Raw genomic sequence first — 57671 nt, forward strand, 5'->3', positions numbered from 1 at the left:
CGGCGCACCGGCGGCAAGTACGACCGGGATATGAGGGAAATCCAATTCCACCAGTTGCTGGATGTGCTGATCCACCGCGTTTGGTCAGTCCCGTCCGCTGAACGCCGACGGCGTGGACACTCCACTTTTGCGAGTCCATCAGCGTGAAAGACGATGATATATCGTTCCGCGAATATCCATAATTCGCAGACATGTACGATTTGCGCAGGAATCAGTGCGTCGGCAGCCCAGCTTCCCTCGAAAAATGCAGGAATTAACAAAGACTTAAGCACCTTGGATACATCTCGCACATTAGTATGACTTATGTGACGGTGATCTCTTTTGCGCTCGGGTCTTTCATATTCACTTGCTGGGGTCTTCAAAATCCTTCGCGGTCTCGGAAGGGACAGGGGCGGCAATGTCGCGATCGTCGTTGCCCTCACTCTGGTGCCGATGATCGTCGCAGTCGGCGCGAGCTTTGATTACATCCGTACTTACAATGTCCGCCAGAGGATGCAGAGCGACCTCGACACGGCCCTGATCGCCGCAGTCAAAGAGATCGATACCGACGACGCCGACGCCCTCAAGCAAAAGGTTGCAGACTGGTTCCACGCGCAGGTGGAAAACAGCTATACGCTTGGCGATATCGACATCGATACGTCAAACCATAAGATCACGGCGACGGCCAGCGGCACGGTTCCGACGACGCTGATGAAGATCGCCAACATCGACACCGTTGACGTCAGCGTGGCAAGCGCCGTCAAGGGGCCGGCCACCTCCTATCTCAATGTCTATATCGTCATCGACACATCACCATCGATGCTCCTGGCGGCAACAACGGCCGGCCAGTCGACCATGTATGCCGGCATCGGATGCCAGTTCGCCTGCCACACCGGCGACGCACACACTGTCGGCAAAACGACATACACCAACAATTACGAATACAGCACGGCCAAGAACATAAAGCTGCGCGCCGATGTAGCAGGTGACGCCGTCAGAGACGTGCTCGACATGATCGACGACTCCGACAGCAATCATCAACGCATCAAGGTCGGATTATATAGCCTCGGCGATACCCTCACGGAAGTTCTGACCCCGACGCTCAGCACGGACACGGCGCGCAATCGCCTCGCGGACGCAAGTTACGGCCTCACCAGCGCGACCTCGAAGGCAGCCACCTATTTTGACGTCTCCCTGGCGACGCTCAAGCAGAAAGTCGGCACCGGCGGGGACGGAACGTCCTCGGGCTCGCCGCTCAAGCTGGTTCTGCTGCTGACGGACGGCGTCCAATCGCAGCGCGAATGGGTGACCGACAAGGTCACATGGAATAAGAACGGGAAGCCGACGTACGGGGCATACTGGAACAAAGTCGCGCCGCTTAATCCGGATTGGTGCGCCTACGTCAAAAACCAGTCCGCCACTATGGCGGTTCTTTACACCGAATACCTGCCGATCACCTCGGACTGGGGTTATAACGCAACCGTCGGCTCGACCATGGCAAGCGCCAGCTGGAAGAGCACCTACGGCGGCACCATGCAAAGCGGCGTGTCGACCAGCATCACGAGACGGGATTACATTCCCTATGCGCTTTCCGACTGCGCATCCTCCAAGAGCCTGTTCCTATCAGCGTCGTCTTCGACCGAGATCACCGCAGGTCTGTCGGCGCTTTTCACCCAATATCTCGCATCCGTCCGGCTGACCCAATGAGGCGAGGGAAACACTTCGCATCGCTGCGCCGCCTGCTTGGCGATCGCAAAGGGGTCGCTGCGATCGAATTTGCGATCCTGGCTCTGCCGCTCTTCATCATGATATTCGGCATTATCGAAGTGTCGCTGATGTTCTTCGTCAACTCGGCGCTGGACGCTTCGGTTCACAAGATCTCCCGGATGATCCGTACCGGCGAGGTTGCGTCCTCCAACATCACGCTGGCCGATTTCAAGGCCAGGATTTGCAACGACATGCTTCTCTCGTTCAGTTGCTCCAGCGATCTCCTGGTCAAGGTGATCGTGCTTTCCGACCTCTCGTCCGCCGCCAGCACCGACCCCATCGACGCCAGCGGCAATCTCACTGTGACCGAGACCTATGATATCGGCAAGGGCAGCGACTACATCCTCGTTCAGACGTTCCTGCCATGGACAGCCGTCGTCAATTTCTTCAGCCTGTCGAGCGCCAAGCTTTCGGACGGCCGCTACCTGCTCGGATCCTCCGTTCTGTTCCGCAACGAGCCTTTCTGACATGATCATAAAACGGAGCCTGTCCTTCTTCCGCTTCGCCCAATCCGGCGCCTGTCATCTCCTGCGCGACCGGTCGGCGGCTTCGGGCGTGGAATTCGCGTTGGTGTTGCCGATCCTGGTGATGCTCCTGTTCGGCACCGTCGATCTCGGCCATGCACTCACAGTCAGCCGGAAGATAGATGAGATCGCCTCTTCCACAGGCGACATGATTTCACAGCAGGGCTCTTGGACGAAGTCCGACGTCGCCAAGCTTCTCTCCGGCGCCAGCTTCATCCTGCAGCCCTATGACACGACGGGGCTGACGATCACCCTCGCGGTGGACGATATCGCCAAGAGCGGCAGTGCGACGGTCAACTGGTCTGCGGCACTCAACACCTCCGCCCTTATTTCCGGCTCGGCGAGCACAATCGAGGTCCCTTCGGAGATCCAGGATGACGGTGTGCAGGTGGTGCTGACCAGGGTGCAGTACACGTTGACGACGCCGGTCTCGGCGTTCTTTTCAAACTTCACCGGGCAGAATGGCTACAGCTTCGATCGCCATTACTTCAATCGCCCGAGGGTCGGCGACACGATCACTTACAATTGAGCTTGTCGCAATCGGCTGGACGTCCCAGGCTCACTTGGGCAGCCTGACAACGCCGTATGGATTGAACTTGAACTCATCCACTTCATAAGTCGAATCAAAGGAGAGGCTTGCTCGGCGCTCCTTGAGCGTCGGCTCGAGGCCCCGCTGCGCGATCTCGTCGGCAACCGCATCCATGATGGCGACGATCTGCCTTTCGCTGCCGGCCGATTCCGGCACATAGACCTCCGGCAATCCGACGAGATGGAAACCGACGCTCTCCAGGTATCCCGGAACCGACAGCGGCCGTTTCGCAAAGGCCAGTCGGCCGATCCGCTGCTGGGCCAGCAGGTCGGCGGCCTTTATTGCCTCGGCTCCTTGCCGGATCAGCTCTCTCCACCGGTCGACGCCATGGGCAATGCCGGCGCTTTCGCCCTTTACCGCAACCGCTCCCGCATCGATCAACCGTTCGATGAGGCGCAGCGCCAGCATCGAAACCTTCACCGTCTCCGCCTGCGCCATGCTCGGCCCGAGGACATAGAGGACCGACTGATGATCGGCGACGGCATCCTCGTCTGCCGGGCTCCATGCATCGGCTTCGACCCGATCCCAGCACACGGCGAATGACTGGCTCATCCGGTCATCAGGCTCGGCCTGAGAATACTCGTCGTCGACGCTGAATCCAGTCGCGAAGTCACGGATCGCCTGCGATGCAGCATCGGACAACGGGCTGAGATCACGTTCCTTGCCGAGAAAACATAAGACATGCCGGGGCGTCACCGACGATCCATCTGCCGCGGTTTGCGTCGTCGTTTCCACGCCGGAATCCGGGCTGGTTTCCTTGGCCGATGATGGTTTCCAGGCGATCATCGCCCCGATGGACGCCAAGAGCGCACGACGCAGGAGATTCAAGATCGATGCCTTTCGTTCGGTCGAATGTTTGCAGCCTCCTCGCCTTGTAAACGGATGAAGTCGCAAGCGAAAGCGGGATCAAGCCGTCCGCCGGCGCGCATAATAACGGCGTCAAGCATCGGCGTATGGATTTCGCCGGGGCAGACGGCATTGACCCCGATCTTGTCAGGTGCATAGTCGCGGGCGAAGTTCTGGGTGAGGCGGCAACCGCCGTCTTTGCCGTATTGTAGGTGATGTGGTCGGCGCGGGGATATCGTGTTAGGCCCGCTGCGGGCTGCGGAGTAATCAAATGAAAATCGACAGTATCGGATTCGTCGGAACCGGCGCGATCACCGACGCGATGGTTCGCGGCCTTCTGGCCGAGCCGGCTTATGCCTCCGAGATCCATGTTTCTCCACGAAGCGCTCACATCGCCGCGACGCTGGCAGACGAATTCGCCGCCGTGAGAATTGCCAAGGACAACCAGGATGTCGTCGAACGCAGCGACATGGTGTTCCTGGCGATACGGCCGCAAGTCGCCGAGGAGGTCGTGCGTGCGCTATCGTTCAGGGATGGCCAAATGGTCGTCAGCCTCGTTGCGGCGACGGAACGCCAGGCCCTCTCCGAATGGATCGCCGCCGACGTGCATCTCGTGCAGGCAATTCCCCTGCCCTTCGTCGCCGGCCGGCAAGGCGTCACTGCCATCTATCCGCCCGATACCGCCGTCGCAGCGCTTTTTGATGCGCTCGGAACGGCTGTCCAATGCCAGTCGAGGAAGGAATATGATCTTCTCGCGGCAGCGAGCGCAATGATGTCGACCTATTTCGGCATCATGGAGCAGGTTGCCGTCTGGCTGGAGAAAAGCGGCCTCGAAAAGGCGAAGGGACAGGCCTACATCACCCCGCTCTTTGCAAGCCTCGCGCAGAAAGCGAGCAGCCCCGGCAACGAACCGTTCAGCGCGCTGAGCCGCGAATTCGCGACCAAGGGCGGGCTGAACGAGCAGGTTTTCTCAGACTTCGAGAAGAAGGGCGGCCTTGCCGCACTGACCGCCGCACTCGACGGCGTACTTGCCCGCATCGAGGGCCGCAGGAGCTGAGGCGCATCATGCCGTCCTCGCAAGTCTAGCGGCCAAGAAGTGGACGGTGAAGAAGATTGTGTTCCAAGTCCAGCCACGGCGGATCTTCCGCATACATTTCTTCAATCAGCTGCTTGACGAGGTCGATATAGTTCGAGTTGTCGCCAACCCGGTGGTTGAGGATCACCGGTGAGGTGGCGTCCTTTCCGTCGAGCAACCGATAGTGCACGTCCGAGCGTATCTGGCGCGCGGAAGCGGGAATGATGCACAGGCCGGCTTCCGCGGCGACCAATCCCAATGCGGTCTGGATTTCCCGCACTTCCTGCACTTCGGCCGGCCGCGCGTCGTGGCTATGCAAGAGATTCAACACATGGTCGGCATAGCCGGGTCGCGGCTCTTTCGGGTAGACGATGACCTTTTGGCCGGCCAAGGCCGCGACCCCGAGGGGCGAAGCATCTTGGGCGAGCGACGTGCCTTTCGGAATTGCCACGACCAAACGTTCTTCGCGCAGAACCGTTCCGATCACGTTCGGGTCGCTGTTCCGCAGGCGACCGAAACCAATGTCGATTCGGCCTTCTTTGAGCGCTGGGATCTGCTGGACGGAGACCATCTCCAGCAACTGGATGTCCAGCTCCGGCGCGTGCTGCCGCAGCTTTCGCACCAGTGAAGGCAGTCCGCCGTACAAGGTCGACGCCACAAAGCCGATGGAAAGCACGCTGTTTTGGTTCAGACCGACCCGACGCGTTGCCGCGAGCATCTGCTCGACCCGACCGAGCACCTGCAGGGACTGTTCGTAGAACAGCCGTCCCGCCTCCGTCAGCCGGACGGGTCGGGTCTTGCGGATGATGAGCGGGACGCCCAATTCATCCTCCAGCAACTGGATCTGCCGGCTCAGCGGCGGTTGAGCGATGTGCAGCGTCTCGGCGGCGCGCGTGAAGTTTCTCTCCCGAGCGACGGCCACGAAATAGCGCAACTGGCGAAGATCCATCCCCGGCCCATTCCTTCATGATTAATTCCACTACCACCCACGATATGTTGCAGTGCGGCAAGTATAGATAACTTAGCATTTTTTCCGATTTGATACCATATAGGTATCATAGCAGACGCAAATGATGTTGGACGAGCGTCCGTGGCCGGCGCAAAGTCCAACCATGAACACGACCTCAATATCCATTGTCTCGACCGCCGCAGCGTTACCCCTGGTAGAACGTCTCGAGACGCTGCTCATCGATCTGCCGACCATCCGGCCGCACAAGCTGTCGATGACGACCATGAATGGCCAGACACTGATGCTGGTCAAAATACATTGCAGCGACGGCATCGTCGGCATCGGCGAGGGAACCACAATCGGCGGACTGGCCTACGGCGGAGAAAGCCCGGAGAGCATGAAGCTGGCCATCGATACCTATTTTACGCCAGTCATGGTCGGCCAGGATGCAACCCGTGTGCAGGCGCTGATGGCGAGGCTCGGCAAGATGGTCAAGGAGAACCGTTTCGCCAAGAGCGCAGTGGAAACCGCGCTGCTCGACGCACACGGCAAGCGGCTTGGGCTTCCGGTCAGCGAATTGCTCGGCGGGCGCCGCCGCGATCGCCTTCCGGTCGCATGGACGCTCGCTTCGGGCGACACCGCAAAGGATATCGTTGAAGCCGAACACATGCTCTCCATCCGCAGGCACAAGGTCTTCAAGCTGAAGATCGGCGCCAGGTCGATCCGCGAGGATGTTGCCCATGTCGCCGCGATCAAGCATGCGCTGGGCGACCGCGGTGCGGTGCGCGTCGACGTCAACATGGCCTGGAGCGAGACCGAAGCCGTCTATGGCATGGCGGCGCTGGCCGATGCCGGCTGCGAACTGATCGAGCAGCCGGTCGCCTCGGCTGCGGGGCTGGCGCACTTGATGCGCCGTTTCCCCGCGGCACTGATGGCGGACGAATCCCTGCACGGCCCGGAATCGGCCTTCGAGATCGCCAGGGTCCACGGCGCCGACGTGTTCGCGATCAAGGTCGAGCAGAGCGGCGGCCTGTTCAATGCGCTGCGCGTGGCGGCGATCGCCGATGCGGCCGGGATCGAGCTTTACGGCGGCACCATGCTCGAAGGCGCCTTTGGCACGGTCGCTTCGGCGCATGCCTTTTCCACCTTCGCCAACCTGCAATGGGGCACGGAACTGTTCGGCCCCCTCCTGTTGACTGAGGAGATCCTCGTCACGCCGCTGGATTACAGCGACTTCGAACTGACCGTTCCCGATGGACCGGGCTTGGGCATCACGCTGGATGAGGACCGCGTCAGGTTCTTCCAGCGCGATGGACTGCGCAAGACCGTCAGCATCGCCAAATAGAGGAGCCAGACCATGCTGTTTCAAGTTCGAATGGATGTCAGCATCCCGCGAGATCTCGCCTCGGAGGAAACGGCAGACATAATCGCGAAGGAGCGGGCCTATTCGCAGGAACTGCAGCGCAGCGGCAAATGGCGCCACATCTGGAGGATCGTCGGCGAGTACGCGAACTACAGCATCTTCGACGTGAGGGACAATGACGAGCTGCACCAGATCCTGTCGGGTCTGCCCCTGTTTAAGTTCATGACCATCACTGTCACGCCGCTGGTGCGGCATCCGTCGTCGATCAGCGACGACGACAGCTGAGCAAGGCGCCGGCAGCGGCGCTCTGCCGGATGGCGAGCGTCTCGATCGGCTTCGCAACATCCAAGGAGGAGGAGTATGGCAATGGACGTAAAGATTTTCGACAAGCCCGAGGTGCAGGACTTCCTGAAGGTTCTTAGCGGCTTGAACAACGCCGGCGGCAATCCGCGCATGAAGCAGATCGTTCATCGGGTGATGTCCGACCTGTTCAAGGCAATCGACGACCTCAACATCACCCCTGACGAATACTGGACCGGCATTGCCTGGCTCAACGAACTCGGTGCGGCGGGGCAGGCCGGCCTGATCTCGCCCGGTCTCGGCCTCGACCATTTCCTCGACGAGCGCCTCGATGCCATCGACGCGGCGCTCGGCATCAACAATCCGACCCCACGCACCATCGAAGGCCCGCTCTATGTGGCCGGTGCCCCGGTCTCTGAAGGCTTTGCCCGTCTTGACGATGGCAGGGACACCAACGGCCATGCGCTCATCATGCACGGAATCGTATATGATGCCGACGGCAAGCCGCTGCCGGGTGCGACCGTCGAAGTCTGGCACTGCGACACCCGCGGGTTCTACTCGCACTTCGACCCGACCGGACTGCAGGCGCCGTTCAATATGCGCCGCACGATCGTCGCCGATGCCAAGGGCTGTTATAAGTTCCAGAGCATCGTGCCGCACGGTTACGGTGTTCCTCCCGGCAGTCCGACCGAACAACTATTGTCCGCGCTCGGCCGCCATGGTCAGCGTCCGGCGCATATCCACTTCTTCATTAGTGCCGATGGCCACCGCAAGCTGACCACCCAGATCAACATCGACGGCGACCCGCTGGTCAATGACGACTTTGCCTACGCTACCCGGGAGGGTCTCGTTCCGCCCATCGTCGAACGCACCGACGAGGCCAGCATAAAGGCCAACAATCTCACCGGTCCGTTCGCCGAGATCGAATTCGACATTCATCTCACCGCGCTCGTGAACGGGGTGGACAACCAGGTCAACGAGCAGCGCCAGCGCGCCGCAGCGTAAGGCCGCACGCGGCGGCTAAAAGATGCCGCCGCCCCAACACCGTGAAATCGATATTGTTGCAAAGGCAGCACGGGGGAGAGGTGCGCCGGGAGGGAGAAGAACCATGTCTGCGATTATCGAAAAGGCCCACGACCTCGACCAGTTGCTTGCGACGGCGGTGCAGGATGACAAGGAGGCCGGCGTGTTTCGTTGCCGGCGCGACATCTTCACCAACGCCGAGTTATTCGAACTGGAGATGAAACATATCTTCGAGAGCAACTGGGTCTACCTGGCCCATGAGAGCCAGATCCCCGACACCAACGATTATTACACCACCTATATCGGCCGTCAGCCGGTGGTTATCACGCGCGACAAGACCGGTGAACTCAATGCCGTGATCAATGCGTGCGCGCATCGCGGTGCGATGCTGTGCCGTCGCAAGCACGGCAACAAGGGCAGCTTCACATGTCCGTTCCACGGCTGGACCTTCTCCAACACCGGCAAGTTGCTCAAGGTGAAGGACGAGAAGACCACGCAGTATCCGCCACAGTTTAACAACAATGGTTCGCACGACCTGAAGCGCGTTGCTCGTTTCGAGAGCTATCGCGGCTTCCTGTTCGGCAGCCTGAACGCCGATGTCGCCTCGCTCGAGGACTATCTCGGCGAAACCAGGGTGATCATCGACCAGATCGTCGACCAGGCACCGGGCGGGCTGGAAGTGCTGCGCGGCAATTCCTCCTACATCTATGACGGCAACTGGAAGCTCCAGATGGAGAACGGTTGCGACGGCTACCACGTCAGCTCCGTGCACTGGAACTATGCGGCGACTATGGGTCGTCGCGCCGAAGAGGGCACCAAGGCGGTGGACGCCAACAGCTGGAGCAAGTCGACTGCCGGCGTCTATGGCTTCGAAAACGGCCATATCCTGCTCTGGACCCGGACGATGAACCCGGAGGTACGCCCGGTTTACAGCGAGCGCGACGAGATCACGGCGCGCGTGGGCGAGGACAGGGCGAACTTCATCGTCAACCAGACCCGCAACCTCTGCCTCTATCCGAATGTCTTCCTGATGGACCAGTTCAGCACCCAGATCCGCGTCACCCGGCCGATCAGCGTCGACAAAACCGAAATCAGTATCTTCTGCTTCGCGCCGAAGGGCGAAAGCGCCGAGAACCGCGCGCTCCGCATCCGCCAGTACGAGGACTTCTTCAACGTCTCGGGCATGGGCACGGCCGACGACCTGGAGGAATTCCGGGCCTGCCAGGCTGGATATGCCGGTATCGCCGCGCTCTGGAACGACATGTCGCGCGGTGCGCCGCTCTGGATCGAAGGTCCGGACGACAATGCAAAGCAGATGGGCATGAAGCCGCTGCTTTCCGGCGAGCGCAGCGAGGACGAGGGGCTGTTCGTCCGCCAGCACGAATACTGGGCAAGGGTGATGCGCGAAGCGCTCTCCTTTGAGCGCAAGGAGGTGGCGGCATGAGCGTCTCCTACGAGACCATCTGCGCGTTCCTCTACAGGGAGGCGCGCCTGCTGGACGACCGCGATTGGGACGAATGGCTCACCTGCTATGCGCAGGACGTGAGCTACTGGATGCCGGCCTGGGACGACGACGACCAAATCACCGAAGATCCGCACTCGCAGATTTCGCTGATCTACTATCCCAACCGCGACGGCCTGGAAGACCGGGTCTTCCGGATCAAGACGGAGCGGTCCGGCGCATCGACACCCGAGCCGCGCACCAGCCACAACGTCACCAATGTCGAGGTGCTGGAAATGCGCGGCGAGGAGGTGGACGTCCGCTACAACTTCAACACGCTCAACCACCGCTACAAAGTGACCGATCACTTCTTCGGGACAATGTTCGTCACGCTGCGCAGGAGTGGCGACCAGCTGTTGATTTCAGCCAAGAAGATCGTGCTGAAGAACGATTACATCCGCCAGGTCATCGACGTCTATCACATCTGACGTGCATCGCCGGGCGGCAGGAAACTCGAGGAGGGTTCCATGGCCAGTTACAACATCGCATTGAACTTCGAGGACGGCGTTACCCGTTTTATCAACTGCAAGGACGGCGAGAAGATTCTCGACGCTGCCTACCGCAGCAAGATCAACCTTCCGATGGACTGTTCCGACGGCGTCTGTGGCACCTGCAAGTGCCGCGCCGAAAGCGGCTCCTATGAACTCGGCAACGACTATATCGACGATGCGTTGACCGTCGACGAGGCGGAGAGCGGTCTCATCCTTACCTGCCAGATGAGGCCGACCTCCGATTGCGTCATCGCCGTAGCGACGACCTCGGTCGCCTGCAAGACCGGGCAGCAGACCTTCGCCGCCACGGTTGCCAGGGTGGCGCCGCACAACGATGCGGCGATCGTGCTGGAACTGGAGGTGGATGCAGATGCGCCCGCCTTTCTGCCCGGCCAATACGTCAACATCGCCGTGCCGGGCAGCGGCCAGCATCGCTCCTATTCGTTCAGCACAGCGCCCGGTAAACAGCGTATCGGCTTTCTGATCAAGAAGATCCCGGGCGGCGTGATGAGCAGCTGGCTGGAGCGTGCCGAAGGCGGAGAAAAACTCGACCTGACCGGCCCGCTTGGCAGCTTCTACATGCGGAAAGTCGAACGGCCACTCTTGTTCCTGGCTGGCGGTACGGGGCTTGCGCCGTTCCTGTCCATGCTGGAGGTGCTGGCACATGAAAATTCGCAGCAGCAGATTCACCTGATCTACGGCGTGACCCGCGATCTGGACTTGGTCCTCGTGGATGAGCTCGAGGCCTATGCGGGCCGGCTGCCCAACTTCGCCTACAGCACAGTGGTCGCCGAGCAGGCGTCGAACCATCCGCGCAAGGGCTGGGTAACCCAGCATATGCCGGCCGAGGCGCTCAACGGCGGCGAGGTCGATGTCTATCTCTGCGGCCCGCCGGCGATGGTCGATGCCGTGCGCAAGCATTTCGACGACAACGGGGTAAAGCCCAACAGCTTCTACTACGAGAAGTTTACGCCGAATGCCGTTGCGAAGGAGGCCGCATGAGCACCGCGCGCTTTGCGAACCGTTTTGCAGGCAAGGTGCTGGTCGTCACGGGCGCCGCGCAAGGCATCGGCCGTGCCGTGGCGCAACGCGCCGCTGAGGAGGGCGGCAAGGTCCTCTTCGTCGACCGCGCTGCCTTCGTTGCCGACGTCGCGGCCGAAGTGGCGGGCGCGGATGTGGCTGCCTTCAATGCGGATCTTGAAACCTGTGAGGGGGCCGCCGCGGCGATGCGCTTTGCCAAGGAAAAATTCGGGGGCATCGACATCCTGATCAACAATGTCGGCGGCGCCATCCGTATGCGCCCCTATTCGGAATTCGAGCCGGAGCAGATCGACGCCGAAATCCGTCGTTCCCTGATGCCGACGCTTTATTGCTGCCATTCTGTTCTTCCGTATCTTTTCGAGCGCGGCGGCGGAACGATCGTCAATGTGTCTTCGAATGCCACGCGGGGCATCCATCGTGTGCCCTATTCGGCGGCCAAAGGCGGCGTCAATGCCATCACCCAGTCGCTCGCCATGGAACTGGCCGAGCGCAACATCCGCGTGGTGGCAACCGCGCCCGGCGGCACGGACGCGCCGCTGCGCCGCATCCCACGCAATGCAGCCGGGAATACGGCGGCGGAGCGTGGCTGGATGGCCGAGGTTGTGCAGCAGGTGAAGCATTCGAGCTTCATGAAGCGCTACGGCACGATTGACGAGCAGGCTGCGCCGATCCTGTTTCTCGCCTCGGACGAGGCGTCCTACATCACCGGCAGCGTGCTGCCGGTCGCCGGCGGAGACCTCGGCTGAAATCTATGGACTGACCTGCGTAACAACTCGTGGAGGAGCGAACATGCGCGCTATTGATGTGAATGAAGCGATAGACAACAATCCGGTTGGACGCTTTCAATGGATGGTGGTTGGGCTATGCGCCCTGCTGCTGATCGTTGACGGCTACGACGTCTTCATCGCCGGAACCGTGCTGCCGACCCTGATGGCAGAATGGCAGCTCAGCAAGCCGGAGGCGGGAGCGCTGCAGGCCTGGGCGCTATTCGGGATGATGTTTGGCGCGCTTATTTTCGGCCCGCTGGCGGACAAGATCGGCCGCAAGAAAGGCATCGCGATCAGCTTCATGCTGTTCACCATCGCCACACTTTCAACCGGCCTTGCCAGCACGCCGACGGAGTTCAAGATCTTTCGTTTCATCGCAGGGCTTGGCTGCGGTGGTTTGATGCCGAACGCCGTGGCGCTGATGAACGAGTATGCTCCCAAGCGCCTCCGCGGAACCATGGTCGCGCTGATGTTCTCCGGTTACTCCGTTGGTGGCATGGTCGCTGCGGCGCTCGGCATCGGCCTGATTCCGCAATTCGGCTGGCAGCCGATGTTCTACATCGCCGCTGTCCCGCTGCTCATGCTTCCGGTCATCCTGTGGAAACTGCCTGAGTCCCTCGGTTTCCTGATCCGTCAGGACCGGCAGGAGCAGGCGAAGCGGATTTATGCGAAAATCGCGCCGTCCGTGCATCTGTCCGCCAACGACAAGCTGACCTTTACCGAAACAACGGGGGCCGCCGCCTCGATTGCAGAACTGTTCCGGCATCAGCGCGCCCTTCGCACGGCAATGCTGTGGGTGGCATTCTTCTGCTGCCTGCTGCTCGTGTACCTCCTGTCCTCATGGCTGCCGAAGGTGCTGCAGGAAGCCGGTTATGCCGAAAGGGCGAGCCTGCTCAGTCTCTTCTCCCTCAATTTCGGCGGCATGGCCGGGGCGATCGCCGGCGGCTGGCTTGGCGACCGGTTCGGGCTCCCGAAGGTCGTGGTCGGCTTTTTCGCTGCTGCTGCTGTCTCGATCGCACTGATCGGCTTCAATCTGCCTGCCGGAATGCTGTTCATGATGGTGTTCATCGCCGGGGCCACCACGATCGGCACACAAATCCTGCTTTATGCCAGCGTGGCGCAACTCTATAACCTCTCCGTGCGCTCCACGGGGCTGGGCTGGGCCTCCGGCGTCGGTCGCATCGGCGCGATCGTCGGCCCGACGCTTGGCGGCTTCCTATTGGCAAAGGAATTCCCGCTTCAGCAGAACTTCCTGATCTTCGCCATTCCGGCCGTCATCTCGGCAGCCGCGATGCTCGTATTCGCGGTCAGCAACGCGCGTCGCGTGAGCGCCGTAAGCCTGGCGGCGGCATAAGGCGACGCGCAGCGGTTACGAAACGTGCGGGGCTGATGCTGCCCCGCGTTACCGGACCGCTGGCCTCGCCTTTGGGTTTTCACCATCGTACCGTCTTCATCCGTGCGACAAGGTCAACACAGAAAGCCGCGATGAGCGCGGCTTTCGCCAATGCGGGTGACTGAATTCATGGAATATCTCAATCTTCCCAGCCATCGCCTTCATTACCGCATCGACGGGGACGATCAGGCTGCACCTTGGCTCTTATTCTGCAACTCTCTCGGGACCGACCTACGCATGTGGGATGCGCAGGCGGCCGTGTTGTCACGGCATTTTCGCGTGCTGCGATACGATCGCCGTGGTCACCGCCGGTCGTCGGCCCCGCCGCCGCCATATTCGCTGGCCGATCTTGGCGGCGATGTGCTCGCCTTGCTCGACGCCCTGGGGATAGAGCGGGCGCATTTCTGCGGTCTGTCGATCGGCGGCCTGACGGGGCAGTGGCTGGGCATCAATGCCGGGCAGCGCCTGAACAAGCTCATCATCTGTGCTGCGGCGGCGAAGATCGGCACAGCCGAAGGCTGGGCGACGCGCAGGGATGAGGTGCGGATGAACGGGCTTTCGGCTCTCACTGCCGCCACTGCCGAACGCTGGTTCACCCCGGCATTCAGCGCCACCGAACCCGGCATCGTCGGCACAGTGCTCGAAAGCTTTGCCGCGACGTCGGTCGAGGGTTACACCGGGTGTTGCGCGGCGCTGGCCGGCGCCGGCTTTCGTGAGGAAATCAACCAGATCGCCAACCCGCTTCTGGCCATCTCCGGCGATGACGATCCGGTATGCCCGCCATCCGATCTGGAATACATTGCCGCCCGTGTGCAGCAGGGCCGGCACCTGTCGTTGCGTGGCCGCCATATCGTCAATATCGAAGCCTCGCAGGCGTTCAACGCGGCGCTTCTGGAATTTCTCCTCAACTGATGCATGTCGCCCAAACATGTGCGGCGCATGAATCCAATTCGATGCGACGAATACTTTAGAAAGTCGGCGGCGTGCAGGCGCTGATGACCTCGCAGGGCACCGGTCCGACGCAGCGGAAGCGGTGCGGGCGCCGGCTTTCGAAATAATAGGCGTCACCCGCTCCAAGAATACGCCGCTCGTCATCGACCGTCACCTCGAGCCTTCCCGAGAGCACGATCCCGCCTTCTTCCCCCTCGTGAACAAGGGGAACCTTTCCGGTGTCGGCGCCCGGCTGGTAACATTCCTTGAGTATTTGCAGGCTACGCCCGAACAGGTTTTCTCCAACCTGCCTGTAGGAAATGGCGCCCTTGCCGATCTCCACCAACTCCTCGGCCGCATAGAAGGCCTTCCTTGGACGTTCGGGCTCGAAGGCGAAGAACTCCGCCAGACCGATGGGGATGCCGTCGAGAATTCGCTTCAAGGCCCCGACCGACGGGTTGGAGGCGTTCGATTCGATCAGCGAGATCGTCGAATTGGGCACGCCGGTGCGCTTGGCGAGCTCCCGCTGGGAAAGCTTATGGGCGATGCGGAGATGGCGAAGGCGGCTGCCAATGTCGACTGACATGATGCGGTTCGTTTTATGTTGTTCAGAATATCCAAATTAATAACTTTCCATCCATTGAATTTCAACAGCTTGCACCGACAAAGAAAAGGACTTGTTTGAAAGTAGGAAATTGCCATTCTCGGCGCCATCCCAAAGGAGGCCAGGATGGACCAGCTCAGCAAAACGAACGCGCCCGTACTCGAAAATTTCTGGATGCCGTTCACCGCGAACCGGCAATTCAAGGCCACGCCGCGCCTTCTGGCAGCCGCAGACGATATGTACTACACCGACATCGATGGAAATCGGGTTCTTGACGGCACGGCCGGGCTCTGGTGCTGCAACGCCGGCCACGGCCGCAAGAAGATTTCCCAGGCCGTCGAACGACAGCTTGCAACGCTGGATTATGCGCCAACCTTTCAGATGGGGCATCCGATCGCCTTCGACTTCGCCTCGAAATTGGCTGCGAACGCCCCGGGCGGCCCAGAGGCCAAGCTCGACAGGATCTTCTTCACCGGCTCGGGCTCGGAATCGGTCGATACGGCGCTCAAGATCGCCATCGCCTATCAGCGGGCGATCGGCCAGGGCACCCGCACGCGGATCATCGGGCGTGAGAAGGGATATCATGGCGTCGGGTTCGGCGGCATTTCCGTCGGCGGTCTCGTCAACAACCGGCGGGTCTTCCCGCAGATACCGGCCGACCATATGCGCCACACGCTCGACATCGGGCGCAACGCGTTTTCAAAGGGGCTCCCCCCGCACGGCGTGGAACTGGCGGACGATCTTGAGCGCCTGGTGCAGTTGCACGGCGCCGAAACCATCGCTGCGGTCATCGTCGAGCCGATGTCGGGATCGGCCGGCGTAGTCCTGCCGCCGAAGGGCTATCTGGAGAAGCTGCGTGCGACGGCCGACAAGCACGGGATTCTGCTGATCTTCGACGAGGTCATCACCGGCTTCGGGCGCCTCGGCACCCCCTTCGCAACGGATTACTTCGGCGTCGTGCCCGACCTCATCACCACGGCGAAGGGCATCACCAACGGCACGATCCCGATGGGCGCAGTCTTTGCCAGCAGGAAGGTCTATGACGGCCTGATGGTTGGACCGGAAAACGCGATCGAACTCTTCCATGGCTATACCTATTCCGGCCATCCGGTCGCCTGTGCCGCCGGGCTCGCTACTCTGGAGATCTACGAGGAGGAAGGCCTGCTGACGCGCGCATCCGACTTGGCCGAGTACTGGCAGGAGGCCCTCCATTCACTGAAAGGCCTGCCGTATGTTGTCGACATCCGCAATCTCGGACTGGTCGGCGCAGTCGAACTGGCTTCTCGTGACGGAGCGCCGGGAACCCGCGCCTACGACATCTTCGTTGACTGCTTCAACAAGGGCCTGCTGATCCGGGTGACCGGCGACATTATCGCCCTCTCCCCGCCGCTCATTATCGAGAAAGACCAGATCGACACGATTGTTTCGACACTCGGTGATGCCCTGAAGCGCGCGGCATAGATCCGCATCCCGCGTTCTGCTCCCGTCGACGATCGGACGTCTGGTCCATCGTCGACGGAACCATCCGGCACACCGAGACGGAGCTCAGCGTTTCAAGGTCTGTGACGGCAACTGGCCGAAGCGTTTCCTGTATTCTGCTGCAAACCGCCCCAGATGCGTAAATCCCCATCTGAGCGCGACGTCGGCGATGCCCTGCTTCGCGTCAGACTCGAGCAAATCGCGATGGGCGGCAACCATCCGAAGTTCATGCAGGTAGGCCATCGGGGTCGTACCCCTGAACTGCCGGAAACCCTGTTGCAAAGTCCGAACGCTTACCTTGGCTGCCATCGCGATATCGTTGAGCGAAATCGGCTCAGCGATGTGTTCCTCCATGAAGTCGATGGCCCATTTCACATGGCGTGGGGCTGGAGCCGGAGCAGGGAGCGCAAGCTCGTTCGAATAACGATGGGGGCAGGTCTCCAGAAGCAGATAGATCGCCGCGTCGCAGAGCGAACCGGCGGCCAGCGGCGAGCGCTGCAGCGGTCCGTTCCCGCTGAGGCCGCGATGGAGGCTCGAGACAAGTTGCTGGAATACAAGCCCCGGACCGGTCGTCAGATCGATATGAGGATGAAAATCGATGTCGCCGCTGATCGTTCTTTCGAACATATGCGTCAGGTGGCTGATGATCTTTGCCTGATCGACGAACAGGCCGAAATGTCGGCGTGGCCCAAACAGGCGAGCCCCCGCGGCACGACCTGCCTCAAGGATCGTGCCGCGAGCGGGAACCGAATAGATTTGCTCCCGCATGCCTTCGAAAGATGCGTTCCCTGCCATCGGTAGAAAAACGATCATCCTGTCGCTGGGCGCCTCCCGCCTGATCAGGATTGTGCCTTCGTAGGTACAGTCGGCTACGGTTACCTGTTCTCCCACGGAGACGAAATTGCAGTGGTATGCAATCGGCATATGACCTTCCGCCGCAACCTTGATCGGGGAGTTTGGCGTCGACAATATTTCCGACAGCTGATCCGCGTCTGTTCCGCTGTGCGCCGTTTCCCGAAACAACATGCTCTGCACCGCCAGCTGTCGGGCGGGGCTGCCATCGTTATGTATATGAGAATTGACGGACATTCGTGGCCTCGAAAGACGATTTACACAAGTGATAATGGATTTGTGCAATCATGTTCATCTCTTTTTTGCGTTGCCAGGGCGGTCAGCGGTAGCGGCTGATGGCGAGATCCGTCACGTCGATTTCCGGCCGGCCGCCGCTGACGAGATCGCCGATGAGCCGGGCCGAACCGGTGCTCATGGTCCAGCCGAGCGTGCCGTGACCGGTATTGAGGAAGAGGCCGGCGACCTTTGTCGCGCCGATGACCGGCGTGCCATCCGGCGTCATTGGCCGCAGGCCAGACCAGAAGGAGGCCTTGGAAATATCGCCGCCGGGGAAGAGATCGGTGACCGAATGTTCCAGCGTGCTGCGGCGGGCCAGGCCGAGATCATTGGTGTAGCCTGATATTTCAGCCATGCCGCCGACGCGGATGCGGTCACCGAGCCGGGTGATCGCAATCTTGTAGGTCTCGTCCATGACGGTCGATTCCGGCGCGCGTGACGCATCGGTGATCGGGATGGTGAGCGAATAGCCCTTGACGGGATAGACCGGCAGCCTGATGCCGAGCGGCTTGAGCAGCAGCGGCGAATAGCTGCCGAGCGCAACCACCACCGCCTCCGCGCTCATCCGCTCACGATCGGTGATGACCCCGCGCACCCGGCCGGCCTCGACATCCAGCGCCTTGATCGTCGTCCCGTAAGCGAAGCGGACGCCGAGCGCCTCGGCCTTGGCAGCCAGCGCATTGGTGAACTTGAAGCAGTCGCCGGTCTCGTCTTTCGGCGTCAGCAGACCGCCGACAATCTTCTCGCGCACGTGCTTGAGCGCCGGTTCGAAGCGGATGCAGCCGTCCCGGTCCAGCACCTCATAGGGAATGCCGTCGGCAGCCAGCGCTTTGACATCCTTTGCCGAGGCCTCCAGCTGCTGCTGCGTGCGGAAAAGCTGCAGGGTCCCCTGCATGCGTTCGTCATAGGCGATGCCGGCCTCGGCGCGAAGATCGGCCAGCGCGATGCGGCTGTAATCGGCAAGGCGCAGCATGCGGCTCTTGTTGATCGCGTAGCGCTCGGAGGTGCAGTTCGACAGCATCCTGGCCATCCAGGAGAGCATGGCCATATCGAGTTTCGGTCGCAGGACGAGCGGCGCATGTTTCATGAACAGCCATTTCATGGCCTTCATGGGAATGCCGGGCGCTGCCCATGGCGAGCAATAGCCGAAGGAGACTTCGCCGGCATTGGCAAAGCTCGTCTCCAGCGCCGGACCCGACTGCCGGTCGACGACCGTGACCTCATGGCCGGCCTTGGCCAGTTGATAAGCGGATGTGACGCCGACGATGCCGGCTCCTAGAACGATGACCTTCATGATGTTCCCAATAATGGAGCCGCCGGCTCTCAGCGATATTGCCTGTCGTAACGATCGCCCAGGCCGGTTAGGATTTCGTAAGAAATGGTGCCGGCGTCGCGGGCAACGTCTTCGAGCGTCTGATGGCGGCCAAGCACTTCGACAAGACTGCCGAAGGTCAGAGCCCCTTCAGGCAGTGCTGATATGTCGACGGTCGCGCTGTCCATCGACACGCGGCCGACGATCGGCAGGCGGATGCCCTTGAAATAGACGGCGCCGCGGTCGCTGAGGCACCGCGGCAGGCCATCGGCATAGCCGGCGGCAATGGTGGCGAGACGTGTTTCCCGTTGCGTCACATGCGCGCCGCCATAACCGACTTTCGCCCCCGCCGGCACGGTGCGCGTCTGCACGACGGCGACATTGAGGCTGACAACCGGCTCCATCGGGTTCTTCTCGCCGGCGTTTGGAGCGCCGCCATAAAGCGCGATGCCGGGGCGGGCGAGCACGCCGTGATAGGCGTCGCCCAGGAAAACGCCGCCGGAATTGGCAACGGAAATATCAAAGCCCGGAAATTCGTCGGCGATGCGGGACATCTCGGCAAACTGCTCGCCGTTCTGTTTGCTGTCCATGTCATCGGCCGAAGCCAGATGGCTCATGATGAAGAGGATTTCGACATTGCTGCCATCGCGAAGAGCCGCCGCCAGCTCCGCCCTTTCCTCCTCGGGAAAACCGAGCCGCGACATGCCGGTGTCGAATTGCAGGACGGCGGGCAGGCAGCGCTTCAGAATGCGCGCAGCCGCTGACCACTGCCGCCACTGCGCCAGCGAATTGAGAACCGGGACGATGCCCATCTCGGCGCAGGCGATCTCGTTACCCGGCTGCAAGCCGTTCAGCACGAAAATCTGGGCGTCGTGCGCAAGGGCCGGCCGGAGCCTCAAGGCCTCGACAAATTGGGCGACGAAAAAATGCCTGCAACCTTCGCCGTAGAGCGTTCTTCCGACCCGGTCAGCGCCAAGGCCATAGGCATCGGCCTTGACGACGGCCCCTGTACGGACCGGCGCCAGCATCGATACGAGCTTGCGATAGTTACGGCCGAGGGCGGCAAGATCGATCGTCAGATAGCCCGTGGCTCCCTGCGTGGTCGTCGCAGTGCGTGTGCGGGAAACCAAAATATCGCTATCCATGTCCACCCCTCTTCGATCTCAGGGAGTTTATGAAATAATGAGCGAAATTGCCGATCATTCAGTAGTTGATTATTGCATAATCTGCCTATTATCCGCATAATCGATAAAAATTTGGAATGATCCACTATGCCTGCTCTCGACGTGATCGATCGCAATATCCTGAGACTGCTGCGCCTCGATGCCCGCATGAGCAATGCCAAGCTCGCCGGCGAGATCGGTCTCTCTCCCTCGGCCTGCCTCAGGCGCATCAAGATCATGGAAAAATCAGGCGTGATCCGCGGCTATACGGTGCTGGTGGACACCGGCAATGCGGATGAGATGATCGCCGTGATCATCAACATCACCCTAGAGCGACAAACGGAGGACTATCTCGACCGCCTCGAGGCGGCGGTTCGCCGGCATCCCGAGATCCGGGAATGTTTTCTGATGACCGGCGGTTCGGACTACCTGCTGCGCGTGGAGGTTGCCAATGCCGGCGAGTTCGAGCGGATCCATAAAGAGATCCTGTCGACCTTGCCCGGTGTCCTCAGGATTCATTCCAGCTTCTCGATCCGCAATGTTCTGGCAACGCGCACGAGGGGCAGGCGCTGAACCGCGATCATCAAGTCTATATCAATTCGAGCGCCGTGGCCTTGGCGACCGCGCGGTTTTATTCCCATTCAAAATCCGGGCGACTACCGCGCGAGCGTCTGCCTGATGCCCGTAATCCCGCGGCGCAGGAAGGGGTCGGTGTGGATATAGAAGAACTGCACACCCTTCTCCAGCCAAGTAGGCAGTTCATCGGCGGTGGCCAGTGTGCCTGCAATCTTGCCTGCAGCGCGGATCTTGTCGACGGCGACCGCGACCTTCTCCATGACCGCTTCAGGGCGCGGCTCGCCGAAGGGCGGAGCCGGCGGATAGCCCATATTCTGCGAAAGATCGCCAGGTCCGATGAAGAAGACGTCGATACCATCGACCTTCAGCATCTCGTCGAGATTGTCGATGGCATCCACCGTCTCGATCATCGCCACCACCAGGCGTTTGTCGAAGTCGGACGGAAGAGCGTAACGGACGGCATCGACGACGGCGCGCGCCTGTTCGGCCGTGTCCACCATCGGGACCATGATGCCGTCAGCTCCCGCATTCAGATACCTGATGATGATCGGGCGTTCGTGCGAATGCGGCCGGACGATCGCCGCTCCGCCGACGGACCGGACGATCTGTGCAGTCATGCGCACATCGTCGAAGCTCCAGGTTCCGTGTTCGCAATCGACGAAGACGGAATCGGCGCCGAGTTCCACCAGCCGGGCTGCCAGCCCCGACGAGGAGTGATGCGGCGTATACATGGTGATCGCCTCGCCGGCCAACAGCCGGGCGCGCAACTTCGCTCCGTTCATCAATATCCTCCCAATTCTATTTTTTCGGCATATCCGGCGTATCGGACGGCGCTCCGACCCAACGCGCAATTTCGATGTCGGCGGACGTGTCCCGCATGAATGTCGGGCAGATGTGAAGCTCGGGGATCACAGCGCTCTTGTTCAGGCTGGCGCAGAGGACGATCGCACGGGCGACGTCATGAGGATCCATCATGACCGCGCGTTCCTCCTCCAGAGGGGGCCGCGCGCGATTGTCCATGATCGGCGTATTCGTCTCGCCGGGCAGGATCGTCGTCGCCCGGATCCCCTGATTGCGATAGGTGTTGTGCAGGAAGGTCATGAAGTTCTTCACGCCGGCCTTGGCCGCACCATAGGCCGCTCCACCCAGCAGGTTGGGGTTGATCACCGCGAGCGACGAGACGGTGATGATCGTTCCCTCGCCCTTGGCGATCATGTCCGGAAGGACTGCCTGGGTCAGGTTGAAGACGGCGGTCAGGTTGACGTTGATGGTGGAGGTCCACTCGGCCTCGCTCAGAAAACGCGCGTTCAGCACCTTGCTTGCGCTGCCGGCATTGTTCACCAGGATGTCGACGGGTCCGACGCTATCCTTGATCCACGTCACGGCCGCGAAGATCTCTTCACGCGTCTCGATATCGAGCGCGCGCGCGACGGCCTTGCCCCCAGCCTTTTCGATCAAGGCCGCCACCTCGCGCAGCGGCTCGATCCGCCGCCCGGTCAGCACGACGGTGGCGCCGTCCTTTGCCAGCAGCAGAGCGGTTTCGCGACCGATGCCGGAGCCGGCTCCCGTTACCAGAGCGATTTTTCCTTGAAGAAGTCCCATGGTTTTCCCCTATTCGGCTGCAGCAGCGATCGGGCCAGAATAGCCGTAAATTTCCTTCGCAGCCTTCGCCGTGATCAGGTTCTCGGAAAGATCCTGCTCGATGAGTGCAGACGAACGATCGCTCGCAGCTCCCCAACCGCCGCCGCCTGGCGTCTCGACCTCGAGGCGCTGGCCGGTCTTCAGGACCACCTTGCCCTTCGGGAACTGGGGCTTACCGTCCTTCATGACCTTTCCGGCCGATCCGCTCTGCCCTTCGACGACGCCGAAGCAGGGATGGCGAACACGCTCGGAAGCGAGGTAGATGTTCATTGGGTTCTTGCCGAGGTTCCGCAGCACGACACGCTGGCCGAGACCGCCGCGATGTTTGCCTGCTCCGCCGGAGTCCGCGATCAGTTCCTTCCGCTCCGTCAGCACGGGAACGGCAACCTCGAACATCTCGATGGCCGTTACCTTGCAGTTCGAGGGGAAACTCAGCGTGTCCAGACCGTCGAGCTTTGCGCGCGCGCCCTGCCCGCCATGGAAATTCTGGACGGAGCCATATTGCGTGCCGTCGTTGCGCTGACCAACGCAATTGGCAGCCCAGATCGGAGCGCCGCCGCTGTCGCCCATGACCTTTTCGGGCACGACGCCTTCGAGCGCCTTGAAGATCAGCGAGGGAATGACGTGCCCGATCAGGTTTCGCGAATTGCCCGCCGTCCAGTGTTGCGGATTGAGGATGCAGCCGAGCGGCGCCTCGTCGGTGATCGGGACGATGCAGCCCTCGTTATTCGGCGTCTCAGGGTCGAGCAGGCATTTCAGAGCATAGACGGAATGGGCGTAACGATAGTTCGTCCGGCAGTTGATCGAGTGCAGAACCTGGTCGGAGGTGCCGGTGTAATCGACATGGATCGAGTCGTCCTTGATGATCACCGAAGCCTTCAGCGTCACGTCGACATCGTAACCGTCGAGCAGAACCTCGGCCGCATAGCTGCCGTTCGGCCATTCCCGGATCGCCTTGCGGGTCTGCGCTTCAGAGCGGGAATGAATGGCGGTCGCCAGGCCTTCGACGTCGTCGAGACCGTACTCATCCAGGAATTTGACGAGTTCGCGGCCCATGACGTTGTTGGCAGCGATCATCGACTCGAGATCGCCGCGTACTTCGGTCGGAAGGCGGACCGACGCTTCGATGATGTCGAAGACGTCCTGGTTCGGAACGCCGGCCTTCAGCAGCTTGATAATCGGGAAGCGGATGCCTTCCTCGTAGATATCGCTCGCTTCGGAATGGAGCGGGGCGCCGCCGATATCGGGAAGATGGGCGATGGACCCGGCATAGGCGACGACCTTGCCGTTCTTGAAGATCGGCGTGATCATCGTGACATCGGGAAGATGGCCGGTGCCGATCTCCGGATCGTTGGTCGCCAGCACGTCGCCTTCTTCGAGCTTGTCTGCCGGGAATTTCGGCAGGAAATAGTTCTGGGCCGCGGCCGGGAGCGAGGTAATGAAGACGGGGATCGACCAGGTGCATTGCGCCAGCGCCCGCCCCTTGCTGTCCAGCAGGACGGTGACGTAATCGTGGTTCTCGCGGACGATCGGCGAGAAAGCCGTCTTGCCGAGGACGTTGTCGGCCTGGTCTGCGATGAAGATCAGGCGGTTCCACATGACCTGAAGGTTGATCGGGTCGTTGAAATCGGTGGCGGGTTTCGACATCTGAGTACCCTTAGCGAATGTTGATCACGAGGTTGCCATGGGCATCCACATGGAAGGCGCCGCTTGGCCCGACGACCGCAGTCGATTCACGCTGCTCGACGATTGCCGGCCCCTTGACGTCTTCGCCGACGGGAAGCTTGTAATGGTCGTAGACGGCAGTCTCGGCAAAGCCGCCGATCTCCTGGAAATAAACCTTGCGGCTGCCCTTCTTCGCGTCGGCAACGACGGTCTCGTGCGGCCGCGTGACTTGATCCTTTTCACCGCCGGCGCGCAGGCGCCAGGTGATGACCTCCAGCGGCGCGGCAACGGTACGGCCGAACAGTTCGCGGTACAGCTTGAAGAAATTGCCGCGGAGCTCACTGAGGAATTCCTCCTTCGGCAGGCTCCGGTCAGGCAGAACCACGGTGATCTCATGGCCCTGGCCGACATGGCGCATGTCGACGGTGTAGCGGTTGCTGATCGTATCCTTCGGGACGCCCGCCGCCGACACGACTTCGGCGCCCTGGGCCGAAAGCTCGTCCAGCAGACGGTTCATGGCATCCATATTCCAGGCGTCGAGTGCCATCGGATGGCTTGCGGACAGATCGACCGCCACGGGAGCGATCAACAGGCCGATCGCCGAGCTCACGCCTGCACCAGTCGGGCAGATGATGCGGGAAATGCCGAGCTTGCGGGCGATGCCATAGGCGTGCACCGGACCGGCGCCGCCGAAGGCCACCATGGGCAGCGAGCGGGGATCGACGCCGAGATCGGTCGCATGCATGGCGGCCGCCTTGCTCATGGATTCGTTGACGAGGTCATGGATGCCCCATGCGCAGCGCTCGACCGAAACCTCAAGCGAGGCAGCGAGTTTGGCCATCGCCTCGTGGGCGGCTTCCTTGGAAACTTTGAACGAGCCGCCGACGAAGGATTCGGTGCCCATATATCCGAGCAGGATGTCCGCATCCGTGACGGTCGGCTGGGTGCCGCCGCGCTGGTAGGCGGCCGGTCCGGGCATGGCGCCTGCGGAGTGCGGGCCGACGTCGAGCAGACCGAGAGAGTTTTTGGCCGCGATCGAACCGCCACCCGCGCCGATCTCGATCATCTGGATCGACTGGATCTTCAGCGGGAAACCGGATCCCTTGCGGAAGCGCTGATAATGGGCGACTTCAAGATCGGTGCCGACATTCGGCTCACCGTCGGGGATCAGGCAGAGCTTCGCGGTCGTGCCGCCCATGTCGAAGGACAAGACACTCGCCTCACCTGCCGTGCGGCCGAACTCGGCAGCGGCCACGGCGCCGGCCGCCGGGCCCGACTCGATCAGGCGCACCGGCAGTTCTGCGGCCCGCCGGCTCGGCACCAGCCCGCCCGACGACGTCATCCAGAGGACCTGGCGATCGATGCCCTTCGCAGCGAACTCACGCTGGAGATGTGCGACGTGCCCAGCCATCTGCGGCCTGGTATAGGCGTTGACAACAGTCGTCGACGCGCGGTCGAACTCACGCATCTCAGGGCAGACTTCGGAGGAGAGCGAGACGAAGATGTCAGGGTCTTCCTCGCGCAGCAGCACTGCGACGCGCTGCTCGTGCTGGGGATACTTGTAGGCATGGAGAAGGCAGACAGCAACGGAGCGGATGCCCTTCTCCTTCAGGCGGCCGGCGATTTCGCGAACCGTCTCCTCCTCGAGCTCGGTCATGACGGAACCGTCAGCTGCGATACGCTCCTTGGCGCCGAAGCTGTTTGCACGGGTAACCAGCGGGTCGGGATATTTGATGTTCAGGTCGTAGAGGTCGTAGCGTCCTTCGTTGCGGATACGCAGCATGTCCTGAAAGCCGTCGGTGGTGACGAACCCCGTCTCGACGCCCTTGCGCTCGAGAACCGCGTTGGTGACGACGGTGGTGGCGCCCAGCACCTGCAGGTTGTCGATGGCGATGTTGCCGGCGAATTTTTCCAGCAATTCGGACACACCCTGCACGACTGCTTCTGCAGGGTTCTTCGGCGTGCTCAGGACCTTGTGAAGGTGAAGGTCGCCCTTGTCGTCCAGGAGCGCGAAGTCGGTAAAGGTACCGCCCGTGTCGAAAGCCAGTTTTGCCATGTTGTCCTCGAAGCGACTGTTCGGCGCGGCAGGCGCCGCTATGCGGATCCGATGCCCGGACCCGGTGTCTGCTTGGAGGTTAGGGGAATGCCCGCCGCGTTGGCTAACACAACTACAGTCTGCCGCTATAGGGTTTGCTTATGGCGAAGCGGAGATACGCCGTCAGATCGCCGTTGCGAGGATCGGCCGCCGGCTAAGCCGGCCTGATTCCGGGGTGATGACTGCTCATGAGCTTGCCCACGACATCGAGGAGAACCGACCGCGCAGCGATGGCGGGTTCCGACAGGGGAAGATGATCGGCGACGCAAAGCGACACCGTCGCGTCGATCACCGGCTTCGTCAGCGCCCTCACCTGGGCGCCCGAAAAGATCGCCGTCTCGGTGACCACGGAAGCCGGCAGAATGGTCGATCCAAGCCCCTCGAGGACCGCCGCGCTGAGGGCCGGAACGGATTCGATTTCCGCGACGACATCAGGTGTGGCTCTCGCTCTCGCCAAGGCGTCGTCGATCAGCCGCCGCAGCAGATGTGCCTTGCTGGGAAGAAGCAGCGGGATTTCCTGGAGGGCAGAAAGGGGAAGCGGCGCGCTGCTATCCCCGGGGAGCTCAATGCCCGGCGGCGAGACGAGGAACATTTCCTCGCGAAACAATGGCTGCAGGGTGACGCCCTTGATCGGGGCAGCGGCATAGATCAGCGCCATGTCCATCTTGCCCGTCATGATCAGTTCGCTGAGGATCTGGCCGAAACTGTCATTGATGTGGACGACGATATGGGGATGCCTGGCTTTCATCTCCTTGAGGATCGGCAGCGACAAGGCGCTTGACGAGGAATAGGTCGCAAGTCCGATCGAGACGCGGCCCGCCACCGATTTGGCGGACTGATCGATGTCGACCTGCGCCTGCTCGATCTGCTTCAGCATCAATTGCGCATGCCGATAGAGGATGAGCCCCGCCTCGGTCGGCGTAATGCCGACATTGCTGCGGATGAGAAGCTTGTGCTTGAAGTGCGCCTCGAGAGCGGCAATCTGCTGCGACAGCGCCGGCTGGGCCGTCCTCAGAATGCTTGCCGCGCGCGATACGCTGCCCGTATCGACGATCTTGACGAAGCTCTTCAGTTTTCGGAAATCGACGCTCATGGCCACCGGCTTCTTGTTTCACAAAAAAACGTAAAGCCTGCGGCCGGTGGGGCGCAAGGCCCACCGGCCTCTTTGCAGTCAATACAGGTCGGCAACGGCCCGTTCGATGCGATCGCATGCCTGCGTGATCGCCTCCATCGACGTTGCGATCGAGAGGCGGAAATGAGGCGATACTCCGTAGGCGGCACCCTGCAGCGCCGCGACCCCGACGCCATCGAGCAGATAGAGCACGAAATCGAGGTCTGTCTCGATTGTCTTGCCTTCGGGCGTCTTCTTGCCGATGACACCAGCGCAGTTCGGAAACAGATAGAAGGCCCCATCCGGCACCAGGCAGGAGAGGCCGGGCACGGCGTTGAGCCGTGAGCACGCATAATCGCGGCGCTCCTTGTAGACCGCCACGCTTTCCGCGACGAATGACTGGTCCGAAGACAGCGCATAGGCGGCTGCGGCCTGACTGACCGACGACGGGCAGGACGACATCTGCGACTGCAGCTTGTTGATGGCTGCGATCAGGGCGGCCGGACCCGCCGCGTAGCCGATACGCCATCCGGTCATAGCGTAGGATTTGGAGACGCCGTTGGTGAGCAGAACACGCTCCTTCAGTTCCGGGACGGCGGCCACCAGCGTCGTCATCGGCTCGTCCTTGAACCAGACCTGGTCGTAAATGTCGTCGGAAAGCACGAGGACGTGGGGATGGCGCAGCAGCACCTCGCCGAGGGCTTCGACCTCGCTCCTGTCATATGCCGCGCCCGTCGGATTGGACGGCGCGTTGAGGATCAGCCACAAGGTCTTCGGCGTAATCGCTTTTTCCAATGCCTCCGGCGTCAGTTTGAAGCCCGCCTCCTGCGGGCATTCGACGATGACCGGCTTGCCATCGTTGGCTATGACCATATCGGGATAGGAAACCCAGTATGGTGCGGGGATGATCACCTCGGCATCGTTTTCCACGCTCGCCATCAGCGCCAGAAACAGAATCTGCTTGGCGCCGCCACCCACGCAGATTTCGTTGTCCGCGTAGCTGAGGCCGAGCCGGCGCTGGAAATCACCGATGATTGCCTTGCGCAGCGCCGGCGTGCCGTTGACCGCCGTGTATTTCGTTTCGCCCCTGTCGATAGCCGCGTGCGCCGCGGCCTTGATGTTGTCAGGCGTATCGAAGTCCGGCTCGCCGACGGTCAGGTCGACGATATCGCGGCCGGCAGCCTTCAGTTCGCGAGCCCGGGCTGCCGCAGCCGTGCTTGGCGAAATCTTGATTCTGGACACACGCGATGCAGGCACGAAAGTGCTCATTGAGATTTCCTCGATTGTGATTCCTTGAGAGGCGGGATCGCCTCAGTGGACGGCTTCGGTTTCGCCGCGCATCTTCCCGGTCAGGAAAAGTTCGCCGAGTTCGTCATGGGTGATGTCTTTCGGCAGGCCGTCCCAGATGACTTTGCCAAGTCTCAGAATGACCGCGCGCTCCGCCACTTCCATGGCTTTCTTGGTGTTCTGTTCCACCAGCAGGATCGTCATGCCGTCGGCGTGAAGGCGAAGAAGCTCGTCGAAGACGATACCGATCGCGGCCGGCGACAGCCCGACCGACGGCTCGTCGACCAAGAGCACTTTCGGCCGCTGCAGCACCGCCATCGCCACTTCGAGCAGTTGCTGCTCGCCGCCGGACATGTTGCCGGCAAGCGTCGCACGGCGTTTTTTGAGGATCGGAAAGAGGTCGTAGACGTAATCGCGGTCGGCCTTCACCTTGGCGTCGCGGAGGGTATAGGCCGCCATCTGAAGATTTTCATCAACGCTCATAACAGGGAAGTTACAGCGCCCCTGAGGCACGAAGGAAATCCCTTCGCCCAGAATGGACCTCGACTTGCTGCCGGCAATATTCTTGCCGCGCCAGTCGATGCTTCCCTGCTTGATGGTCGTCATGCCGTAGAGCGTTTTGAGAAGCGTGGACTTGCCCGCTCCATTCGGCCCCATGAGCGCCACGAACTGTCCGGCGGGCACGTCGAGATCGATGCCGTTCAGGATGTCCAGATTGCCGTAACCTGCGCGCAGGTCGCGGATCAAAAGTTGCGAGTTACCCTCCAAGATAGGCCTCCCTGACGCGCTGATCCTGAATGATGTCGCCCGGCAGGCCTTCGACCAGCTTGGCTCCCTGGTCGAGCACGATGACGCGCTGGCAGATGCTCGTGACCACATCGATATTATGTTCGATCACCAGGAAGCTCACGCCAAGCGACTTGTTCGCATAACGGATGGTGTCGACGACGCGTTCGATGATCTTCGGATTGATGCCGGCCATCGGTTCATCCAGCAGGATGAGCTTCGGTTCGGGCATCAACATGGACGCGAACTGGATGAGCTTCTGCTGCCCGCCCGACAGATTGCCCGCCGGCTGATGACGCACATCCCAAAGACCCGCCATCTTGATGAGGTCGCGGGCTCTCTCCCTGAGGCCATCGACGCGCTGACGGGACAACTTTCCGAGGCCGAAGGTTGATGCGATGGACGGGAAAGTGAACATCTGACCAGCGATGACCAGGTTCTCCTCGACATCGAGCGACTTGAAAGTCACGGTCTTCTGGAAAGACCGCAGCATGCGGCCTTCCCTGGCGATGCGGTTCAAGGACCAGCCGGTGATATCCTGTCCATCAAGGACGACCGTGCCGGTGTCCGGCTTTGCAAGGCCGGTGCTGCAATCGAAGAAGGTCGACTTGCCGGAGCCGTTCGGTCCGATCAACCCTGCGATCTCACCTCGGTCGACGTGAATGCTGACATCGTTGACGGCTTTCACCGCACCGTAGGACTTGCTGAGATTCCTGATTTCGAGAAGCGGAAGATGACTGGTCATTTCGCGCCTCCGATCGCATTCCAGAAGCGATTGATGAGCGGCGCGCAGCCCTTCTTGAACCAGAAGACGAGGACGAGAAGGCAGACGCCGTAGGCGATCATGCGCAGTTCGGGAGTAATGCGCAGCGCCTCCGTCAGCCCGACGAAAAGCAGGCTTCCGAAGACGGTGCCGGAAATCATCCCCGCCCCGCCTCCGAGCACGATGATCAGCATCGTCGTCGAATAGTACATCTGGAAGGTCAGCGGGCTGACGACCGTCAGGTAATAAGCGTAAAGGCAGCCGCCGACCCCCGCAAACACTGCGCTGATCATGAAGACGATCAGCTTGTAGTGCCAGGTGGGAACGCCGAGAGATTCGGCGAGCGTTTCGTTCTCACGGATCGCCACCATGTTGCGCCCGGCGGGCGAGCGGACGATTGCCCAGACGGCGAAGGTGGCGAGGGTCCCGATGATCAGGGCAAGATAGTAGAAGTTTGTCGTACCGGACACCGTGAACGAAAGCAGGCCCAGCTCGAAGTATGGTTTTGGAATGCCCGATAGTCCCATGTCGCCGCGGGTGAGCGAAATCCAGTTCTTGGCGATGGCCTGGCCAATGATCACGAAACCCAGGGTACACATGACAAAGGACGTCGAGCGCAGACGCAAGGCGGGAATGCCGAGCGGAAGAGCAAGGGCTCCTGAGACGGCGCCTGCAGCGATGAGATTGACGTAGAACGGCGTTCCGTAGGTGACGGCGAGAAGACCTGCCGTATAGGCGCCGATGCCAAAGAACGCGGCCTGGGCCAATGACAGAAGACCGGTGTAGCCGACAAGCAGATTGAGCCCGTGTGCCGGAAGCATGAAAATTAGGGCGATGATCAGGGAATGGGTGATGTAGCGGCTGCCGATGAACGGCGCGGCGAGTGCTAGGACGACCAGGACCGCGGCGAGCGGTATGCGAAGGTCGCGCCTGCGTGCCTGTTGAGCGGTTTCCGTGAGAGACATGTCGAGTCCTCGGTCGTTCGAGAAAGATAGCGGGCGCAGCTGCTAGAAGCGCGCCTGCGTCGAAAAGAGGCCATGTGGTCGCCACATCAGCATCAGGATCAGCGTGGCGAAGCCGACGGTGTCGCGGAATTGCAGGCCGACATAGGTGGCGACCAGGCTCTCTGCCACGCCAAGGATCATCGCCGCGACGAAAGTGCCGCGCACATTCCCCAAACCGCCCATGATAATGATCGGCAGCGTCTTGAACGTGATCAGTTCGCCCATGCCGCCATAGACACTGACATTGACCGGCGCAGTGAGAACACCTGAAAGCGCGGCGAGGGCCGCCCCCAGCATGAAGGTTCGAAGTACCACCTGCGGCACATCGATGCCGACGACGCTGCAGCACTCGACGTTCTGGGAAACGGCGCGCATCGCCATTCCGAGGCGGGTGTAACTGACCATCAGTTCGAGGCCGATGAACACCAACAGGCAGACGACGAGAATGAGAATGCGCTGCTGGGCCAGACTGAAGCCCAGGATGGAAACCGGTTCGATATAGCCTCCGGCGAAGAACTTGTAGCCTCCGCCGAAGACGAGAATGATGGTGTTCTGCAGGATCAGCGCGATGCCAAGGGTGGCGAGCACGCCCGACTCCGCGGGCGCGCCGACCATCCGGCGCATGACGAGTTGGCCGACCACATAGGCAACGGCAATTGTCGCAAGAACCCCCACGACAATCGACGCCTCGTAAGACAGACCGAGATGGTCGATCGCAAACCAGGCTCCGAACGTGCCGAGCATGTAGTACTCGCCGTGAGCAAAGTTGATGGCTCGCAGCACGCCGAAAATCATGGTCATGCCGACGGCGACGATTGCGTAAACGGAACCAGTGACGATTCCATTCACAGATTGCTCAAGTATGGTCGAGAGCATGTGCGTACTCCTCCCGGCAGATTACTTGGCAGGATATTGAATGTCCGCGGTATATGCACCCTTGATGCTCGGCTTGCCGTTCTCGATCTGCAGCAGGATCATCGGCAGGCGGGCCTGGTTGTGGTCGTCGAAGGTAACCTCGCCAACCGGGCTCTTGTATTTGATCTTCGAGAGTGCATCGCGAACCTTCACCTTATCAGCGCTGCCGGCCTGCTTGATCGCCGCGGCGAGGAGATTGACGGTATCCCAGTGAACGTAGGCGTGGTTGTTCGGGGCTTCGTTGTAGGTGGCCGTGAACTTTTCGACGAAAGCCTTGCTTTCGGGTGAGTCGAACTGCGGAAGCCATGCGGCGGCTTCGACGGCACCTTCGAGCGCCGACGGGGCTGATTTGATGGTCTTTTCCGTGTTGAACTCGCCGTTACCGATCAGCGCGACCTTGCCGGCTATTCCGAGTTCGATCATTTGGCGGGCGATGATGGGCGTCGTATCGGCGAGGCCGTACATGATGATCGCCTGGGCGCCATTGTCGCGGATCTTGGCGAGAACGCTGCGGAAGTCGACTTCGCCTTCCTTGTAATAGTCTTCGCTGAGGATCTCACCCTTGAAATCGGGCAGGTACTTCTTCGTGAAGGTGATCGCCGAGCGGCCATAGTCGCTGTCGACCGAGAGCACGGCGAACTTGGTGAAGCCGCGCTGTTCTGCGGCATATTTGGCGACGATCAACGCCCGGTTCTCATCTGTCGGATAGTTGCGATAGGTCCACTTGAAACCGCCGACACCGGCCTGATAGGTGATCTTCGGATTGGATGAGGCCGCATTCAGGAGAAGCACTTCGGCATCTTCCGCGACGGGCTGGATGGCAAGCGTCACCGAGCTGGAAACGTCGCCGATGATGAAGTCGACGCCATCCTGGTCAATCAGACGACGGGCGGCCGAGACGCCTTCGACCGGCGTGCCCTGGCTGTCGGCGTTGAGGAGTTCGATTTTCATCCCGTCGATGCCGCCGGCATCATTGATGTCTTTGACGGCGAGTTCGGCTCCATGCATCGAAAATGCGCCGTAGCGCGCATTCGGGCCGCTCATCGGCGCAACAAGTCCGAGTTTGATCGTCCCGTCCGCTGCCAGCGCGATCGCCGGCAGGCCGGAGACGGTCACGGCCAGCGAAAGGACCGCTGTAGAAATGAAAAGTGCTCTGCGGCTTACGGTAAGTTTCATGTTCCCACTCCATGTTCTCGGGTGCAAACGCTTGGGCATATGGCCCAGCGTATTCCTGACCGCTTTCCGCGGCTCTTATCGCGTCAGCCCAGCGCTGACACCGTCACAGTAGGTTCAGGGAAGCGTCGCTGGCCAACACAACTCCACTCTGCCGCTATAGCGTTTATTTATAGCGAAGCGATCGATTCGGCATTGCCGGAACGGTTCGCCGTCCCGGCCGGACGAGCGGTCAGGCGATAATGACGATGTCGCCCCTCGTCACTCGGATCCGGCAGTCCACTCGCGATAGGCGAGGTGGATCTTTGCTCCGATCGTCGTGAAAGGCTGCGGCGGCAATGCCGCAGGCGCAGAGAGGCGCGTGTAGACTCGGCCGAGTTCGGGAGCGCCAGTTCCGCAGTCGCGATCCCTGAAGCTGTCGAGTTCGACGCTCCAAGGCCGTTGCAGCCGCATGCCGCCACGCCGCGCTCGATCTCACCGAATGCCGGCACATGATTGCGTTGAGCGCCATAGCACCGGCCCAGTCAAGAATTTCCTGAGACTCCGGAATCGAATCCGCTCGCCCGCTCGGCGATAGAGCAGTATCGGGTCAGCGGAAGGCTGCTGCTTCGCGGCGAAGCGAATGCTTCGTCGGCCGGGCGGCCTTCGATTGCTCATCCGCCGAGCAATGGGTGTGAGTTCCGCGAGCCGCTTTAAAAGGTGAGTTGCACCTTGCAGGCCGCCGCCCGATCACCGGCGAGAATGAAGGCTGCTGTGGCCTCTTCGAGCGGCAAGCTGTGGCTGATGATCGGCCGCACATCGATCTTGCGGCTGGAGATCAGCTCGACGGCAGTACCGAATTCCTCGTGGAAGCGCTGCGTTCCGTGGAGTTGAAGCTCCTTGCCGACAATGGCGTTGAGAGGAATCGGGACGTCTCCCGTGACGCCGACCTGCACGATGGTTCCGCGCGGCCTGATGGCGGCAATCGCGCCGCGGATGGCCGGGGCCGCGGCCGAGCATTCGAAGACGAGATCGAAATAGCCCTTTCCCGCCTCGAATTCCGCAAGCGCCTGGGCATTTTTGGAAACATTGATCGTGCGGCTGGCCCCCATCGCTTTGGCCCTGTCCAGGGCCGCATCCGCGAGATCGGTGACCACAATCTCAGTTGCGCCGTGATAGGAGGCGACAGCAACCATCAGGGCGCCGATCGGGCCGGCTCCGGTGACCAGCACGCGTTTGCCTGGGATATCTCCTGCGCGCGATGCCGCGTGCAGGCAGACCGAGAGCGGCTCGCTGCAAGCCGCTCCTGCGGCAGTTGTCGCAACTCCGACCGCAAAGCACTGCTTGGCCGGCACCACCAGCCATTCCCGGAACATGCCCTGCTCATGCGGCAGGCGCATCGCACTGCCCATGAAGCGCATTTCCAGGCAGTGGATCGGCATGTTTTTCTCACAATATTCGCAATGCCCGCAGGGCTGGCTGGGATTGACCGCCACCAGCGTCCCGGCCTTCAGATCGACACCCTCGCCTGCCTGGCTCACGGTCCCCGATGCCTCGTGGCCCGGTATAATCGGCTCGCGCACCCTGACCGGCCCGAAGCCGCCGTCCTGATAATAATGCAGGTCGGAGCCGCAAATCCCTGCGGCCGCCATTTTGAGAAGCACCTCGCCGGGACCAGGGGCCGCAACCGTATCGGTCTCGATCCTGAGATCGCCCTTTTGGTAAAGCCGTGCCAGACGTGTCCGCATCGTGTCCATCCTATCTCAACAGTCCAAGCTGCTGGGGCAGCCACAGCGATACCGCGGGCACGAAGGTGATCAGGATCAGCGCCAGGAAGAGCGGCACCAGCCAGGGCAGGATCGCCATGGTGGTGCGTTCGACGGAGAGTTTCGCGACCCTCGATAGCACGAAAAGCACCATGCCGAGCGGCGGGTGCAACAGGCCGATCATCAGGTTCAGCGTCATGATGAGACCGAACTGGACCGGATCGATCCCGAATTTCAGGACGATCGGCAGAAGGATCGGCACGAGGATGGTGATGGCCGCGATCGTATCCAGGAAGCAGCCGACGAAGAGCATCAGCAGGTTTACCAAGATCAGGAAAACCCATTTATTGTCGGTGATCGAGAGGATCGCATCGGACAAGAGTTGGGCCGCCTGGCTCACCGTCAGCAGCCATGCGAAGACCGATGCGGCGGTGACGATGAAGAGAACGGATGCCGTCGTCTCGATCGTGTCGAAGCTTGCCTTGGCGAGCGTCGAGGGTGTCATCGTACGGTAACGCACCAGACCGAGGAACAGAGACCAGAGGACGGCTGCGACGGCGGCCTCCGTTGGCGTGAACCAGCCCATCGTCATGCCGCCGATCAGGATGACGGGCGTCATCAGCGCCATGACGGCGGAGAAGCGGAAATACCAGTCGAGGGCAAGAAGCAGGGCAAGGGCAATGCCCGCTGCGGCATTCATCGATACGCCGGCGCGCATCATCAGATAGATTGCCAGCGGCACCGCCAGGACGACAACGATTTCCATTCCCGCCGACAGGAGCTCTCTGACATTAAACGGCGCGTCCGAGCCCCAGCGCTTCTTATAAGCAAAGGCGGCGACGGTGATCATCATCAACAGCGTCATGACGATGCCGGGCAGGATGCCCGCCATGAAAAGAGCGCCGATCGAGACGTTTGCCATCATGCCGTAGATCACGAAAGGCAGCGATGGCGGGAAGATCGGGCCGAGCGTTGCCGAAGCCGCTGTCACGCCGACCGCGGCCTCGACCGGATAGCCGTGATCCTTCATCGCCTTGATCTCGATCGTGCCGATACCCGCTGCGTCGGCGAGCGCAGTGCCGGACATGCCGGAGAAGATCACCGAACCGATGATGTTGACTTGCGCAAGACCGCCCTTCATCCAGCCGACGAGAGCGACGGCAAAGGAATAGATGCGGCCGGTGACGCCGGCCGAGTTCATCAAGTTGCCCGCGAGGATGAAGAAGGGCACGGCGAGCAGCGGGAAGCTTTCGACGCCGGCGATCATGCGCTGGGCGACGATGATGTCGGGGGCGACGCCGTAAAGGACGATGTAAAGCACGGATGCGACGGCCATCGAGATGGCAACAGGCACCCCGATCAGCATCAGCACCAGGAACGAGCCAAGAAGGAGCAGCATCGGATCAACCCTCGACGGTCTGGAATTCTTCGGGGCGCTCCAGAACGGAGTAGCCGCGACGCATATTGGCAATGAAGACGATGATCGCGCGGATCAGCATCAGCACGAAAGCGACGAGAACGGTATAGAAGACGATGTTGCGCGGCAGGTCGATGGTTACCATCTGCTCGTCCGCCACGATGTCGACATAACGCCACATCAGGTGGCAGCCATAGGCGAAGAAGCCGATGCGGACGATATCGACGAAAGTGGCGAGCACGCGCGCAAGGCCTGCAGGCATATAGTGATAGAACACATCCACCTGGATATGCCGCGAGGTGCGCACACACATGACGGAACCGAGAAAGACGACGCCGATCAGGCAGTTGATCGCAATCTCCTCGGTCCATGCGTAGCTGTCGTTCAGCACATAGCGCGTGAAGAACTGCAGGAAGACGCAACCCGCCATCAGCCAGAAGACGATCAGCGTGATCCAGTCTTCGATGGCGTAGTCCGAGACGTTTGCGGTCGGCGCGTGCCCTTCGAACTCGTGACCGATTTCTTCGGCCGTGATTTGCGTATGGATTTCTTGCGACATGATCGGCCCTGTTCCAGTTCGGAATGAAGGAGCGCGGCGCCTGCAGCAACCAAAGTGTTACAGCGTCCTTGCGCGTCTGAAAGACGCGCGGCGCTGTAAGGCGCCGCGCCGCGGGTTTTACTGGATCGCGCGGATTGCTTCCCAATCGGCCTTGTCGTAACCGAAGTCCTCGAACTTGACCTTATCCATCACGGCCTTTTCGAAATCGGCCTTGTCGACCTCGGCGACGTTCAGGCCCTTTTCCTTGAAGGTTGCAATAAGACCGTTTTCCTTGCCGGCGATCGTCTTGCTCGTGCGCTCGGCGGCCTCCTGCATGACCTCGCCGAAGATCTTCTTGTCCTCGTCGGAAAGGCTCGCCCACCGCGTCTTGGAGATCACGGTGTTGAGGTGATCGACGATGTGGCCGGTGAGGATGATGTTCTTCTGGACTTCGTAGAACTTCTTCGCCTCGATCGTTGTCAGCGGGTTTTCCTGCGCCTCGACCGTGCCGTTCTGCAAAGCGAGATAGACTTCGGCAAAGGCGATCGGCGTCGTGTTGGCGCCGCAGGCGCGCGGCATGGCCAGATAGGCCGGAACGTCAGGCACCCGGATCTTCAAGCCCTGCATATCGGCGCATTTGGCGATCGGCTTGTTGGCGGTTGTATGGCGCGTGCCGTAATAGCTGACGGCGGCGATGTGGTTGCCGGTCTTGTCTTCATAACCTTCGGCAAGGCGCTTGAAGACATCGCTCTTGGTGTAGGCGATCAGGTGATCGGGACCGCGGAAGATATAGGGGAAATAAGTCACGCCGATCGGCTTGTAGTCTCGGGCCGCGAAGCTCGATCCCGAAATGATGATGTCGACCGTCCCGAGCTTGAGGCCCTGGTTGATGTCGGCTTCCTTGCCAAGCTGCGATGCCGGATAGACCTCGATCTTGTAGCGCCCGTCGGTGCGCTTGCTGATCTCTTCCGCGGCCCAGACGGAATCCGTGTGAAAGGGCTCGGACGTTTCATAGACATGCGCCCATTTCAGCACTGTCTGGGCCTGCGCGATCGCGCTGCTCGCCATGATCGCGGCTGCAGTGCAAAGTATCGTTGCCAGTCTGCTTTTCATTGCTCTCTCCTCCCGAGCTTGGGTTAAGTCTTGGTAGTTCCTTTCGACGGCCGCTTGTTGCGTCCGCGCTCCTCTTCCCCTGAGAACTCCTCCCCGAAGCTCTCGGAAAACCTCTTCTGCGACATGGTCAGATGGGCGCGCATGGCAGCCTTGGCGCCGGCCGCATCGCCGGCGGCGATCGCGTCGCGAATGGCCCGATGTTCGTCCAGGGCGCTGCGCCATGTCGTGGGGCCCTCAAAGTGGCTGGCGAGCCTTGCGAAATAAGGGGTCATGCGCATGTCGAACATCTCGCCCGTGACGCGGATCAATGTTGCATTGCCGACGATGGCGGCAATGCCGGTGTGGAAGGCGCGATCGGCATCGAGCACTGCGATTGCATCGTTGACCACACCACCCATGCGCGTCAGCGTTTCATCGAGCAGAGCGATATCATCCGGTGTGGCGCGACCGGCAGCTTCTTCGGCGATGGCGCATTCGATGAGGGCCCGCGCCTGCAGCAGTTCGAAAGGCCCCTCCACCGGCTCGCGCTCGGCCCCAGTGACAGTCGCAGCATGCTGGCGCACCACATAGATGCCGGATCCCATGCGGATGTTGACGAGGCCTTCGACCTCCAGGACGATCAACGCCTCGCGGACGGTCGGGCGTGAGACCGACAGTTGCTCCGCCAGGTCGCGTTCGGCCGGCAGCCGCTGGCCGACGGCAAGCTCGCCGCTCGCGATCATCAGGCGAATCTGATCCGCAACCTGTCTATAAAGACGGCGTGATTCAACAGGCGAAAACATCGTGGGCCTCCCGGGCGGCTTCTCCTCAGCCGCACAGCTGGTCAACTGGCCTGACCAATTAGTACCTAAATAGCATTGCTTGAGTTGTGCGTCAATCCGCCGCACAAACGCAAGACACGAGTATCTATGAAGGCGTCCGCCCTCTCGACCCGGAGGTTTGTGAGATCGCTGGGAACCTTCGTTGTCATTCGGGGTTCGGTGGCCGACATCTGGAGTAGAGCCGATGAATCATCTCTGGCTTTTTGCAGTAGCGGGCGGAGCAGTTCTCCTGGGAATTGCTCTTGGCTTTGGAATGATCAAACAGGATGGACAGCGGTCGGCCGCGGCCATCGCAGGTGCTTTCGTCGTTGCGCTCGGCGCCCTCGGACTCGGCCTCTATGTCGCCAGTGCGCCCACGGCCCCTCTTCGAGCGTCCGACAGAGAAGGGTCGCAGAACAGGCTTCCGGCGGCTGCGACGACAGAAAAGGATTTGCCTGGAAAGTAACCGACAAGCAAACCGCCGTGAGCGTGCTGTGCATTGAGGGCACAGACGCCGTCCTCGGCAGGAGGTGCACTGTGACATATTTTGTGGCTGTCGCGGAGCGGGCGTTTGCCTCCGCTCTCGAGGCGATGACGGATGAAGAGCTCTTCGCAATGATGGCTGATCTGGAAAGCCGCAGTGAAGCCTGGGTTAAGCCTTCGCCTCATGACGAAGACTTCGCAAAAATCGTCCTTACCGAAAGCGCCATAGAAAGACGTTTCCCGGGACAGATGTTTAAGCCGTACAGGGAGTGGCAAATCCGCCGAACTCGTCGAAATTGCGCCTGAAACGCATTGGGCCGGGAGCCCCATTGTTTGGCTGGCCGGCCCCGTGGGCGGGCGACTGAGCCCAGCAGTCGCCTCGCATACAACGAAGTTGATAGGCATTAGCCGTGAAGGCTCTGGAACGCGTGGGGCGGATTCACCAAGACTGAGGTGAAATAAGGAAGTGCCCACTTCCAAGGATGTGCAAAGCCTCGGTGACGCTGGCTCGCCGATCGAATCGCCTAGCTGCAAGCGTGGTCAGTCGAGGAGTTGGTTTCCCAGCATCAACAGCAAGGACTCGCGGGCGCGACTCACGCGGCTTTTCAATGTGCCGATCCGGCACCCGCACATCCTGGCGGCGTCCACGTAACTCGTTCCGGTAGCCACCAGTGTTAGGGCGCGGCGCCTATCGTCGGGAAGAAGCGTTAGTGCCTGTTGCAACTCCCGCTCCCGTAGCGCCCACTCCTGGGTTGGCGCGATCGACACCTGGTCCATCGCCACGCCCATTCCAGCTGGTTCCCGTCTTTGCTTGCGATAATTGGTGCAGAACGTGTTTCGAAGGATGGTGAAAAGCCAGGATTTGAGCGAGGTGCCTGGGTGGTAGAGATGGAGCGAGTTCAATGCCTTCATCAGTGTTTCTTGCACGAGATCATCGATATCGTCGTCGCTGCGCAGAAACCTTCTCGCAAAGGCGCGTAATGCCGGCGTCAATTCAACGATCTCTAGCTCGATTGCGGAAGTTTCTTTGCTGTTCGAAGCAGGGTTTACTGTAGATAAAGACGTCATTTTTCTTTCCCCTTGGATGAAAAGGAAAGTTCTGGACGTCCTAATCGTTGCCGTACGATACCGGACCAACGTCAATAGACAGCGCCGTCCCCGGGCCTGCCACTCGCAACTGCCACCGTTGCGTAGAACGCAGCCGGTCCCGGCTTTCCGCAATCGTTGGATCATCGCCGAGTTCGTTCGGTCGGCCGAGGACGACGAAATCATGGAGGAGTTCAAGGGCTCGGTCGCTTTCGAGGCCGGTTGATTTCCGCGCGGACCGTCGAGCACTATGAGATCGCCCGCTACGGCAGTTGATCGCATGAGCAAAGCAGGTCGGCCTCAACAACCTCCCGCAGCTGCAGGCAACACTCGCCGAAGAAGAGGCAACCGACAGAAAACTCACGCAGCGCGCAGTCGTCCGCAAATGCTAGGAAAGGGGCGGCGCGATCCCCATCACGCCGGCAACGGTCACCGCCTCGGCGGTGCTTCCTCGAATTCCTCACGAAAAAACCCGCCCCGGTAAACTGACCCCGTAAAGTTGGACGGTTCACAGAGCGGGGTTTTCGTGAAGCCGCCGATTAATTATTATGCGCGGCGCAGGCCTCATCCATTGGGGTCGCGTTGCTCGTGCCGCCTTGTGTCTGGAGCTTGGCGGAATTGTTGACCGGGTTGGGGCACTTGGTCTTATCCGTTTTCATCGTGCCGCCGGTCGTGGAATTTGTCGTGGTGGAATCGGTTGCCATCGGCGTTTTGATCTTCGTGTCACTGGTTGCGCCGCCACCCTGATCGGCTTGGTTTTTGTCGATCGTGGCGCCGGCCGGCGCCGGATTGGACTGGGCGAAAGCAGACGTGGCCATGCCGATAGCGAAAAGAGAAGCTGCTACGAGTTTCATATGCATTTTGATATCCTCCTTGGGATCTTTGCGTGGTTCGCCTAGCCACAATCTCACCGTCACATCATTGTTCCGCACTCGCTGTTTACAAATATGCCGTAGGCTCGGGAGCAGCCGGCACGCCGAGTCAAGGCGTGAGGCAGGATCAGGAGATGGGTGATAATGGCCAGGTGTGCCGGCCAGCGGCGAACGCTGTGCTCGTGAAGATTACTTCGCGTAAAGCGCTCGCGACCGCTCCAGATGCTTGAGGAGTGCCGTTTCCGAGCCATCAACGTCGTTTGCGGCCAGGCGGTCGACGATTTCGTCGTGTTCGGCGAGCGTGAATTTTTCCTTGCCGGTCCAGATCAGCATCTCGGTATGATATTCCTTCAGCCAGGCAAGCATTGCTTCGCTGACGGCGACGTAGATCGGGTTGCCTGATATCTGCGCGATGCGGGTGTGGAATTCCATGTCCGCGTCGATGAACTCTTCGGCCCGGCCAAGCGACATTCGCTGGCGTTCGATGATGTTCCTGAGGTCGGCGATATCATTTGCGGAGGCCCGCTGCGCGGCCTCGCGTGCCATGCCCCGCTCGAAGAATATGCGCGCGCTCTTGAGATATTCCAGCGAGTCCGACGATTGCGACAGCATGATCTTGGCGGTGAGATCGACCTGGCGGAATATCGATTTTGCCGTCAGCCTGAGGACCTTCGCCCGCTCGCCATGCGAAATGCTGACAAGACCTTTATTGGCAAGGGACTGCATGGCCTCCCTGATTGCCGGCCGGCCGACGCCAAAGCGTTCCATTAGCACGCGCTCGGACGGCATTTCGTCGCCGGGCTGAAGCTCGCCCGAGGTGATCATTCGCTCAAGTCGATCAAACACTTCATCAGAGAGTTTCCGGCGGACGATTTGTTCGAGGGGCTGGGTCATCACATCTCGCTGGCTCAAAATGTTTTTTCCTAACAGTTTCCGTGTCGAGAACAAAGCTGTCGGCGAAAATTTGCGGATCCGAAGATTCTACTTTTCATCATTTGGAATACTCATTATACCAGATCACGAGTTGACACCATGGCAATTTGCGTGGCGAGAGGAGCAACCGTCAGTTTCATGATGATTACCCTGACCTACCGTATCGAAACGCCCGGCAGCGTCGAGGCGATGGCGGAAAAGATCGCGAGCGACCAGTCGACCGGCACCTTCGTGCCCGTCCCCGGCGAGACCGAAGAGCTGAAATCGCGTGTCGCCGCCCGCGTGCTGGCAATCCGTCCGCTCGAAGATGCGCCTCATCCGACCTGGCCCGAGATCGCCCCCGGTACACGGCTTCGTCGCGCCGATGTCGACATCGCCTTTCCACTGGACGCGATCGGGACAGACCTCGCGGCATTGATGACCATTGCGATCGGCGGCGTCTATTCCATCAAGGGCATGACCGGCATCCGCATCGTCGACATGACGCTGCCCGACGCCTTCAAAAGCGCGCATCCCGGACCGCAGTTCGGCATCCCTGGAAGCCGCCGCCTCACCGGCGTCGAAGGCCGGCCCATCATCGGAACGATCGTCAAGCCGGCGCTTGGCCTCAGACCACACGAGACGGCGGAGCTCGTCGGCGAGCTGATCTCATCCGGCGTCGACTTCATCAAGGATGACGAAAAACTGATGAGCCCGGCCTATTCGCCGCTCAAGGACCGCGTTGCGGCGATCATGCCGCGCATTCTCGATCACGAGCAGAAGACCGGCAGGAAGGTGATGTATGCCTTCGGCATCTCGCATGCCGATCCCGACGAGATGATGCGCAACCACGACATCGTGGCTGCGGCCGGCGGCAATTGCGCCGTCGTCAACATCAACTCGATCGGCTTCGGCGGCATGAGCTTTCTGCGCAAGCGTTCCAATCTGGTGCTGCACGCGCATCGAAATGGTTGGGACGTGCTGACGCGCGACCCGGGCGCCGGCATGGATTTCAAGGTCTACCAGCAGTTCTGGCGGCTGCTGGGCGTCGACCAGTTTCAGATCAACGGCATCAGGGTCAAGTATTGGGAGCCGGACGACAGTTTCGTTTCGTCCTTCAAGGCCGTCAGCGCGCCGCTATTCGATGCCTCCGATTGCCCGCTCCCGGTTGCCGGTTCGGGCCAGTGGGGAGGACAGGCGCCGGAGACCTATCAACGGACCGGCCGGACCGTCGATCTTCTCTATCTCTGCGGCGGCGGTATCGTCAGCCACCCCGGTGGCCCGGCGGCCGGCGTTCGGGCCGTGCAGCAGGCCTGGCAGGCCGCAGTCGCGGACATCCCGTTGGAGACCTACGCGAAAGATCATCCGGAGCTCGCCGCTTCGATTGCAAAATTCAGCGACGGCAAGGGCGCGTGACCGCGATGGATCAACCTCTCGTCAGCTATTACGGGGACGACTTCACCGGCTCCACCGATGTCATGGAGGCCTTAGCCTCGAACGGCGTGTCGACCGTGCTTTTCCTCGACATTCCGACGCCGGAACTGCTTGGACGCTTTCGGGATTGCCGCGCAATCGGCATCGCCGGGACAAGCCGCAGCGAGACCCCCGCCTGGATGCAAGAGCACCTTTCGCGCGCTTTCGAGTGGCTGAATTCGCTTGGCGCCGGGATCTGCCACTACAAGGTCTGCTCGACCTTCGATTCCAGCCCCGACATCGGCAATATCGGCAAGGCGATCGAAATCGGCCGATTGGTGTTCGGGCAATCCGTCGTGCCCGTCGTCGTCGGCGCGCCGCAATTGAAACGCTACACGGCATTCGGCAATCTCTTTGCCGCTTACCAGGGCCGGATCTTCCGAATCGACCGCCATCCCGTCATGAGCCGCCATCCCGTCACCCCGATGGACGAGGCGGACCTTTCGGTCCACCTGTCGAAGCAGACCCGCCTTCCCGTCCTGGTCGCCGATCTCGTCGCCATCACCGCGACGGATGCCGATGCGCGTGTCGATGAACTCGCGTCGACTTCAGAAGGGATCCTGCTCATCGATGTCGACTCCGAGGCGACGCAGGAGGCCGCGGGCCGACAACTGCTTCGTGTCACCGGCCGCTCCGGAAGTTTTGTCGCCGGCTCCTCGGGGGTCGAATATGCCCTGCTCAGCTCATGGCGGCGGAGCGGCTTCATCGGCAACAGCGGCGCCGAGTTTCCTGATGTCGGCCCGGTCGACCGCCTCGCCGTCGTGTCGGGCAGCGTGTCGCCAACAACCGAGCGCCAGATCCGGGCGGCTGTCGAGAACGGCTTCGAGAGCATCGCCCTCGATCCGCTCGCACTGGTCTCGGAGCCCGGCGAAGGAGCGATCGATGCGGCGGTAGAGGCCGGCATCCAGAAGCTCAGGCAAGGCAAGAGCGTCATTCTGTACACCGCGCTTGGCCCGTCTGCCGACCGCGGCGCCGACATCGACAGGCTTCCGGGCGCTCGTCACCGGCTCGGGAGCGCGCTCGGCACGATCTTGCGCCGCCTGATCGAGAACGAAGCACTATCACGTGCGGTCGTCGCCGGCGGCGACACATCCAGTCACGCACTCAGGCAGCTGAAGATCGACGCGCTGACGACGCTCCTTCCACTGCCTCAGACGCCAGGCTCACCGCTTTGCCTTGCGCATGGCGACTATCAGCCGACAAACGGCCTGCAGATCGCCCTCAAAGGCGGCCAGGTCGGGACTGACGGTTATTTCACGCAGATCCGCGAGGGAAGGAAACGCTGATGGTTTCCCGATCCGGCTTGGCGCAGAAAAACGCGTGGGTCATACGAATTAAGTGATATGGTGATTGACTCATCATACCAGTTTATGATCCTATCCAGAAACGGAAAAGGTGAGGAAACATGACTAAGATTGCCCTCTTCGGCGCAGGCGGAAAAATGGGATACCGGCTTGCCAAAAATCTAAAAGGCTCGCGTTTCGACGTTCGCCATGTCGAGGTGAGCGACGCAGGCAAGGCCCGTTTGAAGAATGATCTCGGTGTCGATTGCGTGCCCGTCGATGTCGGGCTCGACGGCGCCGACGTGGTGATCCTGGCCGTGCCGGACACGGCGATCGGCAAAGTCGCTGCAGGCATCGTCGACAAGCTCACATCAGGCACCATGGTGATCGCGCTGGACGCTGCGGCTCCCTTTGCCGGCCACCTGCCGAAGCGTGATGATCTCACCTACTTCGTCACCCATCCCTGCCATCCGCCGATTTTCAATGACGAGACGGATATGCAGGCGAAAAAGGACCACTTCGGCGGCCTCTTCGCCAAGCAGCATATCGTCTCCGCACTGATGCAGGGGCCGGAAAGCGCCTACGCGCTCGGCGAGGAAATCGCCAAGCTGATCTGGGCCCCGGTCATGCGCTCGCACCGGGTCACGGTCGATCAACTTGCTATGCTCGAACCGGGCTTGTCGGAAACCGTCTGCGCATCGCTGCTCGTCGTCATGCGACAGGCCATGGACGAATGCGTGGCACGCGGCGTGCCGGAACAGGCTGCCCGCGACTTCCTGCTCGGCCATATGAACGTGCTCGGCGCGGTCATCTTCAAGGAAGTCGACGGCGTGTTCTCGGATGCCTGTAACAAGGCGATCGAGTTCGGCATCCCGGCGCTGATGCGCGACGACTGGAAAAAGGTATTCGAACCGCAGGAGATCGCCGAAAGCATCCGGCGCATCACCTGAGCCGGCTTGGGGAGGCAAGTCCTCCCCCTCAACTGCCCCGGGGAGACGGGGTATAGCCGCCCCAGGGAGAAGGGGCTTCATTCACAACAGGGAGGAAACAATGAAACTGACGCGCAGACTGACACTTGCAGCTTTTGCCAGCGCATTGGCGCTTGGAACGGCTCTTCCGGCCTTTGCGGCCGATCTCATCGCCATCATCACGCCGGCGCATGACAATCCCTTCTTCAAAGCCGAAGCCGTCGGCGCCGAAGCCAAGGCGAAGGAGCTCGGCTACGAAACGCTCGTCATGACGCATGACGATGACGCCAACAAGCAGTCCGAAATGATCGACACGGCGATCGGGCGCGGCGCCAAGGCGATCATCCTCGACAATGCCGGAGCCGACGCCTCCGTCGCGGCCGTCAAAAAGGCGAAGGATGCAGGCATCCCCTCCTTCCTGATCGACCGCGAAATCAACGCGACCGGCGTTGCCGTCGCCCAGATCGTCTCGAACAACTATCAGGGCGCCCAGCTCGGGGCGCAGGAATTCGTCAAGCTGATGGGCGAGAAGGGCAATTACGTCGAACTGGTGGGCAAGGAGTCCGACACCAATGCCGGCATCCGCTCGCAAGGCTATCATGACGTCATCGACGACTATCCGGATCTGAAGTCCGTTGCCAAGCAGTCGGCCAACTGGAGCCAGACGGAAGCCTATTCGAAGATGGAAACTATCCTCCAGGCAAATCCCGACATCAAGGGCGTCATTTCAGGTAACGACACCATGGCCATGGGCGCGATCGCAGCGCTGCAGGCTGCCGGCCGCAAGGACGTGATCGTCGTCGGCTTCGACGGCTCCAACGACGTGCGCGACTCCATCAAGTCGGGCGGCATCAAGGCAACGGTCCTGCAGCCCGCCTATGCGCAGGCTCAGTTGGCGGTGGAACAGGCAGACGCCTACATCAAGAACAAGACGACGCCGAAGGAAGAGAAGCAGTTGATGGATTGCGTTCTCATCAATGCCGACAATGCCGGCAAGCTCGAGACCTTCGCACTGACGAATTGATCAGCCGCGAATTGCGGAGGGCGCAGCGCTGCGCCCTCCGCAATGCATTTCGCAAGACGTCGAGGTTTAAAGCATGTTGAGAATGAAGGGCGCCCTGCTCGCTGCCGTCGTGGCGGCCGGCTTGCCCGGTTGCAAGATCATCGAGACGCCGACCGCAGAGGAAAAGGCGGCGGCAGCGGCCAAGACCGCCTTCGACCCGAATGCAAAGGTCGAGGCGATCTGGCAGTCCGAGGCAGTGCCCTATTTCGAGAAGCGCGCCGGCGACCTCAAGGACGTCATGCAATTGGCGGCCTCCAGCCCCGACGCCGCAGGCGAGAAATACGGCAATCCCCGCAAGCAGAGCAGCTCGCCATGGACCTATGCGGTGAAGATCACCGGCAAGGTTGTCGCGGCCGATACGGCCTCGCGCGCGGCAACGCTCGATGTCGACGCAGATGGCGACGGCAAGGCCGACGCCAAGGTGCAGATCGGGCCGGCGTTGCGCGGCACGGCGCTGCGCGACACGCTGGAGTTCGTCAATTTCAACGAATTCAAGAACCAGATCGAGTGGGCGCAGTTCGGCAAAGCCTTCAACGAGAAGGCCAATACCACCTTTCTCTCCGCCATCCCGCGTGAGGGCCTCGCCGGCAAGACGGTGACCGTGACCGGCGCCTTTCCGCTGCCGAAGAGCGGCGAGGTGCCGCTGATAACGCCTTCGGAACTGAAGGTCGGCCCATGACCACAGGGGAGGCACAAAAGGACGACATCATCCTGCGCCTCGACGACGTGTCGAAGGTCTATTCGGGCATCGTCGCCGTCAAGCGCGCCAATCTCGAGCTGCGCCGCGGCGCAGTGAACGTCCTTGTCGGCGAAAACGGTGCAGGCAAGTCGACGCTGATGAAAATCATCGCCGGCGTCGAGCGTCCGACGCTCGGCCGCATCATTCTGGATGGCAAGCCCGTCTCCTTCGACAGCCCGGCCGATGCGCAGGTGCACGGCATCGGCATGATCTTCCAGGAGCTCAATCTCTTCGCCAACATGTCGGTGGCCGAGAATATCTTCGCCAGGCGTGAGATCACCCGCGGCATCCTCGGCATCGACCACAAGGCACAAGTTCAAAAGGCCAATGCGTTTCTGAAGCGTCTGGATGCCGGGATCGAGGCCGATACGATGGTCGAGGACCTGCCGATCGGCCAGCAGCAGCTCGTCGAGATCGCCAAGGCGATGTCGTTGAATGCCCGTATCCTGATCATGGACGAGCCGACGTCGGCGCTTTCGGCGGCCGAAGTCGAGATCCTGTTCAAGGTGATCGCGGAACTGAAAGCCCAGGGTGTGGCGATCGTCTATATCTCCCACCGGCTGGAAGAGCTGATGCGGATCGGCGACTACATTACGGTGCTGCGTGACGGTCAGGTCACCGGTGAAGCGATGGTCCGCGACATCGACACGCGCTGGATCGTGCGCTCCATGATCGGCTCGGATGCCAAGGATTTTGCAAAATCCGTGGACCACGTCGTCGGAGCCGAGGTCTTTCGCGCCGAAAACATCAGCCTGCCGCGGCCGACGGGCGGCCTTTCGGTCAACGATGTCTCCCTGTCGGTCAAGGCGGGAGAAATCCTCGGCATCTACGGCCTGATGGGTGCTGGGCGCAGCGAATTCTTCGAATGCGTGATCGGCCGTCACACACACTCGACCGGCAAGATCTTCATCGACGGCAAGCATGTTCGCGCCCGCGACACCACGCGGCGTATCCGCCGGGGCCTTGCGCTCATTCCGGAAGACCGGCAGCGGGAAGGTCTGGTCCAGGTGCTTTCCATCGCCTCCAACCTGACGCTGGCGAGCCTTAGCCGCTTCACCCGGCTCTTCCATATCGACAGGGGTGCGGAAAAGAATGCCATTCGCGATGCAATCCGCGATCTCGCGATCAAGGCGCCGAACCCGGATTTCGAGGTGACCTCGATGTCGGGCGGCAATCAACAGAAGGTCGTCATCGGTAAGGCGTTGATGACCAATCCGAAGGTGCTTCTGATGGACGAGCCGAGCCGTGGCATCGATGTCGGCGCCAAGGCCGACGTCTTTCGCACCATGCGGCGGCTGGCGGCAAACGGGCTCGCCATACTGTTTTCGACTTCCGACCTCGAGGAGGTCATGGCGCTTTCCGATCGCATCGCGGTCTTGAGCAACGGCCAGCTGGTCGCCGTCTTCGACCGCAACGAGGCCACGGAAGAAGCCATTATCGCGGCTTCGGCCAAGGGACACGGACATCAAGGGAAACTCGCGTCATGATGGCGGCTACATCAACCACTCTCGCGCCGAAGGGCGCCAACGGCTCGACGCTTCTGACGCTGATGAAGCTCAGGACGTTCATTGCGCTGTTCGCGGTCATCATCTTCTTCGCGATCTTCGCTCCGAACTTCACCTCGACGGCGAACATGATCCTGATGTCGAAGCATGTGGCGCTGAACGCCTTCCTGGCGATGGGCATGACCTTCGTCATCATCACCGGCGGCATCGATCTCTCGGTCGGATCGATCGTCGGGCTTTGCGGCATGGTCGCCGGCGGGCTGATCCTTTACGGTATCGAATTGCCGATCGGCTACACGATCTTTTTCAACCTCTTCGAGATCGTGCTGATCACCTTGTCGATCGGCCTGCTCATCGGTCTGATCAACGGCCTGCTGATCACCAAGCTCAACGTTGCGCCCTTCATCGCCACACTCGGCACACTCTATATCGCCCGCGGTCTCGCTTTGCTGTCGTCGGACGGCCAGACCTTTCCGAACCTGGTCGGCCGGCCTGAATATGCGACAACCGGCTTCGATTTCTTCGGCGCGGGACGAATTCTCGGTCTGCCGGTATCGATCTGGATCCTGATCGTGCTGGCGCTGCTGGCGGCCTATGTCGCCCGCTCGACGCCAATCGGTCGGCACATCTTCGCTGTCGGCGGTAACGAGCGTGCCGCGCGCATGTCCGGAATCCGGGTCGATGTCGTGAAAATCTTTGTCTACATGTTCTCCGGACTGTGCGCGGCAATTGTCGGCGTCGTCATCTCCTCCGAACTGATGGCAGCCCATCCGGCGACCGGCGAAAGCTTCGAACTCAATGCGATTGCCGCAGCGGTGCTCGGCGGCACCTCGATGTCGGGCGGCCGCGGCACGATCGGCGGCACGATCATCGGCGCCTTCGTCATCGGCATCCTCTCCGACGGATTGGTAATGATGGGCGTCTCCTCCTTCTGGCAGATGGTCATCAAGGGCCTCGTCATCATCATTGCCGTCGTCGTCGACCAGGCACAGCGCCGCCTGCAGCAACGCGTTACCCTCATGCAGATGGCAAAGGCAGGTTGAGATGACGGAATTGAAAGGGGCTTTGATCGGCTGCGGTTTCTTTGCGATCAACCAGATGCATGCCTGGAACGACGTTCGGGGCGCTGACATCGTTGCGATCTGCGATCGCGATCCGGAACGGCTGAGGATCGTCGGCGACCAATTCGGCATCGAGCGTCGATACAGTGATGCCGAGGCGATGTTTGCCGATGGCGGTTTCGATTTCGTCGATATCGCCACGACAGTGCAGAGTCACCGCGCCCTGGTAGAATTGGCCGCCCGTAACAGGGTGCCGGCCATCTGCCAGAAGCCGTTCGCCAAGACCTTGTCGGACGCGAAGGCGATGGTCGAGGCGTGTCGCAATGCCGGCATATCGCTGATGGTGCACGAGAACTTTCGCTGGCAGACGCCGATCCAGGCAGTGCGCAAGGCGCTGCACGCGGATGCCATCGGCACGCCTTTCTGGGGTCGTTTCTCTTTCCGTTCGGCTTACGACGTCTTCTCCGGCCAGCCTTATCTGGCCGAAGGCGAACGTTTCATCATCGAAGACCTCGGCATCCATACGCTCGACATCGCCCGCTATATCCTTGGCGACGTTCGATCGGTCACGGCCCGCACCAAGCGGGTCAATCCCACAATCAAGGGCGAGGATGTCGCGACCATTCTGCTCGATCATGAAAACGGCGCCACGTCGGTCGTCGACGTCAGCTACGCCACCAGGCTCTCGAAGGAGCCGTTCCCCGAGACCCTGATCGAGCTCGACGGTTCTGAGGGCACGATCCGCCTGACCCGGGGTTACGGCCTCGAAGTCACCAACGCCAAGGGCACCACGACCACGGACGTGTCTCCGAAGCTGTTGTCATGGGCCTCGCGGCCCTGGCACAACATCCAGGAAAGCGTCTACGCGATACAGCAGCATTGGGTCGATCAGTTGGAGCGCAGCGCGGAACACTCGACGTCAGGGGCCGACAATCTGAAAACTTTCGCGCTCGTCGAGGCCGCCTATGACAGTGCGGCCAGGGGACAGACGATCGATGTCGGAGCGATGATGCGATGACGGTCGATGCGTTCCAGCTCTACGGCACTCGCCTCGTCGAAACGCCGCCGGTTCGGCTGAGAGCCGGAAAACTGGGCGCCGATCTCGCCAACGGCAACCTCCGCACCATCCGCTACGATGGGATCGAGTTGCTGCGAGCTGTCTCCTATCTCGTGCGCGACCGGGACTGGGGAACCTACAGCCCTGAGATCGTCGATCTCCGGATCGAGCAGAGTGACGATCGTTTCGCGGTCGCCTATCGGGCCCGCTGCGAGGGACCGGACGATACGAGGCTTGTCATTGACGTTCGCATCACCGGAAGCGCGGACCGGCTCGACTTCGAGGCCGAGGCCATCACAGAGACCGGCTTCGAGACCAATCGCTGCGGCTTCTGCATCCTGCATCCGATCGTCGGCGTGGCGGGCTCGCCGGCAACGGTCGAGCATGTCGACGGCCGGATAGTGGCAACGCGGTTTCCCGATCTCATCGAGCCCTGGCAGCCGTTCAAGGACATGCGCGCCATCACCCACGAGGTTATGCCTGACGTTCAGGCGGAATGCCGGATGGAGGGCGACACCTTTGAAATGGAAGATCAAAGGAACTGGTCGGACGCATCCTATAAGACCTATGTCAGACCGCTCGCGCTTCCCTGGCCGTATGAGATTGCCGCCAATCGGCCCGTTCGGCAGAAAACGTCGCTGGTCATCAGGGATATCAGCGATTCGACACGGCATCCTCCTGGGGTGTCAGGCGGTGCCATAAAACTTGAACTCGGTGCGCGCACCGGCACCATGCCTGATATTGGCGTGATCATTACGCCCGAAGAGGCCGATGCGACACTGTTGGCAAAGTCCGTCCTGTCGGAGATCGCTCCCCAGGAACTCCTCTTCCATTTCGACCCGGGCGCCGGGCACGGAATAGACGCGCTCAGGCGGTTTGCTGCGATCGCCACAGTCCATGGCGGCCGCTCGACGCTGGAGATCGCCCTTCCCTGCAAATCGTCGCCGGCGAGCGAGACCTCCGAGATTGCCCGCCAGATGCAGCTGGCGGAATTCAAGCCCGATGCGATCATGATCTCGCCTTTGGTCGACCGGCAGTCGACGCCGCCCGGCAGCACATGGCCGGATTGCCCACCTCTGGACGAGGTCTATGCCGCCGTCCGCGCCGCTTTTCCCGGCATTCGCATTGGCGGCGGTATGCTGAGTTATTTCACCGAGCTCAACCGAAAGCGCGTCCCGGATGGACAGCTCGACTTCGTCAGCCACTGCACCAATCCGATCGTCCACGCCGCCGACGATCTCAGCGTCATGCAGACATTGGAGGCGCTGCCCTTCATCACGCGGTCGGTGCGTGCGATCTATGGCGACAAGCCCTACCGGATAGGTCCATCAACGATCCCGATGCGGCAGAACCCCTATGGCAGCCGCACGATGGACAATCCGGTGGGCGCGCGCATCCCGATGGCCAACCGCGACCCACGCCACAATGGACGCTTCGCGGAGGCCTTCGCGCTCGGTTACGCGATACGGGTGCTGGATGCTGATCTGGAATGCCTGACGCTCTCGGCCTTGTCAGGGCCATTCGGTTTGATCGCCGGTCCGGCTGAACCCACCGAGCAAGGCGGGCGGCGCCCGCTGTTCAACACCGTGCGGACATTGTCTCGATTGGCTGGCGCATCCTGGCAGGAATGCGTCTTCTCCTCACCCTCCGAGGTCCTGTCTTTCGTTGCACGGGATGCCGGAGGCGCCAGACTTCACGTCGTCAATCTGACGGGCGAAGAACGAAAGGTCGATTGCGGCGCATGCCGGCCGGCAGATGCGGGCAAAGAGTTGCTGCTCGCGCCGTTTGCGACCGCAGCCCTCCCGCTAGCGGATTGACCTTCGGCGGTGCAACCGCATTTATGCAGGTGGAGCTCGCACTGGGAGGATCAGCATGAAGACGAAGAAGCTTATCAATGCCGGCGCAGATGCCGTCGATGAGATGCTGCAAGGCGTTCTGGCGGCGCATCCGCGCCACCTGTACGCCGTGGAGAACATGCCCCGCGCGATCATTGCCAGAAACGGCCCCCGCAAGGGCAAGGTCGGCTTGGTCATCGGCGGCGGATCGGGGCACGAACCGACATTTCTGGGGTTTGTCGGCAAGGGGCTGGCGGACGCGGCCGCAATCGGCAACGTCTTCGCCTCGCCGCCGCCCGATCCGATCATCGCCTGCGCCATGGCGGTCGACGGCGGCGCCGGCGTGCTGTTCATGTATGGCAATTATGCCGGCGACGTGATGAACTTCGACATGGCCGCCGAGATGCTTGCGCTTGACGAGATCGAAGTGCGCACCGTCCTCACCACGGATGACGTGGCATCCGCCCCTGCCGATCAGCGGGACAAGCGGCGAGGCGTGGCGGGCAACGTCTTCATCTTCAAGGCTGCCGGTGCGGCATGCGATCTTCTCTACTCGTTTGAGGATGTTGAGCGTGCCGCCCGCCATGCCAATGCGCGAACCTATACGATGGGTGTCGCGCTCTCGCCCTGTTCGCTGCCCCAGACCCTCCGGCCGAACTTCCTGATCGGCGAAGGGGAGATGGAGATCGGAATGGGCATCCATGGGGAGCCTGGCGTGGCGCGCGAGCCGCTGAGGCCGGCCGACGCGGTGACCGACGAACTCATGGACAGCATTCTTGGCGAAATGAAAGCAGACCGGGGCGATCGTGTCGCGGTACTGGTCAATTCGCTGGGTTCGACCCCGATGATGGAGCTCTACATCATGATGCGGCGCGTAAAGTCCCGGCTCGACGATGCCGGGCTCGTCCTCCATACGTCGCTCGTCGGGAATTACTGCACCTCGCTCGAAATGGCCGGCGCGTCGATCACGCTCATGCATCTCGACGACGAGCTTCAGCAATTGATTGACTACCCCTGTGATTGCGCGATGTTTGCGAGGTAATCGATGACCTTTACGACCGAAGACCTGCAGCGTTTGTTTGCCGGGATTGCCGAGGATATCGCGGCGCAACGAGATCATCTTTGCGACCTGGACGGTGCCATCGGCGATGGAGATCACGGCCTTGCCATGGATGCGGGCTGCCAGGCCGCGGCGAAAGCGGTCGGCGAGCTTGACGCCGGGATTGCCCCGACAACCGCATTCAATGTCGCGGCAAAGGCATTCCTAAATGCGGTCGGCGCTTCGTCCGGCCCGCTATATGCCACGGCCTTCATGCGCGCCGGAGCGGCCGCCAAAGACAAGCAGACATTGAGCGATGACGACTTCCTGCGCGTCTTTGCGGCAATGGCACAGGGAATCCAGGAACGCGGAAAGGCCGAACCCGGTGAAAAGACGATGGTTGACGCCTGGAAACCCGCGGCTGACGCCGCTCTCGATGCCCGGCAGTCGGGAAAGCCCCTCCCCCAATGCTTCGAGGCGGCCGAACGGGCAGCGCGGGCAGGCTGTGAAGCGACCAGCCACATGACGGCCGCAAAGGGACGGGCTTCGCGATTGGGGGACCGCGTGATCGGGCACATCGATCCCGGCGCCGCCTCGGCCGTCATCATCATCGCCGCGATGGCCAAATTTGCCCAGCATCACGATGGTTAGCTCGTCGTGTCAGTTCCTATCTGCAATGGGCCTGGCTTGACACCAGAACGGCGGGTGAAACTTTCTTTCGAAACGGTCAAGGTTCACTTCTTCGACCGAGAGGCGGAACAGCGTTTGAGCGCCTGAATAAGATGCGTCAGCAGGTCCGTCGAACACGGAACCGGAATTTGCCCTTGCAGACGAAATAGTGACTTGTACTCTCTAATCTGGCCAATAGGCTGTTGGTCGAAGACGAGGTAGCCAAGACATGCATATTCGAAAGGCCGTCTCCGCCGACGCGGCGGAGCTGAGCGGTCTCCTGAACGAGATCATCCTTGCTGGTGGAACGACCGCACTCGAGACGCCGCTTTCGGCTGCCGAGTTCGCGGACTGGTTCATCGATGGCGAGTTTTCTCTTACCTGCCATGTTGCAGAGCGCGATCAGTCGCTCGTCGGTTTTCAGTCCCTGAGCTTATACGGCGATCCGCCGAAAGGCTTCGCCGACATCGCGACCTTTGCTCGCATGAACCCTAGAACCCTAGGCGTCGGCAGCGCTCTTTTCCCCGCAACCCGAGCGGCAGCGGAAGAGCTCGGGCTGGAATTCATCAACGCCACCATTCGCGCCGACAACGTCAGCGGTCTCGGCTACTATGCGAAGATGGGATTCGAGACCTATGATCGGCTGGTCCAGGTTCCGCTTCAGGACGGAACACCCGTCGACAGGATCAAGAAGCGTTTCAGAGTGGACGCCAGGCACCGCCCAATAACCAACGCCTGAAACGTGTCAATGACGCTGTGGGAATGCTTGGCATCCAAGGGCCGGACCGGTTCAGCCTTGCCCGGCGTCGCCCGCCGTTCGGGGACGACAGGCCGATGCTGCCTCTTTGCAGGCCACACTTTGATGCGCGGCGACGAGTCAAATTTTGCAGCCTGCGGAATATTAACCCCATGAAGTTACAATATACTTTTCCGTAAGGGAAGCAAACTAGCGTTTACCTTCCGTCAGGAGCTTCCCTCCTCAAGAAAGACTATCCACTATCCAAAGGGATCAAGCATCGGGATAGAGATGGATTTGGAGCCGCAACGACGTAAAAAGGAACAGATCGAAGCCATGCCCGGAGATTTGCCCATGCCGACTGCCATGTTCACGGCCGACGAACTGGCGGTGATCCGCCGCGCTTACGCCCATCAGGTGGTGGCAACAGCCGCAACGACGAACCCGCGGATCGAAGCTGCCTTTGCCACCGTCCCGCGCGAAAAATTCCTCGGTGCGCCGCCATGGCAGATCGCCAATCTGGGCGGCGGATATCGCCCCCTCCCCTCCTCCGACTTGGTTCTGGCCTATCAGGACGTGCTGTTCGTCCTGCAGTTCGAAAAGGGTGTCAACAATGGTAGTCCCTCGCTGCATGCCCGTCTCCTGGCAGAGTTGGACATACAAATCGGCGATCGCATCGCCCATATCGGTGCCGGCACCGGCTATTACAGCGCCATTCTTTCGGAGCTTGTCGGCCCTTCCGGTCATGTCTATGCCGTCGAGATGGATCCCGATCTGGCTGCCCACGCTCAAACAGCGCTTGCCGATCGGGCCAATGTCAGCGTCATTAACGCCGACGGCAGCCAATGGCCGCAGCAAGAGGCGGATGCGATCTATGTGAATTTCGCCGTCGCGCGGCCCGCGGAACCCTGGATCGAAAGGCTTCGGCCTGGAGGGCGCCTCGTGCTGCCACTCGGCGTACCGCGCCAGGACCGACCACCGAAAGGCGGCCGTCATGCATCCCATGGTGCTGCACTTCGTATCGAGCGCGGCGAGGATGGATTTGCGGCGCGTTGGATCGGCACAGCTTATTTCGTTTGCGCCAACGGTGGATTGACAATCGACGAGAACGAGCTCGAGGCGCTGACCGCCGCCTTCAGGCGCGGCGGCATCGAGTTCGTCAAAAGCCTACTCTGGAAGACGGAGCCGCGGATAGGGCGCTGCTGGTATATCGGCGACCAATGGGCGCTTTGCTACGACGACGTCTGAGCCATCCGCGCAGGGAAAGTCGACTGCCTATCTCAGCGAGAAACGAGAGCGCTGTAGCGCAGCTCGGCAGGGAGCACGACGCTCTCGACGCCATACTGCCTTTTGACCGGCGCGATCAGCTGACGCACATCTGACCGACGACACGTCCCCACGCTCAAACATTTGTGCAGGAAGCATGGGCGACAACACGCTCAAAGGCCGCGGACCTGGGCTATCTCGAAGCTTAGCGCAGGCTCGCACCGGTGCCCCTGCCCTATCCGACACCGGAAAGCCTGCCGTTGAAATTTACTGCCCATCATCTTTGATGATCGGACCAAGCGCGCCAAGGATCCGAGCAACGGCCATACCGGCCTTGGTCGAGACGGGACTGGGCGCCGCCGGCCTATCAAAATCAACGGCCCGCATGCACGGGATATTGTGCGGCGACAACTAACCAGTTGCTTGGTTCTAATACGTTGGCGCGACATGACTAAGGCATTCGGCTCCTCCTCCTGGAAGGCGCCGCACAGACCGACAGCTGAGGATCAGCAAGCGACGGCCACCGCGCCATCGTCGGTCGGTGGCGTTCTTGGCGCGTGACTTGCTCGCCAGCGATCTCACGAGACAACCGAGCGCGGCTCTCCTGCTGGAGGCGATGCGACGGTCGCGGCGCAAATCGGCGGCGCAGACAACCAACACAGATTCTCATACATCTCGCGAGGTCGGATCGACACGAATGGAAGGTGAGGATGCGTTGCCTGTTCGACGCGGGTTGCCAGAATGACAAAAGCCCGGCGCGGGAGAGATGCG

At 61.1% G+C, this 57671-nt stretch carries 54 protein-coding genes and 2 pseudogenes; 29 read left to right on the forward strand and 27 right to left on the reverse strand.

Annotated features, from left to right (window positions below; translation table 11 throughout):
* Positions 1-321: 321 nt before the first annotated feature.
* The 3 genes from B5P46_RS02235 to B5P46_RS02245 are packed head-to-tail and all read left to right on the forward strand — an operon-like array spanning position 322 to position 2799.
* Complete coding sequence (locus B5P46_RS02235) at positions 322-1686, forward strand: TadE/TadG family type IV pilus assembly protein (RefSeq protein ID WP_129417265.1); 1365 nt, start codon at positions 322-324, stop codon at positions 1684-1686.
* Positions 1683-2213, forward strand: a complete 531-nt coding sequence (locus B5P46_RS02240) for a TadE/TadG family type IV pilus assembly protein (RefSeq protein ID WP_129417266.1) — start codon at positions 1683-1685, stop codon at positions 2211-2213. Before B5P46_RS02235 ends, B5P46_RS02240 begins: the two co-directional genes overlap by 4 nt.
* A gap of 1 nt (position 2214) precedes the next feature.
* A complete protein-coding gene (locus tag B5P46_RS02245; RefSeq protein WP_129417267.1) occupies positions 2215-2799 on the forward strand; it encodes a TadE/TadG family type IV pilus assembly protein in 585 nt (194 codons plus the stop codon).
* A 30-nt stretch (positions 2800-2829) separates the two neighbouring features.
* On the opposite strand, the gene B5P46_RS02250 is transcribed toward B5P46_RS02245, so the two are convergent.
* On the reverse strand, positions 2830-3687 hold the full coding sequence (locus tag B5P46_RS02250; RefSeq protein ID WP_129417268.1) for a hypothetical protein: 858 nt from the start codon (positions 3685-3687) through the stop codon (positions 2830-2832).
* 89 nt (positions 3688-3776) lie between these two features.
* Positions 3777-3940 (reverse strand): annotated as a pseudogene (locus B5P46_RS35335) (SDR family NAD(P)-dependent oxidoreductase); the annotation flags it as partial.
* A gap of 36 nt (positions 3941-3976) precedes the next feature.
* Between B5P46_RS35335 and B5P46_RS02260 the strand changes: the two are divergent.
* On the forward strand, positions 3977-4762 hold the full coding sequence (locus B5P46_RS02260) for a pyrroline-5-carboxylate reductase (protein ID WP_129417269.1): 786 nt from the start codon (positions 3977-3979) through the stop codon (positions 4760-4762).
* Between the two features lie 25 nt (positions 4763-4787).
* Here the strand turns inward: B5P46_RS02260 and B5P46_RS02265 are convergent, their stop codons facing one another.
* The gene (locus B5P46_RS02265; RefSeq protein WP_129417270.1) at positions 4788-5729 is read right to left on the reverse strand and encodes a LysR family transcriptional regulator; all 942 of its coding nucleotides are present in this window, start codon (positions 5727-5729) and stop codon (positions 4788-4790) included.
* 163 nt (positions 5730-5892) lie between these two features.
* Here B5P46_RS02265 and B5P46_RS02270 point away from each other — a divergent pair, with 163 nt between their 5' ends.
* From B5P46_RS02270 to pcaD, 9 genes are all read left to right on the forward strand, one after another.
* Positions 5893-7074, forward strand: coding sequence for a muconate/chloromuconate family cycloisomerase (locus B5P46_RS02270; protein WP_065282877.1), 1182 nt, complete (start codon positions 5893-5895; stop codon positions 7072-7074).
* Between the two features lie 12 nt (positions 7075-7086).
* On the forward strand, positions 7087-7377 hold the full coding sequence (catC, locus tag B5P46_RS02275; RefSeq protein ID WP_065282876.1) for a muconolactone Delta-isomerase: 291 nt from the start codon (positions 7087-7089) through the stop codon (positions 7375-7377).
* 81 nt (positions 7378-7458) lie between these two features.
* Positions 7459-8397 carry a catechol 1,2-dioxygenase gene (gene catA / locus B5P46_RS02280; RefSeq protein WP_129417271.1) on the forward strand — a complete coding sequence of 313 codons (939 nt, stop codon included), beginning with the start codon at positions 7459-7461 and terminating at the stop codon, positions 8395-8397.
* A 103-nt stretch (positions 8398-8500) separates the two neighbouring features.
* Entirely contained in the window at positions 8501-9859 is a 1359-nt protein-coding gene (locus tag B5P46_RS02285) for a Rieske 2Fe-2S domain-containing protein (RefSeq protein WP_129417272.1), read from the forward strand.
* On the forward strand, positions 9856-10344 hold the full coding sequence (gene benB, locus B5P46_RS02290; protein WP_129417273.1) for a benzoate 1,2-dioxygenase small subunit: 489 nt from the start codon (positions 9856-9858) through the stop codon (positions 10342-10344). Before B5P46_RS02285 ends, benB begins: the two co-directional genes overlap by 4 nt.
* Positions 10345-10383: 39 nt before the next feature.
* Positions 10384-11409, forward strand: a complete 1026-nt coding sequence (gene benC, locus B5P46_RS02295; RefSeq protein WP_129417274.1) for a benzoate 1,2-dioxygenase electron transfer component BenC — start codon at positions 10384-10386, stop codon at positions 11407-11409.
* Positions 11406-12194 carry a benzoate diol dehydrogenase BenD gene (gene benD, locus B5P46_RS02300; protein WP_129417275.1) on the forward strand — a complete coding sequence of 263 codons (789 nt, stop codon included), beginning with the start codon at positions 11406-11408 and terminating at the stop codon, positions 12192-12194. Before benC ends, benD begins: the two co-directional genes overlap by 4 nt.
* A gap of 43 nt (positions 12195-12237) precedes the next feature.
* Positions 12238-13569 (forward strand): MFS transporter, encoded by a 1332-nt coding sequence (locus B5P46_RS02305; protein WP_129417276.1) that lies wholly within the window; start codon positions 12238-12240, stop codon positions 13567-13569.
* 168 nt (positions 13570-13737) lie between these two features.
* Positions 13738-14520, forward strand: a complete 783-nt coding sequence (gene pcaD / locus B5P46_RS02310; protein WP_129417277.1) for a 3-oxoadipate enol-lactonase — start codon at positions 13738-13740, stop codon at positions 14518-14520.
* Between the two features lie 55 nt (positions 14521-14575).
* Here pcaD and B5P46_RS02315 read toward each other — a convergent pair whose 3' ends face one another.
* Positions 14576-15124: a cupin domain-containing protein gene (locus B5P46_RS02315; RefSeq protein WP_003550363.1), complete on the reverse strand. Its 549-nt coding sequence runs from the start codon at positions 15122-15124 to the stop codon at positions 14576-14578.
* Positions 15125-15268: 144 nt separating this feature from the next.
* Here B5P46_RS02315 and B5P46_RS02320 point away from each other — a divergent pair, with 144 nt between their 5' ends.
* The gene (locus tag B5P46_RS02320; RefSeq protein WP_129417278.1) at positions 15269-16603 is read left to right on the forward strand and encodes an aspartate aminotransferase family protein; all 1335 of its coding nucleotides are present in this window, start codon (positions 15269-15271) and stop codon (positions 16601-16603) included.
* 84 nt (positions 16604-16687) lie between these two features.
* On the opposite strand, the gene B5P46_RS02325 is transcribed toward B5P46_RS02320, so the two are convergent.
* The 3 genes from B5P46_RS02325 to alr form a co-directional block, all read right to left on the reverse strand.
* A complete protein-coding gene (locus B5P46_RS02325) occupies positions 16688-17710 on the reverse strand; it encodes a helix-turn-helix transcriptional regulator (RefSeq protein ID WP_129417279.1) in 1023 nt (340 codons plus the stop codon).
* Between the two features lie 82 nt (positions 17711-17792).
* The gene (locus B5P46_RS02330) at positions 17793-19043 is read right to left on the reverse strand and encodes a D-amino acid dehydrogenase (protein WP_129417280.1); all 1251 of its coding nucleotides are present in this window, start codon (positions 19041-19043) and stop codon (positions 17793-17795) included.
* A gap of 29 nt (positions 19044-19072) precedes the next feature.
* On the reverse strand, positions 19073-20206 hold the full coding sequence (gene alr, locus B5P46_RS02335) for an alanine racemase (protein ID WP_129417281.1): 1134 nt from the start codon (positions 20204-20206) through the stop codon (positions 19073-19075).
* A gap of 126 nt (positions 20207-20332) precedes the next feature.
* On the opposite strand from alr, the gene B5P46_RS02340 reads away from it, so the two are divergent.
* Positions 20333-20797, forward strand: coding sequence for an Lrp/AsnC family transcriptional regulator (locus B5P46_RS02340; RefSeq protein WP_129417282.1), 465 nt, complete (start codon positions 20333-20335; stop codon positions 20795-20797).
* An 83-nt stretch (positions 20798-20880) separates the two neighbouring features.
* On the opposite strand, the gene B5P46_RS02345 is transcribed toward B5P46_RS02340, so the two are convergent.
* The 17 genes and pseudogenes from B5P46_RS02345 to B5P46_RS02425 all read right to left on the reverse strand — a co-directional run bounded on the left by B5P46_RS02345 (position 20881) and on the right by B5P46_RS02425 (position 38835).
* On the reverse strand, positions 20881-21582 hold the full coding sequence (locus B5P46_RS02345) for an HpcH/HpaI aldolase family protein (RefSeq protein ID WP_129417283.1): 702 nt from the start codon (positions 21580-21582) through the stop codon (positions 20881-20883).
* Between the two features lie 16 nt (positions 21583-21598).
* Positions 21599-22402 (reverse strand): SDR family oxidoreductase, encoded by an 804-nt coding sequence (locus B5P46_RS02350; protein WP_129417284.1) that lies wholly within the window; start codon positions 22400-22402, stop codon positions 21599-21601.
* A gap of 9 nt (positions 22403-22411) precedes the next feature.
* Positions 22412-24088: a hydantoinase B/oxoprolinase family protein gene (locus B5P46_RS02355; protein ID WP_129417285.1), complete on the reverse strand. Its 1677-nt coding sequence runs from the start codon at positions 24086-24088 to the stop codon at positions 22412-22414.
* Positions 24089-24098: 10 nt separating this feature from the next.
* Positions 24099-26162 (reverse strand): hydantoinase/oxoprolinase family protein, encoded by a 2064-nt coding sequence (locus B5P46_RS02360; protein WP_129417286.1) that lies wholly within the window; start codon positions 26160-26162, stop codon positions 24099-24101.
* Positions 26163-26355: 193 nt separating this feature from the next.
* Complete coding sequence (nac, locus tag B5P46_RS02365; protein ID WP_129417287.1) at positions 26356-27294, reverse strand: nitrogen assimilation transcriptional regulator NAC; 939 nt, start codon at positions 27292-27294, stop codon at positions 26356-26358.
* 78 nt (positions 27295-27372) lie between these two features.
* Positions 27373-28581, reverse strand: a complete 1209-nt coding sequence (locus B5P46_RS02370) for an aspartate transaminase (RefSeq protein ID WP_129417288.1) — start codon at positions 28579-28581, stop codon at positions 27373-27375.
* Between the two features lie 42 nt (positions 28582-28623).
* Complete coding sequence (locus B5P46_RS02375; RefSeq protein ID WP_129417289.1) at positions 28624-29367, reverse strand: branched-chain amino acid ABC transporter ATP-binding protein; 744 nt, start codon at positions 29365-29367, stop codon at positions 28624-28626.
* Positions 29357-30130, reverse strand: coding sequence for an ABC transporter ATP-binding protein (locus tag B5P46_RS02380; RefSeq protein ID WP_129417290.1), 774 nt, complete (start codon positions 30128-30130; stop codon positions 29357-29359). Before B5P46_RS02380 ends, B5P46_RS02375 begins: the two co-directional genes overlap by 11 nt.
* Positions 30127-31113: a branched-chain amino acid ABC transporter permease gene (locus B5P46_RS02385; RefSeq protein ID WP_129417291.1), complete on the reverse strand. Its 987-nt coding sequence runs from the start codon at positions 31111-31113 to the stop codon at positions 30127-30129. Before B5P46_RS02385 ends, B5P46_RS02380 begins: the two co-directional genes overlap by 4 nt.
* Before the next feature lie 42 nt (positions 31114-31155).
* Complete coding sequence (locus B5P46_RS02390; RefSeq protein WP_129417292.1) at positions 31156-32028, reverse strand: branched-chain amino acid ABC transporter permease; 873 nt, start codon at positions 32026-32028, stop codon at positions 31156-31158.
* Between the two features lie 21 nt (positions 32029-32049).
* Complete coding sequence (locus tag B5P46_RS02395; RefSeq protein ID WP_129417293.1) at positions 32050-33243, reverse strand: ABC transporter substrate-binding protein; 1194 nt, start codon at positions 33241-33243, stop codon at positions 32050-32052.
* A 258-nt stretch (positions 33244-33501) separates the two neighbouring features.
* Positions 33502-33763: pseudogene (locus B5P46_RS02400) on the reverse strand (FAD-dependent oxidoreductase); the annotation flags it as partial.
* Between the two features lie 169 nt (positions 33764-33932).
* The gene (locus B5P46_RS02405) at positions 33933-34967 is read right to left on the reverse strand and encodes an L-idonate 5-dehydrogenase (RefSeq protein WP_129417294.1); all 1035 of its coding nucleotides are present in this window, start codon (positions 34965-34967) and stop codon (positions 33933-33935) included.
* A gap of 10 nt (positions 34968-34977) precedes the next feature.
* The gene (locus tag B5P46_RS02410; protein WP_129417295.1) at positions 34978-36384 is read right to left on the reverse strand and encodes a TRAP transporter large permease; all 1407 of its coding nucleotides are present in this window, start codon (positions 36382-36384) and stop codon (positions 34978-34980) included.
* A 4-nt stretch (positions 36385-36388) separates the two neighbouring features.
* The gene (locus tag B5P46_RS02415; protein ID WP_129417296.1) at positions 36389-36961 is read right to left on the reverse strand and encodes a TRAP transporter small permease; all 573 of its coding nucleotides are present in this window, start codon (positions 36959-36961) and stop codon (positions 36389-36391) included.
* 117 nt (positions 36962-37078) lie between these two features.
* On the reverse strand, positions 37079-38053 hold the full coding sequence (locus B5P46_RS02420; protein WP_129417297.1) for a sialic acid TRAP transporter substrate-binding protein SiaP: 975 nt from the start codon (positions 38051-38053) through the stop codon (positions 37079-37081).
* Positions 38054-38076: 23 nt separating this feature from the next.
* Entirely contained in the window at positions 38077-38835 is a 759-nt protein-coding gene (locus tag B5P46_RS02425; protein WP_129417298.1) for a FadR/GntR family transcriptional regulator, read from the reverse strand.
* A gap of 555 nt (positions 38836-39390) precedes the next feature.
* Between B5P46_RS02425 and B5P46_RS34245 the strand changes: the two genes are divergently transcribed.
* Positions 39391-39642, forward strand: coding sequence for a hypothetical protein (locus B5P46_RS34245; protein ID WP_245456091.1), 252 nt, complete (start codon positions 39391-39393; stop codon positions 39640-39642).
* 234 nt (positions 39643-39876) lie between these two features.
* On the opposite strand, the gene B5P46_RS02440 is transcribed toward B5P46_RS34245, so the two are convergent.
* From B5P46_RS02440 to B5P46_RS02455, 3 genes are all read right to left on the reverse strand, one after another.
* Entirely contained in the window at positions 39877-40404 is a 528-nt protein-coding gene (locus tag B5P46_RS02440; protein ID WP_129417301.1) for a sigma-70 family RNA polymerase sigma factor, read from the reverse strand.
* 557 nt (positions 40405-40961) lie between these two features.
* Positions 40962-41282, reverse strand: a complete 321-nt coding sequence (locus tag B5P46_RS02450; RefSeq protein WP_129417302.1) for a hypothetical protein — start codon at positions 41280-41282, stop codon at positions 40962-40964.
* Positions 41283-41483: 201 nt separating this feature from the next.
* The gene (locus B5P46_RS02455; protein WP_027686165.1) at positions 41484-42188 is read right to left on the reverse strand and encodes a transcriptional regulator NanR; all 705 of its coding nucleotides are present in this window, start codon (positions 42186-42188) and stop codon (positions 41484-41486) included.
* 177 nt (positions 42189-42365) lie between these two features.
* Here B5P46_RS02455 and oiaX point away from each other — a divergent pair, with 177 nt between their 5' ends.
* The 13 genes from oiaX to B5P46_RS02520 all read left to right on the forward strand — a co-directional run bounded on the left by oiaX (position 42366) and on the right by B5P46_RS02520 (position 56882).
* On the forward strand, positions 42366-43622 hold the full coding sequence (gene oiaX, locus B5P46_RS02460) for a 3-oxo-isoapionate-4-phosphate decarboxylase OiaX (protein WP_129417303.1): 1257 nt from the start codon (positions 42366-42368) through the stop codon (positions 43620-43622).
* Between the two features lie 5 nt (positions 43623-43627).
* A complete protein-coding gene (locus B5P46_RS02465; protein WP_129417304.1) occupies positions 43628-44965 on the forward strand; it encodes a four-carbon acid sugar kinase family protein in 1338 nt (445 codons plus the stop codon).
* A 119-nt stretch (positions 44966-45084) separates the two neighbouring features.
* Entirely contained in the window at positions 45085-45912 is an 828-nt protein-coding gene (locus B5P46_RS02470; RefSeq protein WP_129417305.1) for a phosphogluconate dehydrogenase C-terminal domain-containing protein, read from the forward strand.
* Positions 45913-46012: 100 nt separating this feature from the next.
* Positions 46013-46954, forward strand: coding sequence for a D-ribose ABC transporter substrate-binding protein (locus B5P46_RS02475; RefSeq protein WP_129417306.1), 942 nt, complete (start codon positions 46013-46015; stop codon positions 46952-46954).
* A gap of 73 nt (positions 46955-47027) precedes the next feature.
* A complete protein-coding gene (locus tag B5P46_RS02480; protein WP_129417307.1) occupies positions 47028-47672 on the forward strand; it encodes a DUF2291 family protein in 645 nt (214 codons plus the stop codon).
* Positions 47669-49219, forward strand: a complete 1551-nt coding sequence (locus tag B5P46_RS02485) for a sugar ABC transporter ATP-binding protein (protein WP_129417308.1) — start codon at positions 47669-47671, stop codon at positions 49217-49219. Before B5P46_RS02480 ends, B5P46_RS02485 begins: the two co-directional genes overlap by 4 nt.
* A complete protein-coding gene (locus tag B5P46_RS02490; RefSeq protein ID WP_129417309.1) occupies positions 49216-50280 on the forward strand; it encodes an ABC transporter permease in 1065 nt (354 codons plus the stop codon). Before B5P46_RS02485 ends, B5P46_RS02490 begins: the two co-directional genes overlap by 4 nt.
* A gap of 1 nt (position 50281) precedes the next feature.
* A complete protein-coding gene (locus B5P46_RS02495; RefSeq protein WP_129417310.1) occupies positions 50282-51316 on the forward strand; it encodes a Gfo/Idh/MocA family protein in 1035 nt (344 codons plus the stop codon).
* Positions 51313-53172 (forward strand): D-apionate lactonase, encoded by a 1860-nt coding sequence (gene apnL / locus B5P46_RS02500; RefSeq protein WP_129417311.1) that lies wholly within the window; start codon positions 51313-51315, stop codon positions 53170-53172. The genes B5P46_RS02495 and apnL overlap by 4 nt, the downstream gene beginning before the upstream one ends.
* 55 nt (positions 53173-53227) lie before the next feature.
* Positions 53228-54232: a dihydroxyacetone kinase subunit DhaK gene (locus B5P46_RS02505; protein WP_129417312.1), complete on the forward strand. Its 1005-nt coding sequence runs from the start codon at positions 53228-53230 to the stop codon at positions 54230-54232.
* Positions 54233-54235: 3 nt separating this feature from the next.
* Positions 54236-54880, forward strand: a complete 645-nt coding sequence (gene dhaL / locus B5P46_RS02510; protein WP_129417313.1) for a dihydroxyacetone kinase subunit DhaL — start codon at positions 54236-54238, stop codon at positions 54878-54880.
* Between the two features lie 247 nt (positions 54881-55127).
* Complete coding sequence (locus B5P46_RS02515) at positions 55128-55637, forward strand: GNAT family N-acetyltransferase (protein ID WP_129417314.1); 510 nt, start codon at positions 55128-55130, stop codon at positions 55635-55637.
* A gap of 333 nt (positions 55638-55970) precedes the next feature.
* On the forward strand, positions 55971-56882 hold the full coding sequence (locus tag B5P46_RS02520; protein WP_129417315.1) for a protein-L-isoaspartate O-methyltransferase family protein: 912 nt from the start codon (positions 55971-55973) through the stop codon (positions 56880-56882).
* Positions 56883-57671: the final 789 nt, after the last annotated feature.

It is taken from the genome of Rhizobium leguminosarum (assembly GCF_004123835.1).
Lineage (GTDB): Bacteria > Pseudomonadota > Alphaproteobacteria > Rhizobiales > Rhizobiaceae > Rhizobium > Rhizobium leguminosarum_M.

Bases quoted from the DNA above. Each gene is read 5' to 3' on its own strand.
- B5P46_RS02240 (WP_129417266.1), top strand. From the start codon at position 1,683: ATGAGGCGAGGGAAACACTTCGCATCGCTGCGCCGCCTGCTTGGCGAT.
- B5P46_RS02245 (WP_129417267.1), top strand. From the start codon at position 2,215: ATGATCATAAAACGGAGCCTGTCCTTCTTCCGCTTCGCCCAATCCGGC.
- B5P46_RS02260 (WP_129417269.1), top strand. From the start codon at position 3,977: ATGAAAATCGACAGTATCGGATTCGTCGGAACCGGCGCGATCACCGAC.
- B5P46_RS02265 (WP_129417270.1), bottom strand. From the start codon at position 5,729: ATGGATCTTCGCCAGTTGCGCTATTTCGTGGCCGTCGCTCGGGAGAGA.
- B5P46_RS02270 (WP_065282877.1), top strand. From the start codon at position 5,893: ATGAACACGACCTCAATATCCATTGTCTCGACCGCCGCAGCGTTACCC.
- catC (WP_065282876.1), top strand. From the start codon at position 7,087: ATGCTGTTTCAAGTTCGAATGGATGTCAGCATCCCGCGAGATCTCGCC.
- catA (WP_129417271.1), top strand. From the start codon at position 7,459: ATGGACGTAAAGATTTTCGACAAGCCCGAGGTGCAGGACTTCCTGAAG.
- B5P46_RS02285 (WP_129417272.1), top strand. From the start codon at position 8,501: ATGTCTGCGATTATCGAAAAGGCCCACGACCTCGACCAGTTGCTTGCG.
- benB (WP_129417273.1), top strand. From the start codon at position 9,856: ATGAGCGTCTCCTACGAGACCATCTGCGCGTTCCTCTACAGGGAGGCG.
- benC (WP_129417274.1), top strand. From the start codon at position 10,384: ATGGCCAGTTACAACATCGCATTGAACTTCGAGGACGGCGTTACCCGT.
- benD (WP_129417275.1), top strand. From the start codon at position 11,406: ATGAGCACCGCGCGCTTTGCGAACCGTTTTGCAGGCAAGGTGCTGGTC.
- B5P46_RS02305 (WP_129417276.1), top strand. From the start codon at position 12,238: ATGCGCGCTATTGATGTGAATGAAGCGATAGACAACAATCCGGTTGGA.
- pcaD (WP_129417277.1), top strand. From the start codon at position 13,738: ATGGAATATCTCAATCTTCCCAGCCATCGCCTTCATTACCGCATCGAC.
- B5P46_RS02315 (WP_003550363.1), bottom strand. From the start codon at position 15,124: ATGTCAGTCGACATTGGCAGCCGCCTTCGCCATCTCCGCATCGCCCAT.
- B5P46_RS02320 (WP_129417278.1), top strand. From the start codon at position 15,269: ATGGACCAGCTCAGCAAAACGAACGCGCCCGTACTCGAAAATTTCTGG.
- B5P46_RS02325 (WP_129417279.1), bottom strand. From the start codon at position 17,710: ATGTCCGTCAATTCTCATATACATAACGATGGCAGCCCCGCCCGACAG.
- B5P46_RS02330 (WP_129417280.1), bottom strand. From the start codon at position 19,043: ATGAAGGTCATCGTTCTAGGAGCCGGCATCGTCGGCGTCACATCCGCT.
- alr (WP_129417281.1), bottom strand. From the start codon at position 20,206: ATGGATAGCGATATTTTGGTTTCCCGCACACGCACTGCGACGACCACG.
- B5P46_RS02340 (WP_129417282.1), top strand. From the start codon at position 20,333: ATGCCTGCTCTCGACGTGATCGATCGCAATATCCTGAGACTGCTGCGC.
- B5P46_RS02345 (WP_129417283.1), bottom strand. From the start codon at position 21,582: ATGAACGGAGCGAAGTTGCGCGCCCGGCTGTTGGCCGGCGAGGCGATC.
- B5P46_RS02350 (WP_129417284.1), bottom strand. From the start codon at position 22,402: ATGGGACTTCTTCAAGGAAAAATCGCTCTGGTAACGGGAGCCGGCTCC.
- B5P46_RS02355 (WP_129417285.1), bottom strand. From the start codon at position 24,088: ATGTCGAAACCCGCCACCGATTTCAACGACCCGATCAACCTTCAGGTC.
- B5P46_RS02360 (WP_129417286.1), bottom strand. From the start codon at position 26,162: ATGGCAAAACTGGCTTTCGACACGGGCGGTACCTTTACCGACTTCGCG.
- nac (WP_129417287.1), bottom strand. From the start codon at position 27,294: ATGAGCGTCGATTTCCGAAAACTGAAGAGCTTCGTCAAGATCGTCGAT.
- B5P46_RS02370 (WP_129417288.1), bottom strand. From the start codon at position 28,581: ATGAGCACTTTCGTGCCTGCATCGCGTGTGTCCAGAATCAAGATTTCG.
- B5P46_RS02380 (WP_129417290.1), bottom strand. From the start codon at position 30,130: ATGACCAGTCATCTTCCGCTTCTCGAAATCAGGAATCTCAGCAAGTCC.
- B5P46_RS02385 (WP_129417291.1), bottom strand. From the start codon at position 31,113: ATGTCTCTCACGGAAACCGCTCAACAGGCACGCAGGCGCGACCTTCGC.
- B5P46_RS02390 (WP_129417292.1), bottom strand. From the start codon at position 32,028: ATGCTCTCGACCATACTTGAGCAATCTGTGAATGGAATCGTCACTGGT.
- B5P46_RS02395 (WP_129417293.1), bottom strand. From the start codon at position 33,243: ATGAAACTTACCGTAAGCCGCAGAGCACTTTTCATTTCTACAGCGGTC.
- B5P46_RS02405 (WP_129417294.1), bottom strand. From the start codon at position 34,967: ATGCGGACACGTCTGGCACGGCTTTACCAAAAGGGCGATCTCAGGATC.
- B5P46_RS02410 (WP_129417295.1), bottom strand. From the start codon at position 36,384: ATGCTGCTCCTTCTTGGCTCGTTCCTGGTGCTGATGCTGATCGGGGTG.
- B5P46_RS02415 (WP_129417296.1), bottom strand. From the start codon at position 36,961: ATGTCGCAAGAAATCCATACGCAAATCACGGCCGAAGAAATCGGTCAC.
- B5P46_RS02420 (WP_129417297.1), bottom strand. From the start codon at position 38,053: ATGAAAAGCAGACTGGCAACGATACTTTGCACTGCAGCCGCGATCATG.
- B5P46_RS02425 (WP_129417298.1), bottom strand. From the start codon at position 38,835: ATGTTTTCGCCTGTTGAATCACGCCGTCTTTATAGACAGGTTGCGGAT.
- B5P46_RS02440 (WP_129417301.1), bottom strand. From the start codon at position 40,404: ATGACGTCTTTATCTACAGTAAACCCTGCTTCGAACAGCAAAGAAACT.
- B5P46_RS02450 (WP_129417302.1), bottom strand. From the start codon at position 41,282: ATGCATATGAAACTCGTAGCAGCTTCTCTTTTCGCTATCGGCATGGCC.
- B5P46_RS02455 (WP_027686165.1), bottom strand. From the start codon at position 42,188: ATGACCCAGCCCCTCGAACAAATCGTCCGCCGGAAACTCTCTGATGAA.
- oiaX (WP_129417303.1), top strand. From the start codon at position 42,366: ATGATGATTACCCTGACCTACCGTATCGAAACGCCCGGCAGCGTCGAG.
- B5P46_RS02465 (WP_129417304.1), top strand. From the start codon at position 43,628: ATGGATCAACCTCTCGTCAGCTATTACGGGGACGACTTCACCGGCTCC.
- B5P46_RS02470 (WP_129417305.1), top strand. From the start codon at position 45,085: ATGACTAAGATTGCCCTCTTCGGCGCAGGCGGAAAAATGGGATACCGG.
- B5P46_RS02475 (WP_129417306.1), top strand. From the start codon at position 46,013: ATGAAACTGACGCGCAGACTGACACTTGCAGCTTTTGCCAGCGCATTG.
- B5P46_RS02480 (WP_129417307.1), top strand. From the start codon at position 47,028: ATGTTGAGAATGAAGGGCGCCCTGCTCGCTGCCGTCGTGGCGGCCGGC.
- B5P46_RS02485 (WP_129417308.1), top strand. From the start codon at position 47,669: ATGACCACAGGGGAGGCACAAAAGGACGACATCATCCTGCGCCTCGAC.
- B5P46_RS02490 (WP_129417309.1), top strand. From the start codon at position 49,216: ATGATGGCGGCTACATCAACCACTCTCGCGCCGAAGGGCGCCAACGGC.
- B5P46_RS02495 (WP_129417310.1), top strand. From the start codon at position 50,282: ATGACGGAATTGAAAGGGGCTTTGATCGGCTGCGGTTTCTTTGCGATC.
- apnL (WP_129417311.1), top strand. From the start codon at position 51,313: ATGACGGTCGATGCGTTCCAGCTCTACGGCACTCGCCTCGTCGAAACG.
- B5P46_RS02505 (WP_129417312.1), top strand. From the start codon at position 53,228: ATGAAGACGAAGAAGCTTATCAATGCCGGCGCAGATGCCGTCGATGAG.
- dhaL (WP_129417313.1), top strand. From the start codon at position 54,236: ATGACCTTTACGACCGAAGACCTGCAGCGTTTGTTTGCCGGGATTGCC.
- B5P46_RS02515 (WP_129417314.1), top strand. From the start codon at position 55,128: ATGCATATTCGAAAGGCCGTCTCCGCCGACGCGGCGGAGCTGAGCGGT.
- B5P46_RS02520 (WP_129417315.1), top strand. From the start codon at position 55,971: ATGCCCGGAGATTTGCCCATGCCGACTGCCATGTTCACGGCCGACGAA.